The following is a 57671-nucleotide window of genomic DNA, read 5'->3' on the forward strand; positions in this document are numbered from 1 at the left end:
CAATCCCGAGAATACCCTACTTTTTTGTCGCCTGTGAAGGCTCCAAATCTTGGTACACAGAATACTTTACGCCATCGGAAGAGGCGGCGAGTGGCCTATTCTAGAGCAATTGTGCACGTCTTCCCTCGACAAAGCGGCGCCACGCCCCGATCTAGAGCAATTGTGCACGTCTTTTCGGAAAAGGCGCGTCTCGCCCTGATCTAGAGCAATTGTGCATGTCTTTTCCCGCAAAAGCGGCCAAGTGACTTATTCTAGAGCAATTGTGCAGGTCTTCGGAGCGATTTTGGCGAAATCGCTCCATTTTATCAAAAAGAAATGCACTTTTGATCGTCTTTCGCCCTTTTTTGGAAAAAGGGCCTGATTTTAATGTACTTTTGCTCGTCTTTGAGCTATTTCCCCTTTTTTTGACAGTAATTTTCCCGCCCAGGAGCCACTCACCCTTTTCCGCAGGAACTTTTCATCATCAGACGAACCCGTTATTCGGCAGCCAATACCTCGTATTCACTCCCGGCCTGCGTGTCGAAAGCATATAAGGCGGCTTCCGGCGAGACTGTGCTGATGATTTGCCCCGCGCTATGGACCACCAACGGTTGATCGCTGCGCAGAGTGCAGCGGCTGCCCGCATTGGAGCGGAGGATGGCTCGGGTCAAGCGGCCTGCGGCCCATTCCAGATCCACCTCGAAGCCGCCTCGCGCCCGCAAGCCGCGGATATGGCCGTCTGCCCATGCAGCCGGCAAGGCAGGCAGCAGCCGCAGCTCTCCTCCGTGCGATTGCAGGAGCATCTCGGCAACTGCGGCCGTTCCGCCGAAGTTGGCGTCGATCTGGAACGGCGGATGATTGCCGAACAGATTCGGCAGCACCGATTGGGCCAGAAGCGCATAGAGATGCTGATAAGCTTGCTCAGCATCTTCCAGCCGCGCCCAGAAGTTGACGATCCATGCCCGGCTCCACCCGGTATGCCCGCCCCCATGGGCCAGCCTTCGCTCTAACGTCCGTCTCGCCGCAACGGCCCAATCCGGCGTCTGGCGAGCGTTGATTTGTTCCCCGGGATGGAGCGCGAACAATTGTGAAATATGCCGGTGCCCGGGCTCCGGTTCGTCGTAATCGTGAAGCCACTCCATAATTTGCCCGTGCTTTCCGATTTGCGGCTGCGGGAGACGGCTTCTCGCTGCTTGAAGCTGTTGGCGGAACGACTCGTCCTCATGCAAAATTTCTGCCGCTTCTATACACGCTGTAAAGAGGGCGTACAATATTTGCGAATCCATCGACGGCCCCATGCATAGTACGCCTTGGCTGCCGCCGGCAGCCAAATATTTGTTCTCCGGCGACAGGGACGGGCCGGTCACCAGACGGCCCTGCTCATCCTCGACCAAATAATCGAGGAAAAACTCGCATGCCTCCTTAAGCGTGGGATAGGCCCGCTGCGCAAGGAAATTTTTGTCCAGCCCATAGCGGTAATGCTCCCATAGATGGAGCGACAGCCAAGCCGCGCCCATCGGCCAAATAATGGAGGAGAGAATGGCTCCGTCCATGGCCGTGTCCCCCCACAAATTGGTGTTGTGATGAGCGACGAAGCCTCTAGCCCCGTACACTCGGGATGCCGTTCGGCGCCCGCTGGCCTTCATGCGGTCGATTAAGTCAAAAAGCGGCGCGTGGCATTCCGCCAAGTTGCACACCTCGGCGGGCCAATAATTCATCTCCGTATTAATATTAATCGTATATTTCGATTCCCAGCTCGGGGTAAAATTATCGTTCCAGATGCCCTGAAGATTGGCCGGAAGCGAGCCGGGGCGGGAGCTGGCCATTAACAGATAACGGCCGAATTGAAAAAACTGCTCGATCAAGCCATGATCCGGTTCCCCGGCCTGAACCCGCTCCAATCGTTCATCCGTAGGCATGGAAGACCTCCTGCTGGCATCCTCCGGATCAGCCAGCCGCAGCTCCACTCTCCGGAATAAAGCACGGTGATCCTGCTCATGCCGGCTGCGCAGCTCTGGATAGGCCGTATTCGCGGCGGATTTCAACCTTCCGCGGCATACTTCCAGCGGCTGCTCATGGCGGTATGTCGTTGCCGCTGCGAGATAGAGCGTAATCGAGTCCGCTTCCTCAACCGCGAGGAAATCCCCGACAACCCGCACTCTTCCGCCATCGCTGACTGCTTGCAGTGCCGCACAATATTCGATCCCGTCCGGGCCGCATTGCCCCGCCATCGCGATCGAATCATCGCCAATCGAGACCGTTCCGCGGTCGAAGGGCCGCCGGCTAAGATTCGCGCTGAGCGTTAATCCTCCGGGCTTGTCACAGAGCAGCCGGATAACCATCACGTCGTCTACGGCACTGCAAAACAGCTCGCGGGTATAGTTCACCTGGCCGATCGTATATTCGACCCGGGCCACCCCCGCATCCATATCGAGCTCTCTCCGGTAATCCTCTACTTTCCCTTGCTGGCCGGAAAAATATAAATTCAAATCGCCCAGCGGCTGATAGGGACCGAAATATTTGGGTGACGAGGTTAGCGCCATTCGCGCCAGCCGTTCAGCTTCCTCGGGCCGTCCCGCGAACAACAGTCTGCGGATTTCCGCAAGATGCGCCGGTGCGTCGGGGTTGTCTCTCTCCATCGGTCCCCCGTACCAGACTGAATCCTCGTTCAGTTGGATTTTCTCCTCGGCCACTCTGCCGAATATCATCCCGCCGAGCTTGCCGTTGCCGATCGGAATCGCCTGGACCCATTGGGCGGCCGGCTGACGATACCAAAGCCTGTTCCTGTTTAACGCGGGGTCAATTATAACCTCTTGCAATCTAATCCCTCCCGGCTACAAGAGTAACTCTTTCCTATGCATTTTTGCCAAACACGACTCCACCGTCAATATATAGGGGAGAGCCCATCATAAACTTCGATTCGTCCGATGCCAGGAACAAGGCGGCCTTGGCCACATCCTCCGGCCTTCCCAGCTCGCCGCTGAGCTGGCGTGTCTTAAGCGATGCGATAGCCGCTTCCGGATCGTCATAAGACGTCCGCAAATAATTCTCGACGAACGGTGTCAGAATCGTACCGGGCAAGAGCGCGTTGACCCGAATGTTATACGGGGCATAATCGACCTGCATCGATTTCGTCAGAGCCAGAACCGCACCTTTGGTCGCTGCATAAGAAGCGCGCCGGGCCAAGCCGATTTCGGCAATACAGGAAGACATGTTAATAATCGAGCCTTCCTTGCGCTCCATCATATGCGGCAGCACATATTTAGAGGGCAGATATACTCCCTTGATATTAATGCTCATCACCTTGTCCCAATTCTCCGGCTCCACCTCATGGAGAGCGCCGACTCCGCTGATGCCGGCGTTGTTGAACAACACGTCAATCCTTCCCCATTTGGCTATCCCCTGAGCAACCATAGCCTTAACTTCCTCGGGGCTCGTCACATCCGCCTTCTGGAAGATAGCTTCCCCGCCGTCTGCTGTAATTTGCTTGACGGTCTCCCGGCCCTTCTCCTCATCCAGATCGTTAACGATTACGAGTGCGCCCTCCCTGGCGAATAACAGGGCGGTGCTTTGCCCGATTCCCGAACCGGATCCGGTAATCAGACACACTTTGTCCTTCAATCTCATCGTTATACCTCCTGACTCCGTTTATAATATGTACCGCACATGCACGGGCTCCGGCTTACTCACCGCCCTTCACCCCGATACGATCATAATATTGGCATAGGGCGTCGTATCCCCTGTACGAATGACAGCCCTGGATTCCGGACAAATCTCCTTGAATCTGACATGAGGCACAATGGTCCAGCCGACCCCGGGAACGATTTGCTGCATAGCCGCGAAGCGCTCAGGGCTGGCCGCAAGCATTTCTTCCGTGACGATGATTCGATCAATAATAAACTCCCGGTTCACGGCCTGCAGAACATCCATGACGGTGGGCAGATCATCCACCAGCGCCAGGTCCAGCCTTTCTACGGACGTAGGCACCGGGAATCCTTTATCGCTAATTGTGATCAGGTCGGTGTGGCCGGTTTCCGCCAAAATCCGGCTCAATTCCGGATGGAGAATTCCGCTTTTCTTCATTTCCGTTCATCCTCCTTGCCGCCACCGATGACCTGGTTTCGTTGCTCCAGCGTAATCTGCTCGCGTATGGATGGGGCGGGCTTCTTGAAATAGAGCTTTTCCCGCCCGTCTACCAATACCACACTGACCAGCTCCCAGCCTTGCTCGCCCCAATCCGCCAGGACATCGGTCTCCGTTGTCGTCCTGTACTGCCATCTTGCCGTCATCCTTCATCCTCCCTCTCAAAGACGCCGCCATCAACGGATCCATATCCTTCTGCCTCGCTCCATAGGCAGCGAATTCTCCCACCGCACGACTTTCTTATCTTTCCATATGATCTTCCGGCTGCGCGGCTTTGACAGTCAATCCGCCGTCCACCATCAGCAAATGGCCGTTCACCTGCATCGCTTCCTCGGACGCCAAGAAAACAACAGCGTCACCGATCTGCTTAGCCGTACCCAGTCTCTTCATCGGATTCGCTTCAATCTCCTTCTGGCGGATAGAAGGATCGGCCAAATAATCGGTACACATATCGGTATCGACCGTGCTTGGGCCTACCGCATTCACATTAATGTTATATTTGCCGAGCTCGATCGCCATTCCTTTGGTCAGCATGTGAGCGGCTGCCTTCGAGGATTGATAATGGGGAATGACCGGGCTCGTCACCATCAGACTGGCCGTCGACAGGACATTGACGATTTTCCCGTACCGTTTATTCACCATTTTCTCCGCCGCCCTCTGCGAGCAGAGGAAAATCGATTTGACATTAGTGTTATAAGTGCGGTCCCAGGTTTCTTCCTTTATCTTCAAAAAGGGCTCAAACGGAGCAATTCCGGCATTGTTTACCAAAATTTCCACCTCGCCAAGCTCCTGCTCGACCTGCTCGAACATCTCCAGAACCTGATCTTTACGGCCGACATCGGCCTGCACTACCATTGCTCTTGAGCCTAGAGCTTCCACCTTGGCCTTGATGGCTTCTGCCAGCTCGCGGGACCGGTCGGACGTATAATTGATGGCCACGTCCGCCCCTTCTTCAGCCAATCTAAGCACGATAGCCTCTCCGATACCGCGGCTGCCTCCAGTGACGAGCGCAATTCGCTTTTCCAATCTTTTCACTTTATTCTCCCCTTCCGCAGGTATAGCAATGAAAACATGAATACTGGCCCTCAATCGTCGCGGGCTTTTATCTATAATTCCGTGAATCAACTAAGCTTTTCCCGGCAGCTTTCAGCAGCCCCGGCTTCATGCTTCCGCCTTCGCCTGCCTTTTGCTTCAACACCTCATTGGGCAAAAAGCTTCTGTCCGGCTATAGGCTCGGACCGATCCGGTTAATACTGAATTCCTGGTGCCCCAGTATTTCTGCCTTCGTCAGCTTGCCCCGACTGACCTCCTGAATTTCCTCCCAGATGCGTTCCCCGGCTTCCTCCAGACTCAGCGTTCCTGTCAGCATATCGCTGACGTCAACGTCCATGTTGTCGGTCATCCGCTCATACATCTGCTTGTTACCCGTAATCTTGATCACCGGCACGACAGCGGATCCGGTTGGCGTGCCCCGCCCGGTAGTGAAGCAGACGATATGTGCTCCGCCTGCGGCCATTCCGGAGACACACTCGATATCGTTGCCGGGCGAATCCATAAAGTAAAGACCCTGGCCGGGAATCTGCTCGGCATACTCAATGACTCCCTCGATCGGCGCCGTACCGCACTTGCTGATGCAGCCAAGCGATTTCTCCTCGATCGTCGTCAGGCCGCCGGCAATATTGCCGGGGCTCGGATTTCCCCCGCGCATATCAGCTCCCATCCGCTCGACTTCCTTCTCGAACCGGTTAACGATATGATATAGCTGCTCCGATATCTCTGGAGTCCTGCACCTGCCGGCAAGCACATGCTCCGCCCCGATAATTTCCGTCGTCTCGCCGATGACAATGCTGCCTCCCTGTTGAATCAGACGGTCCGCAGCCACGCCGAGCGCCGGATTCGAGGCAAGTCCGGAGGTCGCGTCAGAGCCTCCGCATTTTACCCCTACCTTCAGCTCGCTGAGCGGAATCTCGACCTTCTCCTGGCGGTCCAGCTCCTGCCGCATCCGCTTCGCCAGCTTGGTTCCATGCTGGATAGCCTTCACCGATCCCCCGACCGATTGAATATCAAACACCTCTACAGGTTTACCGGTAACCTTAATGGCCTCCGCCAGAGCAATCGGGTCCACCACTTCGCAGCCGAGACTTACAATGATAACCCCTCCGACGTTAGGGTTACGGCCTGTGCCTGCCAAAACATTAAATGTCCGTTCCTTGTCCGCACCAATTTGACTGCATCCATGCTGATGAGGAATCGCTACCGTATCCGGAACTAGCTGAGCTATTCTGCTGCACACCTGGTTAGAACAAATTACGGTCGGAATAATCAGCAGATGGTTGCGTATCCCTGCCTCTCCGTTCGCTCTCCGGTACCCCATAAATGTACTCATACTCCCGTCCCTCCCGCAGCTTGTGCTTGATCTCCGCGTCCGCGTATCCCTTCCACATTATGGACATGAACATGACATCCCTTGGCGATGTCACCGGTCGCCCGCCCGATAACTTCTCCGTATTTGCAGACGTGCGTGCCTGCAGGGATAGGAACAATCGCCACCTTATGCCCGAACGGAATCGCTTCCATAATGGTTAACGAATGAACGTCATTAGCCGCAAGATACGTAATCCGATCCCCCGGCTTCAAATCCTTGATAGCCGTAGCCACATGATCCTTGGCATCCATGACCAGCGCTTCCGCTCCGGCCTGAATGGGTCCTGCCATAATCATCAATCCTCTCTCGATTGGAATGTTATCGATAACTCCAAAATAACAATACCACTTCGAGCTGTCAATCCTTATTTTCGGGTTAACGAAAATTCCTTGAATGGAGCCGACACTTGCAGCCGTAACCGATTCAATGGCGAGGGACGTATTGGCGACTCTTAGAAAAAAAGCCTATAATCAAAGGGGTTATTGCAGGCCATTGATTAACTTCAGTTCCCCAGTGTGATAAAATATCGTTAATCTTAAAGTAAAAGGACGAGAATGAGTGGTCACAATCTACGATATAGCCAAAAAAGCGAACGTCTCCGCCATGACGGTATCCAGAGTTATCAATAACACCGGGCGCATCAGCGAAAAAACCCGGATGAAGGTCAAACGAATCATGGAAGAGATGAATTACGTTCCTAATTCGATGGCGAGAAGCCTCGTGCTGCAGGAAACAAAAATTTTGTCCCTTCTCATTACCGATATTACGAATCCGTTCTATACAACGCTTGCCCGGGGAGCGGAGGATGCGGCCAAGCGGTGCGGGTATAAGCTGCTGTTCGGCAATAGTGATGAAAACTTGATCAAGGAGAAGGAATATGTTGACATGATGCTGACGGCCCGGGTGGACGGCGTATTGTTTGCCCCGGCGGGAGACGGCTCTCTGGAGCATCTGAACACTCTCCGCAAGCACAATATTCCGCTAGTGCTGCTCGATCGGGAGGTTCCCGGCTTCGAAACCGACATGGTGCTCGGGGACAGCAAGGATGGGGCGCGCAAGCTCGTCGAGCATCTCATCTCTCTTGGTCATAAGCGAATTGCTCTGATTAACGGAGCTCTTCAGGTCTCAACCGCACGCCATCGACTTGCCGGGTACAAAGAAGCTCTCAAGCTGAACGATCTTCCTTACGATGACCGGCTGGTGGCGGAATTCGGCTACAAGCCTTTCGCGGACGATTCGTCGCTGGATGAACTGCTTCAACTGGACGATCCTCCTACGGCGATCTTTGCGGCTAACAATTTTTTGGCGATAGGAGTTATTCGTGCTCTGCGGGCTAGAGGAATTCCGGTTCCCGAACAGATTTCCGTCGTCTGTTTCGATGATTTGGGCGAAAGCTCGGTCATTGATCCTTTTCTAACCGTGGCGGCTCAGCCGGCTTATCAATTTGGGGCGCTGGGCATTCAGCTGCTCATCGAACGGATTCAGGACAAATCCGGGGAGGATTACCGCAAAATCATTCTGCCCCCGGAGCTGATCGTCCGCTCTTCCTCCAGAGAGCGGTCATGAAGCAGCCGACACTCGCTTACAGTTCATTAAGATTACGAGCCGTCCCTTTGTTCACTGCTATTACAGCTTGGCCATTTCCTCAAGGATGACTTTTCTCCTTTTCTTAATATACTGCTTAATAAAATTCCGCTCACGGCGAAACTGCTGCGGGGAATGTTCGCGGGTCTTGTCGTTTTCCACATATTTGCTTATGCTTCCATGGAGCTGATTAATGAGAGGGGACAGCTTTCTGGTTGTAAAAGAGCTTTTAAGGATTTGACGGAGGATGGCTTTGTAGCGCTTGCGCACGGAAGGATAAGCCAGCAGCTTGTGGGTTAACGTATTTCTTCCGGTAATCGGCACCGGACGGCTGCCGAAATATTTGCCGTAGCTGTCTCTTCCCCAGGTTCCTTCATAATCCCAAGGGATGATTCGGAAGCAGCGGCGTTTTTTATGCCAATAAAGAGCGTAATTTTGATTAAACCCGTCGTAATTTCCCGTCAGTACCGCACCGGCTAACCAGCGCAAATAATTGTCAATATCCAGATTTGTAGATAAATAAGTCCATAGTTCTTTTTTGCCCAGAGAATTGAGATTGGAAATAAAAGACTTAAGCCGGTTTCGATCCTCTTCGCCGCCGATGATTAGATGGTACCCGTCAAAAAGTGACGATTTGCTGCGATTCGTCTCCGGGCTGATCAACCCGAAATTGGCGTCATCATTCGTAGCATAAAACAGGGATTGGAACGGAATCTTCCTTCTTCTGAAGAACGCCCGGTCCACCGCCTCGATTTCCAGATAGACCCCCCTGTTCTTCCGATTAATCTCCAGCAGGGAGAAGCTCGTCCTCGGGCTCGGAACCCCGATCTGTTCAAAGAAACGGAAGGACAAGGCATTGCGGATCATCGACGGATCGTCGAATTCGGCGTTCAAATGAACGGTGCGCCCTTTACTGCGGATTTCGTAAGATTTTTTGGGATAGGTCCGCGTATGACCTCCTCTTACCCGGATTTTAATCGGCACCCATTTTCCCGACTTTTTGTAAAAGGCTTCAGCAAACTGATCGCTCCATACATCCTTATGCAGCCATTTCCACGAGCTGTCACTGATCATAATTTGTCTTACCGGCATAGTCATGAGTCATTCACCCTTTTCCGGATACTCGCAGCGAATTTTACCAAGCATACGTAAAAGCTGCAGCAGCTCTCTTATGTCTTAGAGACTGTATGCAGGGAAAATTAAGTAAAGCCTATCTTGGTCAGATAGGCTTCTGCTAATCACTGTATGCATAGTCGGTATCCCGGGAAACGGCCAATGCCCAAGAACCGCCAGGTTAGCCGGCGGTTCCTCAGTCCGGATTGATCTGATCCTTGACGGGCAACAAGCTGCCGTTTACCAGTGCTTACCGTGAGTACCGTGGGTACCACGAGTTCCGTGGGTGCCGCCTTTTTTGTGTTTACTTTTGTGTTCGTCTCCTGTTTTGTGTTTGCCGTGAGTACCGCGAGTGCCGCTTGTTTTGTGTTTACTTTTGTGTTTACTTTTGTGTTTGCCGCTCGTTCCACGAGTGCCGCCGGATTTGCGTTTGCCTCCCGTTCCACGAGTGCCGCCGGATTTGCTGCTGATTTCAGCTTCCGGCTCTACCATTTCCGAGATTATTTTCTCCATACGGAATAACCTCCTTTTCTCTTAATGCTATAATCTATGAATCCGGACATAGTTTGGATTGGGGAAAATGATTAACTCTTAAAAAATAGTAGATTATCCGTCCGCGATAATAGTTTTGCTGAAAAGTCTTCGAGATTATTTCACTGCTCCTATCAGAAAATAAACAGCCGATTACAGAGACTGATTCTCCTAATCGGCTGTACGTACACATATTCATTTAACGGTCCAGCATGTTTTCCGGCAGCCCGAGCGGCAATGGGGCCGGCTGATCGCAGCGGCTTTTCATAGCATAGTGCTTGCCTTCTCTCGCCGCCTCGTGTATCCCGTGCATGGCTTCCAGTACATGGTAGGCCAGCTCGCCGCTTGCCCTATGCGCTCTTCCGCTGCGGATGGCATAAGCCATATCCAATACCCCCAACCCCCTGCTGTTGCTTGTATAGCCGTGGGTTAGCGGAACCTCGCTCCACTCCTTGGCCCCTCTCCTGCGAATCCGTACAGGACCGTCATAAGTATTCGGATTAGGTACGCTAATCGTTCCTTCACTGCCGTATATTTCAATATTCGGAAGGGCGGAGCCTCCCAAAATATCGAAGCTCGTTATCATCGTTGCTGCTGCCCCGGAAGCAAAATCAAGAATCCCCGTCACATGGGTTGGTACCTCTACCTGAATAATTTGTCCGGATTTGGGCCGGCTCGTTATTCTTCTTTCTGCGAAGGAAATTTGGGCGGAACCGGTCACCCGGCGGATCGGTCCGAGAAGGTGGATCAGAGCGGTCAAATAGTAAGGTCCCATGTCATACATGGGGCCACCGCCCTTTAAATAGTAGAATTCCGGGTCGGGATGCCAGGATTCATGTCCGCCGCTCATCATAAAGGCGGAAGCGGCCAACGGCCGGCCGATCCAGCCGTCATCGATCAGCTTGCGGGACGTCTGGATTCCTCCGCCCAGGAATGTATCGGGAGCGCAGCCTACAAGCCGATTGGTTTCCTTCGCTTTGTCCAAGATTTGCCGGGCATCCTCTACGGTTACAGCCAACGGCTTCTCCACATAGACATGTTTGCCCGCATCCAGAGCGGCCAGGCAGACACCCGCATGAGCCTGGGGGACTGTCAAATTGATGACGATCTCGATTTCCGGATCCTGGAGAAGCTGCTCCACCGTGCAGGCTACAGGGATTTGATACTCTTCAGCCTTGGCACGAGCCCTCTCCAAATCCAGGTCCGCACAGGCCTTCACCTCCAACAAATCGTAGGATTGGCAATTTTGCATATAGATTCCGCTTATTTTGCCGCAGCCGATAATTCCGACTTTGACTTTTTCCACGAACTTACCACTCTCCTATAAGGAATCTTATGTGTCTGTCCGATGGACGAGCATTCTCAGGAACTCCGTAAAGTTTGGACTTGCTATCGCTGTGGGACTTATTATTTGGTGATTCGTCGGCACTCCGAGGCAAGTTTGGACTTCCAATCGCTCCGTTGGACTCATTGTGTGGTGAGGCGCGGCACTTCGAGACAAGTTGGACTTCCAATCGCTCCGTTGGACTCATTGTGTGGTGAGGCGCGGCACTTCGAGAGAAGTTTGGACTTCCAATCGCTCTGTTGGGCTCATTATGTGGTGAGGCGCGGCACTTCGAGGCAAGTTGGACTTCCAAATCGCTGTTATCCTCAGATTTCTATGGAATTTATTATTGAAGGTTGAAATCCGAAGATAACGATGCGACCGCTGCCGCTTTTCCAGTTCCAAACTTTCTTCTCCGTGTGCTTTTCACCAAGCATAATGCTCCCAGCGCTTATTTTCCGCCACCTGATCGAAGGGGATATTAACCAGATACATCGAGCACCACCCATTGATCAGACCACTGCCCCTATAAATCTTCACTTCAACCGTTTCGCCAGACAATCTCCGGTATACCGATGAACATCAACAGCACTTTTCTTCCCAACGGGCGGGCAAAGTTTTTTATTGCTCGCTGGGCCACCAGGCGGATATCGTCGCCATGCCCCCGGTGCTGCGCATGATGCGGCAAGGGATGGTATGGGCGGCGAGATAAATAATTGCTAATCAGAGGAGTGGACCGAACTGCCATGGGGTCTGACCACGTAGCGCCACAGTGAGTGCAAGGACACGCGTAACTCTTCGTCCAGGCAACAGGCATCTCTACCTCGCCGAAACGGGTCGTGGCGAGCACCCGGATAGCCGGATCTATGTGCATATAATACTGTTCGGAGCAGACGTGAAAATCGTCTATCCCCTGCATAATCGGGTGTTCCGGCTCCGTGATGACCACGTCATAATGAACTCCGTCCCCGCCGGGATGAGCTACCCATTGACCGCCGACCATAAACTGATATTGAGTTTCATTGCGGAAGGAATCTCCCATCCCTCCATGGCAGCCGGCAATACCGGTCCCGCTCTCGACGGTTTCAAGCAGCGGAACTAGCTGTTCCTTGGAGATCTTCCCCATCGTCCAAACCGGGACAATCAAATGATAGTCGGCCAGCTTCTCCTTATCCCGAAAGCTGTCCAGCGTATCGGAGAGATGTACCTGAAATTGTTCCTCTCTCAATTCCCGCGCCAGCAATTCGGCCACCTCTGCGGGCTGATGGCCTTCCCATCCTCCGTGAACAATCAAAGCCCGTTTCATCGATCTATGCCCTCCTCCAACTCGTCTTCCGAGAGCTCCGCCATGCGGACCCAGCGCCGTTCCGCAATCGAACGCTCCACCGCTTCCAGCACCTCCTGGCAGCGGACGCCGTCCGCGAAATTCGGCTGAGGCTGGCGATCTTCACGAATCGCGTTCATTAATTCCAACACTTCGTGAATGAAAGTATGCTCATAGCCGATCGTATGGCCGGGCGGCCACCAGGCATCCATATAAGCGTGCGCGGGATCGGTTGCCAGCACCCGGCGGAAGCCTTGAGTATCTTCGTCGTCATCCGTCAAATACACCTGCAGCTCGTTCATCCGCTCGAAATCGAATTTGACGCTTCCCAGACTTCCGTTAATTTCGAAGGAGTTGGTGCAGCGGTGTCCGGGAGCCATGCGGCTGGCCTCGAAGCTTCCCAGAGCACCGTTCGCAAAGCGTGCGAGGAATAAGGTGGCGTCGTCTACATCCACCTTGCCCTTGGGCGCATCCTGGCTTCCTTTCCCGCTTAGACCCGTCATCGAATCGGGCAGCGGGCGCTCGGTGACGAAGGTTTCGCTCATGCCGATCACCTCCTGAATCTCCCCGACCAAGTAATGCGCCAGATCGATCAGATGCGCCCCCAAATCGCCGTGCGAGCCGGACCCGGCAATCTCCTTCCGCAGCCTCCAGACGAGCGGAAATTGCGGATCAATAATCCAATCCTGCAGAAACCACGCGCGGAAATGATAAATCCGCCCGAGACGTCCCTCGCTGACGAGCTTCTTCGCCAATTGGACGGCCGGAGCGTACCGGTAATTGAAGCCGATCATATGCTTCACTCCCGCCCGTTCCGCCTCCTTCAGCATCTCCCTCGCCTCCGGCAGCGTAACCGAAAGCGGCTTCTCGCAGAACAGGTGCTTGCCGGCCCTGGCCGCCGCCACCGCAATCTCCTTATGTACGTTGCTCGGCGCATTAATATCGATCAGGTCGATGTCTCCTCTGGCCACCAGAGCCCTCCAATCCGTTTCGCAGCTTTCCCAACCGAATTGCTGTGCAGCCTGCCCGACAGCGTCCCGGTCCCGGCCGCAGATCGCTTTCATGACCGGCTTAATCGCGTGCGGAAAGAACATCGGCAGATCACGATAGGCATGGCTGTGCGCCTTCCCCATAAACTTGTAGCCCACCATCCCAATACGGATAAGTTCCATATCTTTCAGCTCCCTCCAAATGATATGGCGGGGCGGACGATCCCGCTCCCTCTTCACTCCTGCAAAACAAGCGTAACGAGATTTAACGGCCCCTTCGGAACGGCAGCAGCCTGGCGTTCAATGATTTTGTAGCTCCATACACCTCTTGGTAGATATCAAATAGCCGAGCGTACTTCTCCCGCGCCTCCGGACGCGGCTCATACCTGTTCGACCGGGTTATGAACCGGGCGGCGCATTCCTCCAGCGTGGAAAACCACCCGCAGCCGTAAGCAGCCAGCATGGCCGCTCCCATAGCCGGACCCTGCTCGCTCCCGAGCTTGACGACAGCCGCATCGAAGATGTCCGCCTGCATCTGCAGCCAGACCTCGCTCTTGGCGCCGCCTCCGATGGACACGACTGTGTCGATGGTCTTGCCTCCGGCTCGCATCAGCTTCACTGACTCATGAAGGGAAAAAGTGATTCCCTCCATTACGGCCCGGACGAAATCCGCTTTCGTGTGGGCGCTGTCCATTCCGATGAAGCTTCCGCGAATGAGCGAATCCGCATGCGGGGTGCGTTCGCCGGCTACATAAGGGGTAAACAGCAGGCCGTTGGCACCGGGAGGAACCGATTCCGCCAGCTTCATTAAAGCCCCGAAGCTCTCATTAGCCGCAAAATTGTTTTTGAACCAGCTTAAACTATAACCCGCAGCAAGGGTGACTCCCATCGCATAATAAGCATCCGGCTTGGCATGATTGAAGAAATGAAGCCTTCCCTGATAATCCGCATCACGGTTCGTCTCGCAGGACAAAATAACCCCCGACGTACCAATGCTGCACAGCGTCTCCCCCGGGCTCAGAATGCCCGCCCCGACCGCTCCGCAAGCGTTATCCGCTCCCCCGGCGAATACCCGGGTATCAGTAAGCAGTCCCGTCTCTTGCGCTATCCCGGGCAGCAGATGCCCGACGCAGGCATGTGACTCGATCAGCGGAGGGCACAGGCTTGGCGGCAGACCGAGACTGTCGCAGATGGTTTCGCTCCAGCGTTTGGAACCCACATCCAGCAGAAGCGTTCCTGCCGCATCAGAGTAGTCCATATGTAGTTGACCGGTCAGCCGGTAGCGCAAATAATCTTTGGGCAGCACAAATGTAACGGCACGGCGGAAGCATTCCGGCTCCCGATCACGCACCCACAGCAGCTTGGGCAGCGTGAAGCCTTCCAAAGCAGGGTTTTTGGCAATCGCCAGCAGCCGGTCACCCAGCTTTGCCTCGATTTCCCGGCATTGGGCCGTCGTTCTTGTATCATTCCAAAGGATGGCATGACGAACCGGTCTATGCTCCTCGTCCAATAAGACAAGCCCGTGCATCTGCCCGGAAAAGCTGATCCCTTCAATAGATTCCGGCGGAACAGCCGCACGGAGCAGCAGATCCTTCAAGCATAATTTCGTTTGCCGAACCCACTCCTCGGGGTCCTGCTCGCTGTAGCCGGACTGCAGCTGAATAAGCGGATATTCCCGCGAAGCTTCATGGCAGACCTCCCCCTCCCGGCTGACCAGCACCGTCTTCACGGAGCTTGTTCCCAAATCGATGCCGATAACATATTTCATAATTATCGCTCTCCTGGCTTGAAATTCGTTTCGTCCTATTTCTCCACTATATAACTAAAGCTGTCGATTATACCGAGCAAATGACCTCGTTGATGGCCGCTTTCAGCCATTCCTGCCTCCCGGATTCGTTGCGGATCTCGCGGTTCTGCATCGCGTACTGCTCCAAGGTATGCAGCGTCGCTTTCCCGGAGACGATCTGCTCCCCGATTCCTTCCCGGAAGCTCCGGTATCTCCGTTCGATGAATGAATCCAGAATGCGCTCCTCGATCAGCCTGGCCGCCGCTTTCAGCCCTTTGGCGAAGGAGTCCATGCCGGCGATATGCGCGTAGAACAAATCCTCAGGCTCGAACGAGCCCCGTCTCACCTTCGCATCGAAATTGATTCCTCCCCGGCCCAATCCGCCATTCTTAAGCAATTCGACCATGGTCAGCGTCGTCATGTACAGATCTGTCGGAAACTCGTCCGTATCCCATCCCAACAGCAAATCCCCCTGATTGGCATCGAGCGAGCCGAGCATCCCGTACATGCGCGCCACATAAATTTCATGCTCGAAAGTATGGCCCGCCAGCGTGGCGTGGTTGGCCTCCAGATTTAGCTTGAAATGGTCAGCCAAACCGTAGCGCTGCAAAAAAGCAATCGTCGTGGCCGCATCGAAATCATACTGATGCTTCGTCGGCTCCTTGGGCTTCGGCTCAATCAGAAACTGTGCGTCAAAACCGATTTCACGGGCATAGTCAATGGCCATGCGGTACAATCGGGCCAGATTGTCGAGCTCCAGCTCCATATCGGTGTTCAGCAGCGTTTCATAACCTTCCCGGCCGCCCCAGAACACATAATTTTCGGCCCCGAGCTCCTTACCGATTTCCAGGCTTTTCTTAAGCTGGGCCCCCGCATATGCATAGACGTCCGCGTTACAGGACGTCCCTGCCCCGTGTACAAACCGGGGGTGATGGAACATATTCGCGGTATTCCACAGCAGCTTGACCCCGCTGCTCTTCATATAGCCGCGCATCATCTCCACGATGGTATCCAGATTCCGGTTCGTCTCCCGCAAGGTGTCTCCTTCGGGTGCGATATCCCGGTCATGGAAGCAGAAGTAGCGAACTCCGAGCTTGCCGATGAATTCGAACATTGCCTCCACTCTCACTTTGGCCAAGTCCATCGCCGAATAACGGTCCCAGCTCCTTATCATCGTCCCGGTGCCGAACGGATCGCTCCCATTACCCGTCAGAGTATGCCAATAGGCGACGGAGAAACGGAGATGCTCCTCCATCGTATGGCCGGCAATGACTTCGTCCGGGTTATAGTGCCTGAAAGCTAACGGGTTCCCCGTTTCCCGGCCTTCATACTTAATCCTGCCGACTTGCTTGAACCAATCCATTTTGCATTCCCTCCTTGTAAGCGATTTCCTATTCTTCAGTGGTTTTTACCAGCCGATATACCCATCCCGCATTGCAGGAAAAGCTTGAGCCTGACCGCGCCTGTTCATTCATCAAGCCGTTCATTTCTCGGCTGGTTGAAGCGTTATACACCTATATCTACAGCCATCATAGCAGGTTTTCGAAAGTTTGTATATCGATTGAACTAAGTTTTTGAAATATATATTTCTAATTGTGCTTTTCAACATCTATTGTTACATTTGTTTTAGTAGACTTGGCAAATAATTCGGGAGGCTCTATGAAACGAACAGGAGATCAATATCTGGTTAAACAAATTAATAAAAGCATTGTACTCGATACGATCCGCCGTCAGTCTCCGCTGTCCAGAGCACAGGTATCTTCATTGACGGGACTTCATAAAGGGACGGTGTCCAGTCTCGTAAATGAACTGATGGAGAATGATTTGGTTAAGGAGATCGGAACCGGGCCGTCCAGCGGCGGACGCAAGCCGGTCATGCTCTTGTTTAACAAAACAGCGGGATATGCCGTAGGTGTGGATCTGGGTGTCAATTACATACTGACCGTTCTTACGGATCTGGACGGAAATATTGTCTTGGAACGGAACGTCAAGATAAGCGACCGCTCCACAGAGAACGTGCTGACCCAGCTTAAAATATCGATCCGGGAAGTCATCGACCGCTCCCCTCCCAGCCCTTACGGAGTTATCGGGATCGGCATCGGAGTACCCGGAATGGTTGATAATAAAGGGCACGTTCGCATGACGCCCAATCTGCAATGGGATGAAATCGACCTGTCCGGCGTATTGACGAAGGAATTCGGGTGTCCGGTCAGAGTGGATAACGAAGCCAACGCAGGAGCCATGGGGGAAAAGCAGTTCGGCGCCGGCCGCAAATTTTCGGATTTGATTTATGTCAGCATTGGGATAGGAATCGGAATCGGAATTGTGATCCGTGGAGAGCTGTACAGAGGAGCCTCGGGGTTCTCCGGAGAGATGGGGCATATGACTATCGAAGCTAACGGCAAGCCGTGCAAATGCGGGAATAGAGGCTGCTGGGAGCTGTATGCTTCCGAGAATGCGCTGCTGGAATCGGCGGAGGCCCTACCGCTTCCTGCCCAGTCAGTTGACGGCGGAAATGCTCTCGATCTAGATGTGCTTCTGCGGGCAGCCCATGAGGAAATTCCCGAAGTAATTTCGATGTTCGGAACAGTGGGACAATTTATCGGCATCGGATTGTCCAATATTGTCAACACCTTCAACCCCGAGCAGATCATCATCGGTAACCGGATGACTACTGCCGAGAAATGGCTGAAGGAGCCGATGCTGGACGCGTTTCACAGCCGAACACTGCCGGTCCACCGCCACCGCACCAAAATCGAGTTTTCGAGCCTGGGCACCCATTCCGCCGTTCTTGGGGCATCCCATTTAGCTGTCTCGGATTTCTTCGACCGGATGAACGTTTATATGGATCGATAACCTGTACCCCTCTGCCATCTCCCCTTGCGTTCGTCCCAAACCCGCGTTACAGAGAGGAAAATGAGTCCGGCTTGCTTTCCTCTCTCTGCCCTCACCTCCCGCCACCGACTTTCATTCCGCACCCGCAATCGTTTAAAATAGATGGAACTATAATTTTAAGGAGGGACCATTCATGCTTTCCATCGGGCAACCCGCTCCGATTTTTATCGCTGAAAGCACACAAGGAATAATCGCGCTTAATGAATATATAGGTAAAAGGCCGATCGTCCTTATTTTCTATCCGCTGGACGAAACTCCGGGATGCACTGCTCAGCTGTGCGCTGTGCGGGATGCCAAGGAAGAATACGCCCGCTACAACGCGCTCGTCGTCGGCATCAATCCGGCTTCGGTTGCCAAACATAACAAATTTGCCGAACATCACGGATTCGATTTTCCGTTAATATATGATATGGGAAGCAAGATCAACGAAATGTATAAAGTCGGTAAAATGCTGTTCGGCCTGCTGCCGCAGAAACGGACCGTCTATGTCATCGGCCTGGATGGCAAAATCGCTTACGCTCACCGGGGCTCGCCTTCTACGGAGGAAATCCTTCAAGCCATTGCCCACCCCCCTGGCGCAGAAGCCGATGAGTGAAGTAGTGGACAAGTTCACGTGAGAAGACCTGGATGTCCCATGCCGGGCGTACACGATAAAGAGGCGCCAAAACCGGTTGGCGCCTCTTCTCAATTATTCTCTTATTGGGATAAGCGAAGAGCTAAATTGTACAGCTCCATATTGAACTCTTTCTTCGTATTGACGACCAAATCGATGTCGGTAGCCACCAATTCTCCCTTAATGACTCCACAAGCCTTGCCGGAGTCCCCGGCGAGCAGGCGGCGTACGGCGAAGTCTCCCAACTTGCTGGCAAGAATCCGGTCGTTATGGGTCGGAGTTCCTCCCCTCTGGATGTGGCCGAGCACAGTGACACGAACTTCAATGTCGTTCAGCTCGCCGATGGTCCGGGCGATATCCTCTCCCTTGCCGACACCTTCCGCCGTAAGGATAATACTATGCCGTTTCCCGTTGTGGAAGTTCTCCCGCATCCGCTCGGCCACTTCCTTCAGATCGAACGGAACCTCGGGTACGAGGATCGTCTCGGCACCGCTGGCCAGTCCTGCATACAAGGCAATATCTCCGCAGTGGCGACCCATAACTTCGACTACGGAGGATCTCTCGTGAGAGGTCATCGTATCCCGCAGCTTATTAATGGCGTCTACAACAATGCTGACCGCTGTGTCGAAGCCGATCGTAAAATCGGTGAACGCGATATCGTTATCGATCGTCCCCGGCAATCCCATTGTCCGAATCCCCAATTTGCTCAGCTTGTTCGCTCCCTGATAAGAGCCGTCCCCGCCTATGACAACGAGGCTGTCGACCCCTCTCTTGCGAAGATTCTCGGCAGCGATGCGCTGGCCTTCCTCCGTCAGAAACTCCTTGCAGCGGGCCGTCTGCAGAATCGTTCCGCCTCTTTGAATAATATCTCCTACACTGCGCAGATCCATCTGCCGGATATCATCGGTAATCAGCCCCTGGAATCCACGCTGCACCGCGTAGACGTCCAAATTATGAAAAAGAGCGCTTCTTACTACAGAGCGAACGGCAGCGTTCATTCCCTGGGAATCGCCGCCGCTCGTCAGTACAGCAATCGATTTAACAGTCATATTGTTTTCTTCCCCCTAAGTGCAAGTCCTACAACTCATTATAAAAAAAAATGCCCCCGGAATGAAATAGTTTCTGAAAAAAGATGCCTAACCGCTATTTTCCATATCACTTGGGGCCGTTTCATTAACCGTATTTTTCCCTGCAAAAGACTGCAGCCACCGGCCATCCGCGCCGACCCAATATTTAAGAACGCATACGAATCCAGACACTGTTCGCCCAGAAGAAAATGCGGGTCATCGGACTTTTTTTCATCAACCGGCGGGAAATCCGTCTGACCTCCTTCTGCTTGCTAACCTTCGGATCGGACAGATACAGGGCGATCAGCCCTTCAATAATCATTCTGTGGAAGGACGGGGCTTCGAGGACGGCTACCCGTTCGCGGGCGTTCTGTACAATTTCGGCAATTCGTTCCACCGACTGCTCCATTGTATCATAATAGCTGCAAAAGTTAAGATCCCCGCCTGCCCGATCTTCTTCCTGGTCTATCAAATAATCAAGCATAATGTGAAGACCGCATACGTATGGAAAATACGCCTCCCGGATGCCGCTTACCCGCTCCTTCGTCAGCCCCGGATCCTGGGCGGCCAGAAACAGCATGAACACCCCGAGCGTGGAGCCGGTCGCCGCGGCAAACTCGTTCCACTTGAGCTGGGAATAATTGGCCGCATGCTGATTCCACCAGCGCAGAAGCTCATCCTCCCGTAAATCATGGCGAATATGCTTGTACACCTGTAAATCACAATAAAGGGAGACTAACTCCCGTATCTCTTTCTCCACCAGTCCGTATGACGGCAGCTCACGAATATGCGACTGGCAAGTTTGTACCAGCTTCAACAAGTAACCCTCGTCTTCCTTCTCCTGCCGGAATTCGTAATAGTCGTGAGTCGGTGCTGCCGGATCGACGGCATCCAGCATCGACTGGTGAAGCCGGCGGAAATCCTGCGGGTCCAGCGAGGTGCTTCGATCACATAAATTGTCCAGATAGTCGCTTATCGTCTGGAAAGCAACGATAAGCGGAATAAGAATATGGCGGGAAGGCAGATTGGCTGCGGCATATACAGCGCCGCCCTGACAATGAAATTGCTTGCTTGTCATGCTGGCGATTGCCTGCTGTCGCAGCTCCTCGTCCGGTATTTGTTCAGCTTCTTCCCTCCAACGACTCAATTCGTTTTTTACTCCGGGGAGCACATACCGGTAAACCCGATGCATCAGATGCAGGGGATTTCTCGGGAAAAGTTTGGCAGCGTCATGATGTATACTCAAGTAGCGAACCTCCGCAGCACTGCTGATAGCTATATTCCAACAGGAGTACGATTTCGAGCCGTTGAATCGCCCGCAGCAGCCGGATGACCGGCTGATCCGCAGAGCTCTGAACGGCTTCCACCAGATCGGTGAACCGGCAAGGATCCCATTCGCCCCGCCCGCTTAAAGCCAACAACCCGGTCAGGTGTGTAGACGAGGAGAGGCTCTCCTCCCTGCCGGCAACAAGGCCCTTGACGCGATCCTGAACCTGACTGTGAATCGGATGAGTTCCCGCCCGGCGGAACCAGTATTTCGCGTTGCTGTAATCCCCTTCCATCCGGTGCATGATGCCGTGCCAGTAACTGCCCGTGGCGTTCTCGATTCGTTGGGACAGCTCATGGGAATCGTGCAAATTCTCATTCCACAGGTAAAGACCGGATTTCACGCCAAGACCAAAGGGAAGCTTCTCCGGATCACCGCCTCCCAGCAGCTCCGGATTAACACTGTTAATTCTGTGGTTCAAATCCTGCTGCCATGTGCCCTCCGGCTGCAGGGATGGCTCGTGCTTCCACAGTGCCTGAACAAGATCAGGCAGAAACCTGTCATTCATAGAGTACCTCCTATCACTCACATATGGCTCCACTGTATTTATCTGCTCTCCGCCTACCCGAAAGCCGCTGTCGCCTACATGTGGATTTTATCGGACATTTCCTGGTCGACCCGGTACCATAGGTGAAGATCGTTAATCATGCTGGCCAATTCGGCGATTTCCGAGTTGAGGCTGCAGGAAACGGCGAAATCATCTTCCCGGTTCAGCCGTTCCTGTTTTTCCATTATTCTGCTTTCCAGATGCTTGATCCGATCAGGAATGGTTCCCCTGATTTGTTCCCATTGATAGAGCATTTCCGCGCGGTCCTCCTCGGAGTAACTCTCCCACTCGCGAGGCAAATCCGGCACGTAAATCCCCAGACGGCCGTCATATACGAATTCCGGTCTCCACAAACCTTGCAGCCCCTTTTTTGGCAGTCTTCTTATTATTTTAATGTATCATTTCTGCCGCGTAACTGCCAGTCTTTGCTACATTGCAACCAGAGTGTTTCCGGGAGAGGATCCATTTTTTCTCTTTCTAGTTCATTGGGATGTGATATACTAGAATTAATTTTGACGATTTCTTGAACGTTTCGGAAGTGACTACATGCATTCCTTCAAAGGAGTTCTACCAGCATGAACCTCTCCCATGAGATGCGAACGGAAGCCCGACCACCCCGGCAGATCCGGTTTTCCAAGCTGTTCGCTTTCTTTATTCCGCTCGGGATCTCGGCCAGCCTTGTTACGATCTCTCATGTCATCATTAACAGCACATTGGCCAGAGCCGCCCAACCGGAAGCGGTGATCGCCAGTTACGCTATTGCCCTCAGTCTGCTCGGCATTACCGAGAAACCTGCAGCCTTGCTGCGTCAGACCTGCTCGGCACTGGTCCGCGACCGGGTATCATTTCGTGCCATGAGCGCCATTGCACTATATGTATTTGCTTCGATCTTTGCATTGGGGCTGATTATTTCTTATACCGATCTGGGCCGTCTGGTCTTCCGGTATTTTTTTGGCGTTCAGGAGAACGGGCTGCAGGAGACCATCGATGCCTATAGAATACTGATGTTTGTCAGTATTTTCTCGGGCATCCGCTGTCTCTACCACGGGATAATCATTTTTAATAAAAGAACGACCTGGCTAACGATTGGTATGATTATCCGGCTTGTGGGGATGTATGCCTTGGCGCAATATTACATTATGACCGGCAAGGTGAACAGCGGCTCCGTCGGAGCGGTTATTTTTTTGCTCGGTATGGTCATTGAAGCGGCCGTCAGCGTCTGGGAAGGACGCAAGCTCTTGAAGAAAGTCATTCCCGAGAAGGTGGAGGGGCACCCGATCTCAACCAAACGCCAAATTTTTCAGTTCTATCGGCCGCTGCTCTACTATTCCCTGCTGGCCGTAGTAGTCGGGCCTGCCATTAACGCCATGCTGGGCAAGTCCTCCAATATGGAGTTGGCCATCGCTTCCTATGCCATCGCCTTCAGCTTGGCGCAATTGGCGCAAAGCTTCTTTTCCTACATTCATCAAATCGTGTTGAATTTCTACCGGACAGACCGGACGCAGGTAATCCGCTTCACGCTGATGCTGTCCTTTATTCCGGCCTTGCTGGTGGGGATGCTGGCGTATACTCCTGTTGGGCCCTGGTTCATGGAGAATCAAATGGGAGTTAACGAGGAGCTTATGCAGGCCAGTCTGGAGGCGCTTCGGGTCTTCATGATCATGAACCTGATCTTTCCCTGGCTGGATTTCTTCAACGGAATCGTAATGCTGCGCGGACAGACCAAAATTATGGTCTGGTCTCAAGGCTCCAATGTGGGGGTTACCCTTATCGTGCTGCTGATCTGTATTATTGCTGCACCTGGTTGGAACGGGACGATCGGGGCTCTGGCGCAATCCCTCGGCTTCCTGATGGAGCTTGCCGTCGTCCTGCTTGTTCTCAGAAGGGTGTCCAAAGAACCGGAACGCCCGCTTGCCCGGGGTTAGCGCCATTCGGCGGTCTAATGTGCCGAGGCGCCGCCATAACGGTTTCGGACAAGAAACAACGCCGACAGCCTGCAGGCATCGGACCGGCAGCCGCAGGCCCGTGACTCCAAGATATACCAAGAATGATTAGAAAGAAGGCTTCTCATGTCTGAACCCGACATCACACCGTCCCCTGCCGCCAAGCATCGTCCAACGGGTGCTACCGCAGGCTCGGATGCTGTACTTAAGTCTTTCACATTTTTGTTCTTCATGACGATGTCCATTATCGTCTCCGTCTTTCCGATCTACTTCGATTATAAAGGTTACAGTAAACTGCAAATCGGAATGCTGTATTCTATCGGCCCGACCGTAGGCATTGCCGCCAACTTGTTCTGGGGTGTTCTAAGCGACAGACTGCAGACGATCAAGAAGGTGATGATCACTGTTCTCGCAGGACAGCTCATCGCCCTGCTGATCATGTTTCAAGTCGATACTTTCACGGTCATGTTCATAGTCATGACGGCTTACTATTTCTTCCAGACTCCCATGAACGGGTTAATTGACAGCCAGACCCTTCTGGTCGCGAGTAAGACCGGGAAGAGCTACGCCTCCTACCGCATTTGGGGATCGTTGGGCTTTTCCTTCGCTTCCTTGTTTTTTGGCATGGCTCTGAGCGGGTTAGGGATCCAATCCGTCACCTTCCTTACCCTCGGGACGGTTATCATCTCTTTTGGACTGGCCTTCCTGTTGAAAGACAGCAGAGCAGGGGCGCGCAAGGCGGATTTTAGCGGAGTGCGCAGCATTTTGTTCTCGAAGCAGCTGCTCTGGTTCTTTCTCCTTATTCTGCTTCTCGCGATCCCGGCGAAAGCGAATGACGGGTTTCTGGCTCTCTACATGATCGGACTGGGAGCCAACGAAACGATCATCGGGTATTCCTGGATGATTTCCGCTCTCAGCGAAATTCCCGTGATGTTTTTGCTCAGCAAATACGGCCATCGCTTCAAGGAGCTGCCGCTGCTCGGATTCGCCGGCTTGATCTATGGAATCCGCTTCCTCCTTATGGCCTCCGTTCAGAATCCGTATTGGATTATTGCCATCCAAGCCATGCATTGTCTGTCCTTCGGCATCTTCTTCATTACCGCCATCCGGTATATCACCCAGTTGGTGCCCGACGAGTTCCGGGCCAGCGGGCAGGCGATGTTTAATGTCGTATGGGGAGGGATGGCCGGATTGGCCGGCGGAGCTATCGGAGGGCAATTATTCGATTTATGGGGAGGTGATACGGTCTATCTGTTTGCATCCATAACGGCGTTTATTGCCAGTGCGGGATTTTTTCTGACCCACATTTCCAGAAAATTCAGCGTCTAGAGAGAATTATCCAAGGAGTGAAAGCCTTTGATACCGACACCTGTCACTTTCCATTCTCAAGCTTTGAATCGGAGACTGACCTTTTATGTATTCCTTCCGCCGGGTTACGAGCAATCGGAGAAGCGCTACCCGGTCATCTATCTGCTGCATGGCAGATTTGACAGCGAAATCTCATGGCCCTACCGGGGGAATGCGTATGCAACGGCCGAGCGGATGATGGCGTCCGGGGAATTGACCGAATCGATCATCATCATGCCCAGTGACGGAGGTTTTTCCACGGGGACGTATTATTTGGATTGGCATGACGGCAGCGGGAATTTCGAGCAATATTTCATGAACGACCTCATCCCCTTCATCGACAGCCAGTATCGGACCCTTACGTCCAGAGAGAACAGAGTGATATGCGGCTTGTCCATGGGGGGCTTCGGATCCTTGCTGCTCGCACTTCGAAATCCTGGGCAGTTCGGCGCGGCCGGCAGCCTGTCCGGCGCACTCGGCATGTTTCCTTCCTCCGACCGGCTGGATTTGGCCCCAGATTGGGAGCCGGATCAGCTCGTCCGCATAGTCGGGCCGTTGGACGAAGAGTATGCCAGACATCATAATCTCTCCTTCCTTGCCGCCAGGGCGCTTCAGCAGGGACCGTACCCCGAAATTTATTTCGACTGCGGCACGGAAGATTTCCTGTATCAAGCCAATCTGTGGCTGAAGGATGAGTTAACCCGCTTAAATTATCCTTTTACATATCAGGAATTTAGCGGCAGCCATACTTGGGAATATTGGAGCGAGCATCTGGAGGATGTGTTGAAGTTTATGAATGCTTACCTGAGCCGCAGTCGTTAAAATAACCCCGGAATTTGCGGGATGCCCCTCTACGCGAGGAGCATCCCCAAAGACATGCAATTGTACATGTCTTTGGGGACAAATCCGGTAAATCCTAACAAAGACACACGAATCTGCAGGTCTTTCCGCCGCAAACCCTCGAAAATCGGGCAAATGCCCTAATTGACATGCACTTTTGCCTGTCTTTGGAACCCCACCTGCCCATCGGCAGTTCTTATGTAAAAGGAGAATACTGCTGCGCCCCCGCCTTTGACCGGACTGGAATATTGTTCTGCCCAGCTTCGTTTTCTCCGAATCACCAACTTCAAATTTACGCGAAAAAGCAGCCCTTCTTGTTCAGAAGAGCTGCTTCATAATCGCTAGCACATTATTTATAAGTGGTATTCCCTAATCTTATAATTTAATGACGTTAGCTGCTTGAGGACCACGGTTGCCTTCCGTAATATCAAATTCAACCTCTTGGCCTTCGTCCAAAGTTTTGAAACCTTCGCCTTGGATAGCAGAGAAGTGAACGAAAACGTCGTCGCCGTTCTCTACTTGAATGAAACCATAACCTTTTTCTGCGTTAAACCATTTTACTGTACCTTTCAAGTAAACAACCTCCTAAAATGTCGCCATTTATGGCGAATGTACCTTATTATAACACTGCTAAGAATTAATTTCAAGTCATGTAACGAATTATATGCACATAATTTATCGATCTTTTTTCGTCAGGCACAGGAGATGTTTCGAGCCCGGAATAAAGGCAAGACGGGATTCCATCATCCGTACCGAAGCCCCGCTGTCCTCCAGCTCTTGAATCAGAGTGTCCAGCCCCGGGTATTCCTTAAAGGATAGATCCAGGAGCGGATATATGCGAACCTCCCCTCCCGGCCGGCAAATACGAAGCAGCTCCCGGCAGGCTTCCAGGTGAAATTGTTCGTCCAATCCCTGCCCGTATAGAAACAGAAAATGACTGCACAGAACAAGCGAGAACCGTTCCTCCGCGAACGGCAGATTCGGCAGCGATGCCTCGGTATAAACCTGGCTCCCTTCTGTCCGGTAACTCTCGATAAATTGTGAGAACGAGGCCTCCCGCAGCTTGCGGTGATGTTCAGGGCTGCCATAATAGGACCAGTCGAAGCTGTCACGCAATGCGTCTAATTTCTCCGTTGAAACCTCTATTTCTTCATAGCCGGTTTTCTCCATATCGTCAGCATCCATCGCATAAGTCGGATCCGCCGCGAAAGCGTCGACTCCTTTCCTTCTGGCCATAGCCGTGAACGATGATGCTCCTGCCGCAACATCCAATACCGGCCCCCGGTGCAGACGCTCTTCTTCCAGCGAGAACATGCGGAGGTATTCATCCATAGACCGGCAGGTGACAGCGTACCCGGTCTGTTCGTAACCTCTCGGGCTGGGTACAGGCCCTCTTCCTTCCCTACTCATCTCAGCTCATCTCTCCTCATCTCATCAAACTATTGTCTTGCTTCACCCGTTACGCTCCCTGGCTTAAGCAGGCGGTGCATAGCGGTTATACGGATTGTATCACGCGTCTTCCTTCAATGACAATCCGTTATCCAGCACCAGGGTGAAAAAAAACGTCACCCCGCCTTCCTCGTTGCGCGCCCCGAATTCGCTGCCGTGAAGCTGAAGCAGGTGCTTGACAATGGACAAGCCGATTCCTGTGCCCCCCAAATCCCGGTTTCCGGACCGGTCGGAACGGTAAAAAGCATCCCATATATGAGGCAAATCCTCTTCCGGTATGCGGCTTCCTTCGTTGCTGACTTCTACCGTCACCTTGTCTTGCTCTACCGTCTCCAGCACCTTGACCTCCACCCGGCCTTGTATCGGCGCATGGCGGACCGCATTGCTCAATAAATTGATCAGCACCTGCTCCAGCCGGGAACGATCGGATAAAACCTGCCGTTCCTCGTCGTCCGTCCCGGCAACCTTCAGTCTTATTTGCTTATCATTAAGGAGCGGCGACATTTTATGCAGGACCGAGCGAATCGTTTCGGACAGCGGTACCTTGGCGGGATTCAGCCGGAAACGGCCGCTCTCCAGCTGTGACAAATCCAGCAAGTCACTGACCAGCCCCGCCATCCGGCTGCTCTCTTCCACAATAATATCCGCATATTTGTCCCGTTTCGTTCCTTGTCTTATATTATCCTTCAATGCCTCGGCGTAGCCTTGAATGAGACTGACCGGTGTTTTCAGCTCGTGAGATACGCTGGCCACGAATCTTTTGCGCATCCTCTCGAGCTGCTTTTCCTTCTCAATATCGGCCAACAGCTTGGCGTTCGCCTCCTGCAATTCATCCATCGTTCGCTTCAGGTTGGAGGACAGATAGTTCATGGTTTCCGCCAGCTGCCCTATTTCATCTTCGCGTTTAAATTGGACGGCTGCGGTGAAGTCCAGTTTGGCAAGCCGCTTCGCCACCCGGTTCAACTGAACAAGCGGCTTGGTGACGGTGCGGGAGAACAAAATGGCAAACAGAACAATCAGCACCAGCGCAATTAAATAAAAATAGGAGTTGAAGTTTCCCATGACCTTCACCGCATCGCCAACCGGCTGCAGAGTCGCCACCGTAAACAAATATGCCTCCCCGCCTGCGGGATGAACCATGTCCGGAAGCTTGGCCGAAGCTATCAATATATTTTCCCGCTGGCCGCCGACTCCCGAGTTGTTCATTTGCCTGATCAAGATTTCTCCATCGTCGAGCTCGTCAAAAAAGTCCTCTTCCTGCAGCCAATAGCTCAAAATACTAATTAAATTGCCGTAGCTTCCACCAATAGCCGGTGTCGCCGGTTGAGACGGCTGCGCGATAGAAAATGAGGAGCTAACTGGCTCCCTCCCTCCCGGGTGATCCAACTTCGTTAAAGGGGCTTCCTGCTCATGCGAATGGGTTAAGGTTTCGGCCGAAGTATGGATACGGATATCATAAGCCGGATTCGGTTTTCTAAGAGGCAGTGCCGGGACGGACGTCATCCCGACATACATATCTACTCTATCCTCTTGCTTGAACACAGTCGTTGTCAGACCGTAAAACTGCTGTTCAAACCGGCCCACCTCCTCCGGCTTGTCAAACAGGTCATAGCGGCCATCGGCATATCCCCTATAGATTTCTGAAAATTGACTTCTCAGTTCCTTCGTTTTCTGACTGATGTAGTAAGGTTCAAACAGAAACTTCTGTAATTGAATCCATGCCAGCACGATCAGCATCAATCCGATGAAGGTCACCCAGAACACCTTGTAGGACAATCGTTTATTGCTCATGCTCCAGCCCGTACAGAAATCATTATCTCGAACCATTCAAGGCAGCGGCAAGCTGGTTCCGCGCCACAAGTCCGACCTTATAAACGAGAGCGGCTGGAAAGTCACCCGGGTGCATGTCGGGAAAACGATACCGTCCAAAAAGGACAGGTGCTTGTCACCTATGACACTTCCCAGCTGGACGAGCAGCTGTTGAATGAAGAGGCTCAGCTGCAAAAAATGAATTTGAACCGAGAAGCGCTAAAGGAACAATTTGTCGCCGCCCAGCGGGAAACCGATGAGGATTCTGTGCGAAAGGCGAAGCGCGACCTGGAAAGCCAGCAGCTGGACATCGAGATGCAGCAGCGTAAAATCGAAGGCCTGCGCAAAGAGCGGTCCGATAAAGGAACGCTGAAAGCTCCATTCGACGGCAAAGTGACGGATATCTATGTGGAGGAAGGGCTGAACGCTTCTCAAGGTCAGGCGGCCCTGTCGCTTGCAAGAATGAACGAAGGCTTCGAATTTACATTTACGACCGATGAAGACGATGCGGACGCGCTTCAGCTGGAGGAAAAAGTGTCCGTCCGCATTGCCGGAGAGAATGCAAAGTCGCTGGAAGGAACGATCATCGATATTAAAGATGCGACCACCTCCGGGGGAGGGGGCCCGCCTGATAATAGGGGTTCCTTCGGTGGAGGCATGTCTTCAGGCGGTGACAACGGCGGCGGCGGCGGACCAAATGCGCAGAAGACGATCGTCATATCCGTCATAGACGATACTTTGACGGGAGAGGAGAAAGCAAGCGTTCGAATCGATAAGCCGATGGACGGGCAAGGGCTCGTCATTCCCAAGAAGCTTGTGTATAAGGACAGCAAAGGAAATTACGTCTTTGTCATCCGGGAAAAGAAAAGTCCGGTCGGAAATACGTTCCATGCGCAAAAAGCGTATGTGAACACTGGAAGTTCCACCGACGATGAAATCATCGTCCTGTCCGGTCTCTCGCCGAAGGACGAAATCATCTCCGAGACCAGCGAGCCGCTGCAGGAAGGCAATCGGGTGCGCATCAAATAGCGGTTGATCCACCCGGAATAATTTTATAAGGAGCGATAAACATGAAAAAACATTTAGCATGGATGATGATGGCAATTTTAGTATTATTGACGGCTTGTTCCGGCAACAGTCCCTCCTCTGCAGGGGAACATTCGTCGTCGGGAGATCAGAAAACGGTCGTCATAGCCGTGACCGGCAGCAACCGGTTCCTGGAAACGGCGGCGCAAAAATTCGAAGATCTCCACCCCGATATCCATATCGAGATAAAAGAATACCTGGCCATGCCGAAAACGGACGGGGGAACGACCAGCGCGATCTCCCAAGCGGATATGGAAAAGTATGTTCAGACCGTAACGACTCAGGCGCTGTCCGGAAAAGCCTCGGATTTGATCGATATGACGAACTTGCCCCAGGATAAATTCGTCTCCAAAAACGTTCTGGTCAATTTATACGATCTGATGGCCCAAGACTCTACTTTCGATAAAAGCCGGTACTATGAAAACATTTTAAAGTCTTCGCAAAACGGGGACGGTCTGTATGCCATGCCATTCTCGTTCTCGCCGCAGTTCGTAGCCGGAAAGAAATCAGTCTTGGAAAAGGCGGGCATCTCGATAGACGATAAAACCTGGACATGGGGCCAATTCAAGAACATTGCCAAGAAGCTGCAGGATCAGGTCGGACAGGATTACGTTGCATTTGTTAATTTGCTTCCTAATCAACTGCTCGCCGATTATATTGAAAAGAACTACTCCGATCTCGTTCAGGACGGCAAAGCCAATTTCGATTCAGAGCTGTTTAGAGGAATGATGAACGAAATCAAATCGATGTACGACGAAGGGATTCTTCAAGCCGAGTTTTCTTACGACTATGATAAAGCTTTGTTTTCCATGACCAGCCTGTACAATCCCGCTATGGATTTAATCAATGTGCTGAAAGAAGACACTCAATTATTTAACAGGCCTACGTCCAACGGCCAGTCCGGCGGAGGAGAGTATTCCTCTTACTTCACTTTGGGGCTGAACAGCAAATCGCAGGTGCAGCAGGAAGCATGGGAATTTCTGAAGTTTCTGCTTTCCGACGAGATGCAGTCCTCCCCGGAATTACCGTCGGGATATCCTATTCATAAGGGCATAGTGGATAAAAAATTTCACGAAGCTAAAGAAAAACTACTTCAAGGCGGGACGCTGGAGGTTTCCGGATTTCCAGTGGAAGTCCCTGACAATCTAGATATGTCCATGGTGGATGAACGAATCGCAACCATGAAACAGCAGTTGGAGAACGCAAGTAAGAAATTAACCAGCGACATGAAGGTGTTCTCCATTGCGATGGAGGAATTTGAAGCTTTCATGAACGGCCAAAAAACAGCGGAAGAAGTAAGCAAGCTGATTCAAAACCGGGTGACGACTTATTTAAATGAGTAGGCCTATAGAACTCTTCCTTTTTCGAATATCCGGTAATTTTATTCTGACCGTTCCTGTGAGACATCCGCCGCAAAATAAGCTACAATAATAAAGAGCGAAAAAATGAATGAAGCGAGGAAATAACCTTGAAAAACAATCGTGTGAAAAAGCATATGATTTACAAAAAAGACAACTGGAACATGATGTCCGTCGAAGTCAACGGCAAACAGCTCATTGTCCGTGAAATATCGGATCAATGGGGAGAGGAAAGCCACATTTTCCTAAGCCGCCCCGCTATGATGCAATGGGTCAGCGAGCGGTTTGCGGACGATCGTTTTGACGGTTCGGAGGAAGAACGTGAAGAAATAATTAGAGCCTTCCAGGAAGTATAAAACGCAAGAAGGCTAACAAAATTTGGCTTCTTTAACGGAGGATCATCCGACAAAAATAGGCTTGACAAAAATCGCTTTTCCATGCCATACTGAAATAGAAAAATATGTATCGTCCCAAAGGGGAGTAGCTAGTAATCAATAAAGTCGTCAATTCGGGATATTTGTCCCCGGCTTTATTGGCAACATTACGTTGTTAGCAAGACCTTTGCCGATTAGGTAAGGGTCTTTTATGTTTGCTTAAGACCTTTGCCGAGCTCGGTGAAGGTCTTTTTTATATAAATTTTCCTGTGTCCTTGTCCCGTCCGGGGGCACCCTATCCATGAACGTATTGTTCCGGAGCATTGCGTTCCTTAGGATAGGAAAATTTGCTAACGGCTCTGGCTCCGGCCATCGGGTTCCCTGCCTGATCCGATGGCCGGTATGATTCCAGAAAACTGACGGATAAATAGTGATGGGCAATGATTCTTCATGAGGTTATACTATTTAAGGAGTGGTACACTTGGACATATTCTCCGTCACTTTCCTCTTGGCACTTGTCAATATTATCATAATCGACCTGGTGCTGGCCGGGGACAACGCGATCGTCATTGGATTAGCCGCTCGCAACGTTCCCAAAGAAATGCAGAAGAAAGTCATTATCATTGGTACTATTGGTGCTGTCGTCATTCGTGCCGCAGCTACTCTGGCCGTCACTTGGCTGCTGAAGTTTCCGGGACTTCTGCTGGTTGGAGGCGTTCTTCTCGTCTGGATCGCCTATAAGCTGCTGGTCGATAACAAAAGTCATGAGATGCAGGCTAAACCGAGTGTTTGGGGAGCCATCTCCACCATTTTGATTGCCGACGTCCTGATGGGGCTGGATAACGTACTAGCGATCGCAGGAGCAGCGCATGGCAATTATGTGCTCGTCATTATCGGCCTTCTCATTAGCGTCCCGATAATGATTTGGGGCAGCACACTTTTCCTGAAATGGATGAGTCGTTTTCCATGGATCATTTATATCGGCTCCGGGGTTCTAGCCTTTACGGCAGCCAAAATGATTACCGATGAGCCTTTCGTTCATAATTTGCTGTTTGTATCCCCCATTGCCAAATGGGCTTTCGTAATTGTAGTCATCGTGGCTGTCCTGCTGCTTGGTTTGCGCAAAAACCGGATGCAGAGCACACCCAGCCCCGCAGGCCAATAAGGATAGGATTCAGCAGACAAAACAGGCCGCTATTCAACGCGAATAGCGGCCAAGCTTTTTTTCGCGCAATGAACCCTATTGCTCTCCATTCTATTCCTCCGCAGCCGAAAATGTTCCTTGCCGACGAAGTGTCTTTAGTTAGCCTTGTCGGGATCCCGACCGACTTCCTTTCTCAAGCCGATGTATGCGGAACGACCGTATCTGCGGTCATCACCTCAATTAGGACAGGCTGCGGATTCTTCTGCGCTTCAGTCAATGCCTCTCTCAGTCCATTCCTGTCCTCAACTCTTCGGCCATATCCTCCCAACGCCTTGGCTACCGCAGCGAAGTCGGGATTGCGAATAACGCTTCCCAGTGTATTCATCCCCTCTGCAAGCATCCTGTTTTTTTCCATCGCATAAGCTCCGTTATTAATGATCAAAACAGTTATAGGGAGCCCCTGCTCCACAGCGGTCTGAAATTCAAGCAGCGTCTGTACGGCGCCTCCGTCCCCGGCCACAGCTACCACCTGGCGCTCCGGGCAGCACAGCTTCGCAGCGATAGCAGCGGGTACGGCGAAGCCGAGCGTCCTCCATCGTCCGGAGATCAGAATCCGCTGCTCGCGCTTGGCTTGATATATACGGTTAAACCATAGAGTATGGTCTCCCGTGTCTACCGCAATGATTGCATCGGATTCCAGCCAATCGGACAACTCCGCCATGATCGCCTGAGGCGGGGTCGGGCTTCCTTCGAGTGCCGCTTCCCCCTCGATGCGAAGCCTCCAGGCTTCTCGAAGCTTGGCCGTCCGTTCCTTCCAGGAGGTCCGATCCGGCTGTTGTCCGAGACGCTCATTTATTTTCGGAAGAGCACTCGCCAGATCGGCCACGATTCCTTGAACGAGCGGATGCCCCTTGCCCATCTGGGACGGATCGATATCGATTTGGAGCACGGACGCTTGCTTAGGCACATAATCGTCCGGCCACCAAGTGGCCCCCAGCATCAGGACCAGGTCGCATTCGGCCAGAATAAGGCTGGAGCATTCGCTGCCTGCCTGACCCAAACCTCCGGCATAGAGCGGATGATCGTTCGGGACCAACGTTCTTGCCGGAAGGGAAGTAATTATCGGGGCACCCAGCTTCTCGGCCAATCGAATCAGCTCTTGGGAAGCGCTCTCTGCGCCACGTCCCGCATAGATGACGGGGTGCATCGCCGAATCCAGACGCCGGGCCGCATCCTCCCAAAGCTGCAGCGGGGTCTCTACCGCCTGATGGAGATGTGGAAAGTAGGGGACGACTTCTCCCCTTACTTTCTTACGAAATCCATCCTTCGGGATGGACAGATGTGTTACCTCGCCATGAAGCACGGCATGGACCAGCAGCCGCTGCAGCAATTGCGGCAGTGCGTCAGGATGCGCCAGCAGCTCGCTCTGACGGGCAATGGGCTGGATCAATAGCTGTTGGTTGATTTCCTGCTTCGTTCCCGTTCCGATTTGGTCGGAGGCGACCTGACCGGTTATCGCCAGGACGCCGGCCCGGTCCGCTGCGGCATCCGCGAGACCGTTGAGCAAGTTGGCGATTCCCGGGCCGCTTGTTGCCAGACATACACCGATTCGTCCGGTTAATTTGGCTTCGGCCGAAGCCATTAGGGCGGCCGCTCCCTCGTGCCGGCAAGCGATATAGGCGATTTCGTTCTTCCGGGCCAACTCATCCAGCAAATCGAAGGTCGTATCGCCAATGACTCCGTAAATTCGGCGTACCCCCCATGCGGACAACTGCTTTACAATATATTGTGCAACCGTCATAGATATCGGTTCGGCCTCTTCCGCCAGCACAGGTTTATTCGGTTTCTCTTTCGTTAATATATTCACAGGCTGTCTTCTCCTTAGTTTGTCGTTACGGGTATAGTTTGACCTCCCTCCCTGTCTCCCATTCGGTTTCGGGGGCGAGCAGGAATTCAATATGGATTTGGAGAACATTAATAGGCATACTATTTGTTTGAGGTGAATATTATTGCTTGATTCCGGAACCGTCATCACCTTCATTATCGTATCATTCTGCCTCGCAGGGGTCCTTATTTTTAAACGGGACTCGATTCCTGATCAGATGAAGCGGCCTCTTGCCATATGTGCGCTGCTTCTCGTCTGTTTTTCGTTTTTTCTCATCGTTTATCTATTTTTTACTGCCGGGTCCAATTGGAAATAGGAACCATTAGGGAGGATATTGTTTTATAATATGAGCAGTGCCGGTTCATACTAGAGGAAAATAATAGGGGGGATGTACCATGCGGGTAATTTCTGCTGTTACCGCCTTCTGTATGATCCTTGCGGTCACTGGCCTCCCGGCGGCTTCGGCACAGGAAACATTGAATTTGTTAAGGAGGGCTAATATGAATCAAGTAGTCAAGCGTTCGGAAGTCGCACAGGAACATACCTGGAAACTGGAAGACCTGTTTCCGGATCAGAAAGCTTGGGATAAGGAATATGACGAAGTCAAGAGATTGATTAAAGAAGCCGCACAATTTCAAGGCAAGCTGCACGATCCCGCTGAAATTAAACGCTGCTTCGAGCTGGAAGATCAGATTTCCCTACATACCGAAAGACTCTATGTTTACTCTAATATGAAGCATCATGAAGATATGGCGGATCCCACCTATCAGGCGCTGTCGGAGAAAGCCAGAAAATTAAGTGTCGAAGTGAACGAAGCTCTTTCTTTTATTACCCCGGAAATATTAGCGCTGTCCGAGGAAGAAATTAACGCTCTGATCCGTCATCCGGAGCTTGGCTTTTACAAGCGGACTCTGGAAGAGATGCTTCGTCAGAAGGCCCATATCCTGTCCAAATCGGAGGAAGCCTTATTGGCTCAGGTGGGAAGCATCTCCCGCGCTTCGGAAACGATCTTCGGGATGCTGAACAATGCGGATATGAAGTTCCCGACGATTAAGAATGAAGAAGGCCAGGACGTTGAGCTGACTCACGGCCGTTACATTCAATTTCTGGAGAGTAAAGACCGCAATGTCCGCAAGAGCGCTTTTGACGCCATGTATGCCACATACCGGAAGAACAAAAATACGCTCGGCGCGACTTTAAGCTCCAACATCGGGAAAAATGTCTTCTATGCCAAAGTACGAAAATACCCTTCCGTTCTGGAAGCGGCTCTCTTCGGTGATAATATTCCGAAGGAGGTATACACCAATCTGATCGACACCGTCCATGATTCTCTGCCTCTTCTTCACCGCTATATGAAGCTGCGCAAGGAGCTGCTTCAGGTCGATGAGCTGCATATGTATGATTTGTTCGCACCGCTCGTTGAAGAATTCAAGTGGGATATTTCTTATGAGGAAGCCAAGGAAATGGTGCTCGACAGTCTCAAGCCGTTGGGAGACAATTACTTGAATATCCTTCGGCAAGGATTCGAGGATCGCTGGATTGATGTTTACGAGAATGAAGGCAAGCGAAACGGCGCCTACAGTTGGGGAGCCTACGGAACCCACCCCTACGTCCTTTTAAACCATAAGGATAACTTGAACAGCATGTTTACGCTCGCTCATGAGATGGGTCATGCCATGCATTCGTATCTGTCCGATGAAAGCCAGGAATACCGCTACGCCCAATACCCGATTTTCCTGGCCGAAGTAGCTTCTACGTTGAATGAAGCTCTGCTTATGGACTATTTATTGAAGAAAACGACCGATACGAAAGCCAAAATGTACCTGCTCACGTATTACGCCGATCAATTCCGGACGACTCTTTTCCGCCAGACCATGTTCGCCGAGTTCGAGAAAATCATCCACGAGAAGACGGAGCAGGGAGAATCTCTTACTCATCAGGACTTCAGTCAAATCTATTATGATTTAAACAAAAAGTACCATGGCGATCACATGGTAGTTGACCAGGATATAGAGATGGAGTGGGCACGAATTCCACATTTTTACAATAGCTTCTACGTCTATAAGTACTCCACCGGCTTCTCTGCGGCGACCAGCTTTGCGAAGCAGATTCTGGATCAAGGGCAGCCGGCCGTAGAACGCTACCTGGGCTTCCTTCGCAGCGGCGGCAGCGATTATCCGATCTCGATTCTGCAGCGGGCCGGGGTAGATATGTCCACCCCTGAGCCAATCGAGCAAGCTATGAGCGTCTTTCGGAATATCATCGAGCAGATGGAGGAGCTTTCCAAGTAAACATCGGGATATGCTGTCAAGCGTCCGGTCCTTATCCGGGCGCTTGTTTTCTGATGTTCTTGTTTATTATGAATCGGAGGAGAGTGTCCGAGGAACTTTTTTTATACGAATGAAACGAATGGAGGAAGATAAACGTATTATCTGCAGAGAGAAGCCTACTAATCTCATGGCATCATTATTAGACAAATACGGAGGGATAGGCACATGATTGAGTTAACGAATGTGACCAAAACTTATAACGGAACTCACAAAGCCGTTGATAATCTGACATTGACCATTCCGCAAGGTGAAATATTCGGTTTTCTTGGTCCTAACGGCGCAGGCAAAACTACGACCATCAAGATGATTACCGGGATTACCAGCCCCGATCAGGGCTCCATTCTGATCAATGGCGTAGACGCTATACACAATTCATTAGAAGCCAAGAGGCAGTTCGGTTACGTTCCGGACAGTCCGGATCTCTTCTTGCGGCTGAAAGGGCTGGAATATTTGAATTTTATGGCCGATATGTATGACGTGCCCAAAGAACTGCGCAAACAGCGGATTGATGAACTGGCCGGCCGTTTCAGTATGGAAAACGTGCTTTCCGATCCTATTCAGAGTTATTCTCACGGAATGAGACAAAAAATCGTTATAATGGGCGTATTGATCCATAACCCATCCGTATGGATTCTCGACGAGCCTCTAACCGGGTTAGATCCCAAGTCTTCCTATACTTTAAAGGAAATGATGAAGGAGCATACCAACGCCGGGAAAACCGTTTTTTTCTCTACTCACGTGTTGGAGGTAGCCGAAAAATTATGCGACCGCGTCGCTATTATCAATAAAGGCGTGATTCGCTTCTGCGGAACTTTCAAGGAAATGCAAGAGCACTTCAAATCGAATGAATCGCTGGAAAAAATCTTCCTGGAGATGACTGGACATGAATAAGACCTTATCGCTAACCAGAATTCTGCTCAAAAACGGAAGCGGAAACTGGGGAAGTAAAAACAAAAAGAGAAAGATTCCTCTCGGATTTTTGGTTCCCCTTCTTATCACGGTCGGTTTGGTCCCCGTTTTTTCCATGTTTTATTTCTTAGTCTCTGTCTTATACGAAGGGCTGGCTGCCATCCAGCAGGAAGGGCTCATTCTCGCATTGGGACTGTCCATCGTCAGCGTCGTCATTTTCTTCTTCGGAATTTTTTACGTAATCAATGTTTTTTTCTTCGCCCAGGATCTGGAGCATTTGCTCCCGCTCCCGCTTAAGCCTTCACAGATTTTGACGGCTAAATTTTCGGTAGCTCTTACGTACGAATATTTAACCGAGCTTTTTATTCTCATGCCGATCTTAGTCTCTTACGGAATCGTTAGCGGTGCAGGCATATTGTATTACGTATTTTCCGTAGTTATCTTTCTTGTACTGCCGCTTCTGCCGCTGCTTCTTGCTTCGGTCATTGCCATGCTGATCATGAGATTTACGAATGTTTCCAAGCATAAGGACCGTTATCGCATGATCGGCGGAGCCGCCGCCATCATCCTGGCGGTCAGCTTCAACTTCTTCTTTCAACGGTTTGCTAACAATAATCTGGATCCGGAACAGATGCAGAAGATCGTGACCGAAGGCAATAATTCCATTATGAATGCCATGACCATGTTCTTCCCCAATGCCAAGCTGGCAGCACTGGCCCTGATTAACGGACCGGCACTGGCCGGATTAGGGTATTTGCTTGCCTTCCTGGCCGTTTCCGCAGTAGCCTATTGGATCTTTATGCTGCTTGGCGATTGGCTCTATTTCAAAGCAGTCATGGGCATGTCTGAATCGTCGGCTCGCAGAGAGAAGGTAAGCGACGAGAAGATGGACAAGATGACACAGCAAAGCTCCGTGATCAAAGCTTATACGATGAAAGAGTTGAAGCTGCTATTTCGGACACCGGCTTATTTTACAAACTGTGTTCTCATTTCTTTTCTCTGGCCCATCCTTCTTGTTATTCCATTGGTTGCCCAATCGGGCAATCTTCAGGGGATCAAAAATTTGAGCCCGCATATGTTTAATGAAAGCACAGCAGGTATTGTTCTGGGGATTGCCTTCGCTTTCTTCTTATTTTCCGGGGGGATGAATCCGACTGCGGCCACTGCCATCTCACGGGAAGGCCAAGGGATATTCGTCAATAAATATTTGCCCGTTCCTTTTGCGAAAATGGTGATGGCCAAAGTACTGTCCGGTTTGCTGCTCGGCATGATAACGGTTGTTCTGGCCATTATAGTGGCGGTTATATTGCTGGGGCTTCCGGTCTATTATGCCATATTGCTTGTGGCCTTGGGCATTCCTGCCGTATTATTTGCGTCCTTCATCGGCATTATCATCGATATTCATTTTCCCAAATTGAATTGGGACAATGAACAAAAGGCGGTTAAGCAAAACATCAACTCTCTATTTTCCACGCTGATCTGCTTTTTGACCGCCGCGCTGGTCGTTATACCTATTCTGTTCCTGGATTTGTCTCTGCCCTTTGTTTTCTTCGGTCTGCTGATTATTTTCGGGCTGATCAATTTCCTGCTGTATCGGCTCGTTGTTGCCAAGAGTGCCGACTGGTTTAATAAAATCGAAGTGTAATTCACCTGCCTTCCCGCCCGTCTCCCTTCGGCGGGAGGGCTTTCTTTAACCCCTTACAATCCCTCTAAATATCGACCTCATAATGCCAATGAACTAAAAAGCTCCGCTTCTTTTGGCCCCGCTCTCCGGTTATTTCCTTCACCCATTATCTTTTTTCTGCCTATCAAAGAGCTCTTTTCTTTTTCACGTTTTTTTGCAACATTTTACCAGCCGGGCCCGTCTAGGAGGAAAAATAAGCAATTTTTTCTAGGAGGTCGATTCCATTGAAAAGATTACGGCGGATTCCGATTCTGCTGATGATTTTGGCGGTTTGCCTGATTTCTTCCTCATTCCAGGCATCCGTTGTCGAAAGCAGCGGATATCCTGTAGTCCTGAACGGGGAAACCGTTTATTTTGAAACCGCTCCCTTCCAAACAGGCGGAACGATGATGGTGCCGATGAGGGAATGGGCAAATAAGCTCGGGGCATCGGTCGAATGGGATGCTTCCACTCATTCGGCGACCGCTGTTCGGGAAGGAAAGGAATGGAAGGTCTCCGTTAACCAGACAACGGCATACCGTAACGGGACTTCTCATGAAATGGAACAACCGGCTGTGATTAACGGCGATCACTTGATGGTGCCCCTGCGGGCGATGAGCGAGGGACTGGGGTATATTGTGAAGTGGGACTCGGTGGGAGAACAAGTACTGGTGGATGACGAAGGTTTATTTCTTCCCAAGGTGGGGACCTATGACAACCTGAAGGCTTTGCTTGCCGCTACCGTTCAGAAGGAAGAAACCAATCTGAAGCTGCAGGGGGACTCTGCCTTAATTAAATCCCCCATGGCGATGGAATCAGCCGCTGTGGCAACGGGGGGCTCAAGTGCCGATTTTTCCGGAACCAATCTCCAGGTAGAGGGTGTCGATGAAGGAGACCTTGTCAAAACGGATGGAGAATATATTTATCAGGTCAACGAGAACCGGGTGATCATTACTTCGGCGGTACCCGCCACCGATATGAAAATTCTGTCGACCATCGACCTCAATGACGTTATCCATCCGGCTGAAATCTATGTGGATGACCGTTTTCTGGTAGTAGTTGGCTCCGCGCCTGTTGAAAATAGAGTGCTGCCGATGACCAAGGAAAAAGCGCGAACCCAGGACTTGGTAATGCCGGCCATATTCCCGAACTCAACCAAAGCGGTGGTTTACAGTCTTGAAAATAGAAGCAATCCGGCCCTCGTTCGGGAAGTGGAGCTGGAAGGCAATTACGTCGCCTCCCGTAAAATCGGCGACAGCTTATATTTTGTCACACAACAATATCTGAACGCTTATGCGATCCTAGAGAAAGGCCAAGAAACCCGGGCACCGCAGTATAAGGATTCCGCCCAATCGGAAGAGCCTATTGAAATCGGATATGACCAAATCACTTATTTCCCGGATTTCTCCGGATCGAATTACTTGCATGTCGCCGGATTCCGGTTAGACAAAGGAACTGAACCCGTTAATGTGTCAACTTATCTGGGGGCGGGCGAGCAGGTCTACGTATCGCTTAATCATCTGTACGTGACCCTGACCCAATATGACAAAGACGAGGCTGCAGCCTCCGAGAGCACGGAGCAGAGCATGAAGCTGCGGCTTCCTTCCCGCCCGCTTAAGGCTAACAGCCAAATCTTTAAATTCAGGCTGGATGAAGGAGAGACCCGTTATGTTGCCAGCGGAACCGTTCCGGGGACTCCTATCAACCAGTTTGCAATGGACGAATACGAAGGCAGGTTCCGAATTGCGACGACGACCGGAGATATGTGGCGGAACGATGAGCATACATCCAAGAACAACCTATATATTCTCGATGAAGCTATGAACGTAACGGGTAAAATAGAAGGAATAGCTCCGGGAGAACGAATTTATTCCGTTCGATTTATGGGAAATCGCGGCTATATGGTCACCTTCAAAACCGTGGATCCGTTATTCGCCTTCGATCTGTCTGATCCGGCCTCGCCTGAATTACTGGGTGCGCTTAAAATTCCCGGCTACAGCGACTATTTGCATCCGTATGACGAGAACCACCTGATCGGCTTCGGCAAGGAAGCCGTGGAAGTCGTCGAGAAGGACGCCTCAGGCCGGGCTGTAGGCCAGCCGCAGGCCTATTATCAAGGGATGAAGGTGGCCCTGTTCGATGTGAGCGACATTACCCGGCCAATCGAACTGTTTAATGAGACGATCGGCGACCGCGGCACGGAATCGGAACTGCTCCACAACCATCGGGCCCTGCTGTTCTCTAAGGAGAAAAATTTGCTGGCCTTCCCGGTAACGGTGGCCGAGGTGAGCGAGAACAAGAAGAATAGGATGGATGTAGTCTCCCATGGCGATTTTGTTTTCCAGGGGGCATATATTTATTCCCTTGACCCGGTGAACGGCTTCCAACTGCGGGGCAAAATTTCGCATCTGTCCGAGGAGGATATGGCGAAAGCGGGACAGTACTGGTATGACAGCCGCAAGAATGTGCAGCGCATTCTTTATATCGGAAATACTCTGTACACTTTATCGCCTTCCGAAATCCGGGCAAATGACCTGCAGACTCTGAAGCCGATACAGAGCATTGCCATTCCGCCGGGAAGCTGATAATACGATTGCAGGAGTAATTCCGGCAATAAACGAATTGCAGTTAAAGATGATTGTTGCACCATTACAATAAAAAGGGCCGGTTATTCGGATTCGCACGTCTTTCACCCGAACGAATCCGTTAACCGGCCTTATAATATTGCCGATGCAATAAGTAATCCCTCAACCCTGCGATTTCGATTAACGCAGCTCCAGATACGGTGAATGTCGGGCGTTCTCTATGCTGTTAATCCTGACTAACGAACCGGCTGCGCTCTCATCGAGCAGCATGAACGAAATCTCTCCTTCGGCAGCCTCAAGCCCCGACAAGCATCCGCTAATCTCCAACTCGTACCAGCCTTCGCCGTTTATCGTCACCGAACCGCAGTTAACCGCGTTACTGGCTTCAGGAGCCGTATTCCAGGTCAGGTCTCGGCCGGCCCATGACTCGCCCGAGAAGGCGTATATTGTTAGCGGCACAGAAGATTTCCCTATTTTATCGACATACCAGTGAAGCTTGGCTGTAACATAGGATCGGGCCGAATCTTCCGGCAGGATTGCTTTCATATACCCGATTCTCTCATGCTTGACGGCCGCCCCTTTTGGATGCTCGCCTACCTCAATCCATTTGTCGTTTCCGAAGGTTTTGTTCGCTTGCGGACCGCTTCTGGCATAAGTATCCTCCGTTATCGGCACGACTTCAGCTCCGGCGGACGGACGCCTTACTTCAATAATATAACGGCTGGCGGAGCCATCCTCCGCTTTAACCTGCACCGTTATAATACTTCTTCCTTCGGGCACGGCAATCGGGCCGGACGGCTGCCCGCTTTCAACAGGTTGCCCGTTGATAGTCAACTCGGACGCTTCATCCATCGCTGTTGCAGTCACTCTCAGTTCATATACGCTCTCCGAAACGGTAACGGCGTATGCCTTCGTATCCGGATGAAACACGGGGGATAGGGTTTCTTCGCCAACCTGCAGGCTGCTTAAATAAGAGTTTGTGGAATAAAGCTCCGCCGTATGCGGACGGTCGTACGCCTTGGCCCAATAATAGCCCGGAGCCATTATTCTTCTCGGCTCAAAGCCGGCCTGCTCTCCGGCATCGATTCTTTCGGATAAGGCGCTTCCCGTCCCGTCCGCTCCTGTGACGAAATCAACATATCTACCGCCGGCATAGGTGAACCGGCCGTGTGCGGAAGCGGCAATTCCCTCTCCCGTCTTATAATCGACAACCTTCAATGACACCTTAACTCCCGTACCGGAGGGCTCTACCGTCATGCCGTCAATGATCATCGGCTTCAGCTCCGTGCTTCCTGTAGTAGCCGGCACAGCATCGGAAGCCGGACCGATATTTCCCTGCAAATCGACGGCAGCCACTTTGTAATAATACGTAGTATTCGGAAGCAAGCCTTCATCCGTGAAGCGCAGTGAGCGGGACGTCCCGGCCAGGTTCCATGGCCCCGTCTCAAAGCTGCTTTCCGTACCGCGGTAAATATTGTAGCGGGCGACCTCCAAATTATCGTAAGCCATTCCGTAACGCAGATCGATTCGCTCATGATTGAAGGCGGATGCCGTCGGCGGGGCTGTCAGGGCGGAAGGGCGTTCATTATCCGCAGGAGGCTCCCAGTAGTACCTGTCCCGGCTCCAATCCGAAGGAAGCTCGCGGACCGAGTCATAGTGATGCATCGCCATTCCGCCGAATGCCGGGCTGCCGGAGTAGGCTGCGTACACTTTGGCAAGCTCATTCTCCATGTAGCTTCTTCCCTCTTCCCGGAAAGTTATGGATGATGGGTCGCCGCTGTTGGCGATATCCAGCGTCTCCACAGCAATAACGACCGAGTTCGGCTTGCCGATGGTTTCGGCATAGGCCATCTCCCCCGCCACTTGGTGGATAAGCCCGACGGAACCGTCCGCCGTATCGCGATAATTCATAATCGCAATATAGTCGCTAATGTCCTGGATATGCTCGGACAGCCATTGGGTCGAGCCATTCCAGGGAATATCTCTGGCCTGATCCGATGAGTCGTACCATCTTGGAATCGCGGGTCCGAAGGCCAGGTTGACGCCTGCCGTATCCCGGCGTTCAATCATTTTAGCCAGGACATCCAAGTATTCGATTTGCGCAGAAGGCGCGTCTGTTTTGAAACTCGGCATAATATATGGCTCAATATCGACATTGACCCCATCGAACCGTTCTTCCTTCTCCGATGCCAGTTGATAGTTCACTATTTTCTCCATTAACCGGACCGCACGATCGTGATATGGGGCCAGTGCCCCGAGATAGGGCGGCGAGGTTCCTCCTGCAATGCAGGCATGAACCTGATAGCCGTTGGCATGAGCCCAAGCAATGAACTCGCGTACCTTCCCCGGGTCATCCTCCAGGATATCCACCCCCGCATAACTGTCTACTGCAAGATACAGAGTGGTTACCGGCTGCGAACCGAAAGTTTCGGTATCTTTCGCCATCGCGTCCAGCACCTGGCGCGAGCCCGGATTCAGCAAGAGGTTGTAGGCCGCCGGCTCCCAAATCCAGATGGCTCTATCCTGATGAATAACCTTCACTTCTTCCTGGGTTCCCTTCCCGGATTTCACGTACGTTGTCATGCTTCTGCCGATGTTGCCGTTGGAATCGGCCGCTCTCGCCTCCACGCTCAATGTTCGGTCTCCCTGTCCCGAGGAATCCCAGATATAGCGATACCTGTTCTCCTTCCCTAACGATTCGGCCCGATTCCATGGTCCCCCGTTAATTCTAACCTCCACATTTTCCACCGGATTTCGTCCATACGCTTCAACTTCTATCGGAACCTTCCCATGAACATAAGCTCCATCCGAAGGACTTGCAATGGTCACGACGGGAAGGCTTGCCGGCGGGTTATCCACCTTTAGCGTCATCCATTCGGACCAGACGCCGTAACGCGTTTTTCTATCGAGGCTTTTGGCCGCAATCTGAAATTCCGCGTCCATGGTTGCCGTATCCAGAATGTAATACCAATCACCCGAATCATCCCCATCCGGATCATTCATATGAACATCCGCAACCAAACGGCCGTTAACCATTAATTGAACTTGATAAGAGTCCGTGTAGGTTCCCGATAAAGTGACCTTCCCTGCCGGTACCTCCTCGCCATCTTGATGTGAATCGATCGTTACGGCGGCTTCGGCCCGAGCTGCGGAAGGGATCAGCAGAACCGCCAAAGCGGTACCCAACAAGACAATCCATAGCATACTTATAGCCTTTTTCTCCCGATTCCCTACCCACTTCCAAGTACAAATCATTCTCATTCCCCTTTCAGTAAATTTGCCGTCAGCATGGTAAAGCGTTTTCAAAACTATGAAGCTCTCAATCCCTCCTCCGCTAACATTCTTTTTCTACGTTAAAATAAAGTCAGGCTGAGAGAAATCTTCTTTTCTTTTACTCTTATACAAATATTTGAATAGTTAATAAAATCATTACTTTCCATAGAAAAGGATAGCTCTTAAGTAAACACAGTTAAATTTTAAAAAAAGCCCCACACGGAGCCCTACAATCCCCACAAAGTGACGTATGACCTTTGAAGCGTATTCCGGGTACTTTGCGGGGAGCCCCGGAACTGAAGATGAATAACCCGGTCATTCAAATACAAAGACCGCCTCATCATAGGGTCAAGTGACCGAGGCGGTCTTGTCGGTTAATTTCATTTAACAGAAATCAATATATCCCCTGCAGGCTCATCATTCCAGTAAAGCTGAAGCCTATCTCCATCCGCGACCGCACCGACACCCTCCGGAGTTCCGGTAAAGATCAAATCACCCGGCCCTATTCCATAATGCTCCGCACAGAAATCCACGATCTCCTGCAGGTCAAAGATCATGTCCCGAGGCTGTCCGCTCTGTACCATCTGCCCGTTCTTCCGTAAGTGGAACGTGCCCTCTCCGGCTCTTGTAATGCCAGGAAAAGTCCGAAACGGTCCAATCGGCGCCGATTGAAGAAAGCCCTTGGCCGGAAGCCAAGGCTGCCCTTTCGCTTTCAGGGCCGTTTGAACATCCCGCAAGGTAAAGTCTATCCCCAGAGCCATCTTGTCCACGAGTTCGTCCACGGAAATTCCCGGTTCATAAGAGCGTCCAATATGAATAACCAGCTCCGCCTCATAATGAATCTCGCCGACGCCAGAGGGAAGTCCGATAGTTCGGCCATCCATGGGAACCAGAGCGTGGCTTGGCTTCATGAACAGCATCGGCTTATCCGGAACGGCATTGCCTAATTCTGCGGCATGCAGGCGATAATTTCTGCCAACGCAGTATACATTTCTGATCTGTTCGAACATTGCTTCGGCTCCTCCTTTCGCAAAGCGGAATAAGCGTATGATTCTAAATATAGTTCGCACGGCCTTGGTTTCTCACATCAAAATAAGTGCATATAAGATCAATTTCACCATGTTCTAGGGCCTTGAGGCGCGACTTCCTTTACTCTTACTACACCTCAACCTGTTTACTACAAAGTCAGCTATTCCTGTGCGTGAATGTATCCGTCCTTATCGACAAAAGCCTGCCTCGATATGGAGGTCAATCGCTCGTAAAGCTGCTGCCCTTCTTGCTCTTCCATGACAACAGGCTTCGCCCACTGGGTAAAAATCGGCACGGCCTTAAGATCACAGCCGTCGGTCGAGCAGGTCGCCTCCAGAATGACGGTTTCGAGCGTTTTGGCGTTGTTATTCGTTGTGAAAATAAAATTCCCAAGGCTGTACGCGATCCATTTCCCGTTATATTGCTCAAAACCTTGCAGCACATGCGGATGTCCTCCGATGATTAAATCCGCGCCGGCATCTATATATCGATGGGCCAGATCGATTTGCTCCTGGTTAGGGTGGTCCTTACGCTCCTCGCCCCAATGCGCGATGACGATGACCAGGTCCGCCTGTTCCTTTGCTTTCTCAATCTCCCGTACCGGGCGGATATGACTGTAGGTGTCTGCCAATCCGGGCGACGCAAGGCCGGCTTTCCAAGAAGCATCGGGAACGACTTTCGTAAATCCGAGGAAAGCGATTTTGAGCCCGTTCTTCTCTACAATTACCGGCTGGAACGCCTCGTCCGCATCTCTTCCGGCCCCTACCCTCAGAATCCCCTGCTCATCCAGATGGCCGAGTGTATCCAGCAGCCCTTCAACCCCATAATCCATCGTATGATTATTCGCCAGATTGACCAAATCGAACCCCGCTTCCTTAAAAGCAGGCAGAACCTCCGGGGAAGAACGGTAAATATAGGTTTTATCCTTCTCCGCTGTCCCCCGGTCCGTAATCGGAGTTTCCAGATTGGCAATCGTTAAATCCGGTTTCTGCAGAAGCTCCCGGACATCCTGATACGGATACTCGTAGCCGTGAGCCGATAATAAATTATTCACCGTGCTTCCTAACAGAACATCCCCCACGAAGGACAGGGTCACCTGCTTCTTCGGCCCGTCTCCACGGTTCGGCTCCGCGGGAGGGGCGGATTCACCGCTATCCTCCGGGGACGGGGATGGTGATGGTGAGCTCACGGGCTCTTCGGAAGGCGAAGGACTCGGCATTGTAGAAGGCTTGGGAGAAGAAGCCGGATCTATAGCTGCCGCATCAGGCCCGCCCCCGGATCCGGAGGAAGGGGCGGATGACTGCTTTTCCATCCATATGTACAGTCCAATAATCGTTACAATCATAAGAAAAAAAAGAATGACGGTCGCTCTCATCATCGATTGATACATCTTCTTGCGCTGCGACATTTTTCTTTCGGTCCGTGAAAGATTCATAATTTCCCCTCAACCCGCTTTCGTATCATCCATAATCAATATTATACCAGAAAATACTGCCACTTTCTTCGAGATCCGCCAACATCCGACATCCCCGACCAAGAAACTTGCCGACTTATCAAAAATTATGACATCCGTATAATTTTGCAAAAATAAGGGGACAATGATTGCGCTGTTTCACCAGCATGGCATTAAGTATAATGACTAGCAAGAGGGTCGGATTCGTAAGGATAGAGGGGGTGCGGCACTATTCTGGACGAGAGGAGCACTTCCATTCTTGCCTTATTGCAAGAGAGGGAAGATTATGTACCATTGCAGGATTTGATGGATGCTTTTCATATATCCAAACGGACGGTTTATTACGATATGGGTAAAATTAACGAATGGCTCCAGGCGAATCAACTGGCTCCCGTTCACTATGTCCGCGGCGCGGGCTTCGTGCTTCCGGAAGAGTCCCGCAGGCAGCTGCCGGCCATTGCGAAAACCGTTCAGCCATCTCAGTATTATCTGTCCCGTAACGAACGGAAGGCTTGGCTGGGACTTCATCTGATCCATCGGACAGAGCCCCTGTTTCTTCAGGACATGGAGCAGCTTCTGAACGTCAGCCGCGGAACCGCCCACACCGAATTAAAACGTCTTCGGGAGGAATTGGCCGGCTTCAGACTGACGGTGACGTTTGACCGCAAGCACGGTTATATCGTCGAGGGGAAGGAGAAGGATAAGAGAGCGGCACTTTCGCATATTTTATCCGAGCTGTTATCCCATATCAGCTGGAAAGATTTCGTCCTGCAAATCCAGGGCCTGATCAATGCCAATCTGTATCAGGCTCAAGCCCCTGCCTTCCAAGCCGAGCAGCTATCTTCCATCTACGATATCATCGCCTCCGGGGAACGAACGATCGGGATGGAGCTGACGGACGAAACGATTCTGCAGTTGGCCGCCCGTCTATTGCTGTTTACGAACCGGCTGATTGAAGGCAAAGCAGTCACAATGGATCAGGATGAGAGAGCCGCCCTGCGGGAAACACCGCAATTTAAAGCAGCCTTACAAATTTCCCTGGAGCTTGGAGCCTTGTTCGGAATTGAATTTCCCGAGGACGAGATCTGTTATATAACGGTTCATTTATTGGCCGCCAAGGTCAACAAGCTGGGAGAACAATCGCATAATCCCGAAACCAAGAGGCTCCGCGTGGCCACCAGACAAATGATCGAAACCTTCGAACAGCTCGGCTGCGTTTATTTCCAGCAACGCAATGCACTGGAAGACCAGTTGTTCCTTCACGTGAAATCGGCCTTCTATCGGATCAAATATGATCTGAAAATCGAGAATCCCCTGGCGGATACGATCATGCAGAAATACCGGGAAGTGTTCGAGCTGACCAAGAAATCGGTGCTTCCACTGGAGAAGCTGCTCGGAAAGCCGGTGGATGACCAGGAAATCGCTTATCTGTCCATGCACTTCGGCGGCTGGCTGCGCAGAGAGCAGGTCGAGCCGGTCCAGGGGAAAACCGCCGCAATCGTCTGCGTTAATGGCATTTCGGCCTCGCGTATGCTCAGAATCCAGCTGAAACGCTTATTCCCCGCCATTGATTTCGTTGCCGTTCTTTCGCTGCGGGAGTATGAGAAATTTACAGAATGGGTTCATTTTATTTTTTCTACCGTTCCGTTGTCCGGGAGCAACGTCCCTGTGTTTATCGTCAATCCCATCCTGAGCGATGCGGAGAAAGTCCATCTGCTTAACCAGGTACAGCCTTATCTGGATGGAGGGAGCGAAGAAGGCCCCGGCCCTTCCGCACAGGCGATTATGGAGCTGGTCAAGAAGCATTCCAACGTCCTTAATGAATCCGCTCTACAGGAGGAGATTCAGCGCTATCTGACGGCTGCCCGCAATCGGCCAATCCAGGATAACAGGCCGACACTGAAGGATTTGTTGACCCCTAACCGGATCGTTCTGTGCAAGGATGCTACGGATTGGCGCTCAGCCATAAAGATGGCCTCCCAGCCGCTCTTGAATGACGGGAGTATAGTCCGGCAATACGTTCAGGCCATGATCGATAAAGTCATAGAGCATGGTCCTTATATCGTCATCGCGCCTGGAATAGCGATTGCACATGCCAAACCGGAGGACGGTGTCGTTCGTACCTCCATGGCGCTTCTCTCTATTCGGTCAGGGGTTCCGTTCAGCAGTCTGAAGAAGCACCGCGTCCGTCTGTTATTTGTTATAGCCAGCCTGGACGGCGAATCTCATCTGAAGGCGCTGACTCAATTAACCGATATGCTCAAGGATGAACAAAATAGAATCTTATTGGGGAATACGAGTGATAAGGATGAAATAATGCGAATGCTACATCAATATTCCTTTACATCATAGGACACACTAAGGAGGATTTTACCATGCGTTTTCTGGAACCAAGCCTGATTTCATTGGATGTCGAGGCTAAGGATGCCGAAGAAGCCATTCGTGCAGCCGGCCGGCTTCTGGTGGACAGCGGAGCTGCCAAGAATAGTTATATAGAAGCAATGCTCGCTTCCTACCGGGAGAAAGGACCTTATTTCGTCCTCGCTCCACGAATCGCCCTGCCCCATGCGAAAGCGGAAGACGGGGTGAATGAAGCTTCCGTCTCCTTCGTCCGGTTGAAACAGCCGATAGAATTCGGACATGCCCATAACGATCCCGTGGAGCTCGTCTTCGCCCTTGGCTCCTCATCTAGCGAAGAGCATATAACGCTGCTGCGCAAATTGACTACCCTGCTCAATAACCCGGCTAATGTGGAAGCTATGAAACAAGCTGCGACACCCGATGAGGTAAGTGCATTGCTCGCCAAGGCAGAAGCTTAACGACCGGCTGCTTGAACGTTTAGCCGGATGATATGCAGCTTCTTTGCTCATTTAGCGAGAGTTAGGAAAATTAACCGGATTTTAAAAATACTTAGGAGGTTATCTTATGAAAATTTTATGTGTATGCGGACTTGGACAAGGAACTAGTCTGATTCTGAGAATGAACGTGGAAAATGTACTGAGGGAGATGGGCGTTCAGGCAGACGTAGAGCATACGGATGTATCCACGGCTTCCAGCATGTCGGCCGACTACATCGTGACCAGCAACGAGCTTGCCCAAAGCCTGCAAGGGCATTCGGCCAAAATTGTTATCGTTAATAACTATTTCGACTTGAATGAAATCAAGGAAAGCTTAAAGGAAGCCATGTAATTACTATAGGAGGAGTGTCCAATGGAAGTCATTTTTTGGATAGCCACTAACATCTTCGGTACCCCCGCTATTCTGCTTGGCTTTATCGTTCTGCTCGGCCTGCTGCTGCAGAAGAAAACGACCAGCCAAATCATCAGCGGGACATTCAAGGCGGTCATCGGTTTTCTTATTATCGGTGCCGGTTCCGGCGTTATCGTCAATGCCTTGAATGTATTCGAACCGATGTGGAAGGAAGTATTCGGGCTGCAAGCCGAATCTCTGGGACAATTTCTCGGCCAGGAAGGGTTCAACGCCAGATTCGGCAGCGCCGTCACTCTCGCCATGCTGGTAGGATTTCTGATTAACGTGCTGCTGGCCCGCTTTACGAAATTTAAATATATTTACTTAACCGGGCACATGATGTTCTGGACCGCATCGATCTTTGCCGGAATCGTCGTTCATACCTCGGGAGATGTAGCTCAGTGGAAGCTTGTTCTTTTCCTTGCCGTCATCTTGGGACTGTACTGGACGCTGCAGCCCGCGGTAACGCAGCCTTTTATGCGCAAAATTACCGGAAACGACAACATTGCCCTTGGACATACTTCCGCCTCCGTCGCATTGTTGGGTGCGCTGTTCGGCAAATTGTTCGGCAATAAAAACAACGACTCGGAAAAAATTAAAGTCCCTAAAGGACTGGAATTTCTCCGCGATTCGAACGTCATTACCGCGCTGAGCATGGGTGTCCTGTTCCTCGTCGGCGCTGTCGTTATTGTTACGAAGGGGACACCGGGTGCCCAGGAGTTGGTGGCTCAAGCCGGAGAACAGAATTTCATCATGTACTCTATTATCCAATCTCTGACCTTCGCCGGTGGGATTGCCATTGTTCTGATGGGTGTGCGGATGTTCATCGGGGAACTGGTCCCCGCTTTCAACGGGATCGCTACCAAGATCGTTCCCGGTGCGAAGCCGGCGCTGGATGCTCCCGTAACATTCCCCTACGCTCCCAACGCGGTTATTCTCGGATTTATCGGAGCGTTCGTCGGCGCATTGATCTGGCTCGTCGTCTTAGGCAGCACCGTTGCTTATATTTTCGTACCGACCATGATTGTTCTGTTCTTCCACGGGGCAACGGCAGGAGTGTTCGGGAATGCAACCGGCGGAGTCCGGGGAGCGTTGCTGGGCGGCTTCTTTACCGCAACCATCGTAGCTTGGGGGCAATTTATCATGGTTCGCTTCCTGATTTCGTCCACCATACCGGATACGGCGATGTGGGCGGCCGATTCCGACATGTTCGTTATCGGACCGATCATCCGTTTTCTGGCCCAGTTGTTATTCTAGGGCACTTAAAGTCCGTGAAACTTGACCATATCTATCGCTTCCTGCAATCACATTTATACAAGGATAAACGGCTACGTCCTGGACAGGGGCGTTTAACGATGAAAAATAAAAAAAGCTTCTAACGGAGCCTCTTCGAAGACGAATAACCCGGTTTTAAAGGTAGCCTTTTATGCCAATTAAAAAGTTTGTTCCATTTCAATGCTGTAATGAACTTAAACTTTCTAATGTGGTAAGAACAGGTATAAGGTAAAACTTATACTTTCTTATTTTTTTAAAAATGAGCCTTACGGTGCCTTGTAATCCCCCACAAAGTGACGCGTAACCTTCGAAGCGTATTCCTAGTACTTTGCAGGGAGCCCCGGAGTTGGAGAGGAACAACCCGGTTTTGGCGGAAGCTTTTTATAACGACAGGAAACAAGTACATCGCATTAAGGCTGTAAAGAACTTAAAGTTTCCTATGTGATAGACATTACAGGATAGGACAGGAGGAACATACAGGATGAGTTTTATACGTACGCTTGATGCAGATATTTCCAAAGAGCAATTAGGGTTCACTTATTCCCACGAGCATATCGTCTGCCGTCCGGCCCATTGGTCGGAACGCGGCGTGGATGACCTGCTGCTGGACGATCCGGAGAAGTCGAAGCTGGACGTCCTCGATTTCAAAAAGCATGGCGGCCAGGCGATCGTAGACGCCACCGCTATCGATTACGGCCGTGATGTTCCCGCCGTATACCGGATCATGCAGGAGACGGGCGTCCGGATTATCGGCACCGCCGGTTTCAACAAAAGCTTTCTATGGGATGCCAAAGTGAAAGAAGAGCTTAAGCCGCTTATAGGCGACTATGAGACTTATTACGAATGGATAGAAGCGAAGAGCATTAACGAACTGGCGGATTTCGTCATTAGGGAAGTTGAGGAAGGCCTCGAAGGAACTCCGTTCAAGGCCGGCCAGGTCAAGTTCGGCACCGGCTACAACCGGATTACGCCGCTTGAGGAGAAGACGCTTCGGGCCGTCGCCCGCGCCCATCATGAAACGAAGGCGCCGATGCACTCCCATACCGAAGTCGGCACGATGGGGCTGGAGCAGATCGAGCTGCTGCGCAGCGAGAACATCGACATTAGCTTCCTGAGCCTCGGACATATGGATCGCAATCCCGACCCGTATTATCATGAACAAATTGCGAGAACCGGAGCCTACCTCTCCTTCGACGGAATCGCCAAAATCAAATATGCGCCTGAAAGCACGCGAATTCAGCTTATTCTGGAGCTTGTCCGCAAAGGCTACGAGAACCAGATTCTGATCAGCGGCGATACGGCTCGCAAAACCTACTACAAGCATTACGATCATGGTCTCGGGCTGGAATATATTATTGCCAAGTGGGTTCCGCGATTTATCGACGAGGCGAACCGGGCCGGCTTCGACGGCCATCAATTGATTGAGAAATTTTTCGTGACGAATCCCGCAAATTGCTTCGCTTTCAAGCTGTAAGGAGACAGAATAATGAACTTTCAAGAAGAGAATGCTTTTGAGATTGCCGCTAAAATTGAACAAAGGCCGTGCGCCATCCTGCCCATCGGCGCCGTGGAGGCACATGGCCCCCACCTCCCCCTGGGTACGGACAATTTCCTGGCGGAGCGTCTGGCCCGGCGCCTGGCGGAGCGGACGGACAGCTTCGTCCTGCCCACTCTTCCTTATGGACAAGTATGGAGCCTGCAGAACTTCCCGGGCAGCATCAACGTCTCCAACGAGGCGCTGATCCAGATGCTGTATGACATCGGAGAAAGTCTTGTCCGCCAGGGCTTTCGCATCTTCGTGATGCTGAACGGGCACCTCGGCAACGCTCCCGCTCTGAAGGATGCAGCCCGTCTGCTCTACCGGGATTATCCGGAATTGAAAGTGTACTATTTCTTCTACCCCGGCTCCAAGGAAGCGATCGAGAAGGTACGGGAAACCCCGTCCTCCCATGCTTCCTATTTCCATGCTTGCGAGCTGGAAACCTCCTACATGCTATATTTGGCGGGGGAATATGTAGATATGACAAAAGCTATTAACGACATCCCGACGATCGATCTGGAGGCCGACTGTACCCCGACCCCCTGGGAGGAATTTACCTCAACCGCGGTACTGGGAGATGCCACGCTAGCCACGAAGGAGAAGGGCGAGCAAATTATCGAAACGACCCTGCGAACGATGACTATGATGATTGAGAATGCCAAAAAACGAATACTATCCGGAAAGGAGCAATGATGCCGGATGCTTCAAACTTATTTTAATCATCTTCATGAAATGCTGAACAAAATTGAGAGCCGGCAGTCCGAGACGATCTCCCAAGCCGCCCGGAAGACGGCGGAAGCCATTATGAACGGTGGAATTATCCACCTCTTCGGCTGCGGGCATTCGCATATTTTGACGGAGGAAGTTTTCTACCGGGCCGGCGGGCTTGTTCCAATCCGCCCTATTTTCATCGAGAAGCTGATGCTTCACGAAGGGGCGGTCCGTTCCTCGGAGCTGGAAAGACAGAATGGGCTGGCTGAAACCTTCATGCATGATCAGGACATTCGTCCGGGCGAGGTGATGTTCGTCCTCTCTACTTCGGGACGGAACCCGGTTCCGGTCGATGTTGCCCAAATCGCCAAGGCCAAAGGCGCCTTCACGATCGGCATAACTTCTCTGGACTATTCCGGAAGCCAGCCTTCGCGGCATTCCAGCGGCAAGCATTTGTACAACTCCGTGGATCTGGTCATTGACAATTACGCGGTCAAAGGAGACGCCGTCCTTACCCATCCGGACATACCGATTCCTTTCACTCCGACCTCCACGGTGATAGGTGCGGCCATTCTTAATGCTATTCTGGCGCAAGCCATCGCTTTCATGGCTGAACAGGGGTATGAGCCTCCCGTATTTTTAAGCGGCAACATTGATGGTGCCGATGATCATAACAACGCTCTAATCGAGCGTTACCGGGAAAGAATTTCTCTTCTTTCCTGATTCCCTACCCTTATAAAATAGAGACGGTTCACCGATAGGAGGAGATTACATGGTAGCGAGACAACTGACCATACAGAATGAACAAGGATTTCACGTGCGTCCCGCACAGCTTTTCGTAGATAAAGCGAATAAATATCAAGCGACGATCAAAATCAAGAATGCCGCCGGCGAAGAAGCCGATGCCAAGAGCATGCTGGAGCTGATGACCTTAGGTCTTGTCAAAGGGTCACAGATTACGCTCGAAGCTGAAGGTCCCGATCAGCAGGAGGCCGTTGACGGGTTGGCGGAGCTGATCGAGAGCAAGTTTGGTGAAGAATAATGGCGGAACAGTTAATCCAGGGCATCGGTGTCTCGGATGGAATACGAATCGCGAAAGCGTTCGTGCTGCGGGAACAGACGGAACCGGCGAGCATTCGCGAGGAGATTGCCGCGGAAGAGGTGGAGGCCGAGCTTGAACGGCTGAACCGGGCCAAAGAACAGAGCGAGGCCGAGCTGACGGAGCTGGCGGAGCAAGCCAAGCAGACGCTTGGCGAGCAGCAGGCCGGCATTCTCGTCGGCCAGGCGCGGATGCTGTCCGACCCGGCCTATTATCCGCAGATCGAGAAACGGGTGCGGGAGGAGCTCCTCAGCGCCGAGCAGGCCGTCAGTGCGGTGACGGAGCATTTCGCCGGGCGGTTCGAGCGAATGGACAACGAATACATGCAGGAGCGGGCCGCCGACATTCGCGATCTGGGCAAGCGGCTGCTTTCGCAGCTATTGGGAGGTAAGCGCGCCGGACTCGCCGATTTGCGTGAGGAAGTCATCGTCGTTGCCGACGATCTGGCGCCTTCCGATACGGTCCAGCTCGACAAGAGGTATGTACAAGCGCTGGTTACAAGAATGGGCGGGAAGACCTCCCATACGTCCATTCTGGCCCGTTCGCTTGGCATAGCCGCCGTTGTCGGAGCGGGAGAAGCCGTTCGCGAGATCGCCGACGGGGAGCTGCTGATCGTCGACGGCAGCCGGGGGCTCTGCATCCGGCATGCGGAGCCGGAGACGATCGAAGAGTACCGCCGGCGCCAAAGCAGCGAACAGAGCGAGCTGAGCGCGCTGGAACGGTTCCGTTCCCTGCCGGCCGAGACGAAGGACGGAGTCCGTGTCGAGGTGGCCGCGAATATCGGAACCGTTCAGGAAGCGGCTATCGCCGCGGAGCAGAACGCGGAAGGCATCGGCTTGTACCGGACCGAGTTCCTGTACATGAATTCGAACCGGCTGCCGGACGAGGATGCGCAATTCGCGGCTTACCGGGAAGTGGCGGAACGGATGAACGGCCGTCCGGTCGTCATCCGCACGATGGATATCGGCGGAGATAAGGAGCTTCCTTATCTGAATTTGCCGAAGGAAGCGAATCCCTTCCTCGGTTATCGCGCCATCCGCATCGGTCTTGATCGGAAGGAGCTGCTGCATACCCAGCTGCGGGCTCTGCTCAGGGCCAGCCAATACGGAAACATTAAGATCATGTTTCCCATGATATCCAGCCTGGAGGAATGGCGGCAAGCCAAGGCGCTCTACGAACAGGCGCGCCGGGAATTGGTACAGGAAGGAGTCTCCGTTTCCGATTCGGTCGAGGTCGGAATAATGGTCGAAATCCCTTCCGCCGCCCTCCTCGCCGGCTCGTTCGCGAAAGAGGTCGACTTCTTCAGCATCGGGACGAACGATCTCGTTCAGTATACGCTGGCTGTAGACCGGATGAACGAGAAGGTTTCCTATCTGTACGACTTCTTCCATCCTGCCGTTCTGCTGCTGATCCGGCAGGTCATCGAAGCCGCCCATCGCGAGGGCAAATGGGCGGGCATGTGCGGCGGGATGGCCGGGGATCCCCTGGCCGCTCCGCTGCTCATCGGGCTCGGTCTCGACGAATGGAGCATGGATGCAGGCTCGATCGTCAAGGTTAAACAGGCTATCTCCAGGCTGGACAGCCGGGATTGCCGTACCTTGACCGACCGCCTGCTGCAACTGGCTACGACCGAGGAGGTTCGGCAGGAGCTGCTCCGATACACGGAGAGCCAG

General features: G+C 52.0%; 48 protein-coding genes (1 of these 48 running past the window's edge). 23 read left to right on the forward strand and 25 right to left on the reverse strand.

Annotated elements, in window-relative coordinates:
* Positions 1-476: 476 nt before the first annotated feature.
* The 7 genes from ACTHRH_RS22610 to ACTHRH_RS22640 form a co-directional block, all read right to left on the reverse strand.
* A complete protein-coding gene (locus ACTHRH_RS22610; RefSeq protein WP_440417737.1) occupies positions 477-2798 on the reverse strand; it encodes a glycoside hydrolase family 95 protein in 2322 nt (773 codons plus the stop codon).
* Between the two features lie 34 nt (positions 2799-2832).
* Positions 2833-3606 (reverse strand): SDR family NAD(P)-dependent oxidoreductase, encoded by a 774-nt coding sequence (locus tag ACTHRH_RS22615; protein ID WP_150959600.1) that lies wholly within the window; start codon positions 3604-3606, stop codon positions 2833-2835.
* Positions 3607-3675: 69 nt separating this feature from the next.
* A complete protein-coding gene (rbsD, locus tag ACTHRH_RS22620; RefSeq protein WP_144931897.1) occupies positions 3676-4062 on the reverse strand; it encodes a D-ribose pyranase in 387 nt (128 codons plus the stop codon).
* Entirely contained in the window at positions 4059-4268 is a 210-nt protein-coding gene (locus ACTHRH_RS22625) for a hypothetical protein (protein WP_144931900.1), read from the reverse strand. The genes rbsD and ACTHRH_RS22625 overlap by 4 nt, the downstream gene beginning before the upstream one ends.
* 94 nt (positions 4269-4362) lie before the next feature.
* The gene (locus tag ACTHRH_RS22630; RefSeq protein WP_150959599.1) at positions 4363-5157 is read right to left on the reverse strand and encodes an SDR family NAD(P)-dependent oxidoreductase; all 795 of its coding nucleotides are present in this window, start codon (positions 5155-5157) and stop codon (positions 4363-4365) included.
* 190 nt (positions 5158-5347) lie between these two features.
* A complete protein-coding gene (locus ACTHRH_RS22635) occupies positions 5348-6508 on the reverse strand; it encodes a UxaA family hydrolase (protein WP_379288506.1) in 1161 nt (386 codons plus the stop codon).
* On the reverse strand, positions 6505-6837 hold the full coding sequence (locus ACTHRH_RS22640; protein ID WP_440417740.1) for a UxaA family hydrolase: 333 nt from the start codon (positions 6835-6837) through the stop codon (positions 6505-6507). The genes ACTHRH_RS22635 and ACTHRH_RS22640 overlap by 4 nt, the downstream gene beginning before the upstream one ends.
* Positions 6838-7105: 268 nt before the next feature.
* Between ACTHRH_RS22640 and ACTHRH_RS22645 the strand changes: the two genes are divergently transcribed.
* Positions 7106-8113: a substrate-binding domain-containing protein gene (locus ACTHRH_RS22645; protein WP_144931908.1), complete on the forward strand. Its 1008-nt coding sequence runs from the start codon at positions 7106-7108 to the stop codon at positions 8111-8113.
* A gap of 60 nt (positions 8114-8173) precedes the next feature.
* Here ACTHRH_RS22645 and ACTHRH_RS22650 read toward each other — a convergent pair whose 3' ends face one another.
* From ACTHRH_RS22650 to xylA, 7 genes are all read right to left on the reverse strand, one after another.
* Entirely contained in the window at positions 8174-9229 is a 1056-nt protein-coding gene (locus ACTHRH_RS22650; protein WP_440417742.1) for a CotH kinase family protein, read from the reverse strand.
* Between the two features lie 255 nt (positions 9230-9484).
* Positions 9485-9757, reverse strand: a complete 273-nt coding sequence (locus ACTHRH_RS22655) for a hypothetical protein (RefSeq protein WP_440417744.1) — start codon at positions 9755-9757, stop codon at positions 9485-9487.
* Between the two features lie 217 nt (positions 9758-9974).
* Positions 9975-11081 carry a Gfo/Idh/MocA family protein gene (locus ACTHRH_RS22660; protein WP_440417746.1) on the reverse strand — a complete coding sequence of 369 codons (1107 nt, stop codon included), beginning with the start codon at positions 11079-11081 and terminating at the stop codon, positions 9975-9977.
* Between the two features lie 559 nt (positions 11082-11640).
* Positions 11641-12405, reverse strand: a complete 765-nt coding sequence (locus tag ACTHRH_RS22665) for a ThuA domain-containing protein (protein WP_440417748.1) — start codon at positions 12403-12405, stop codon at positions 11641-11643.
* Complete coding sequence (locus ACTHRH_RS22670; RefSeq protein ID WP_440417750.1) at positions 12402-13595, reverse strand: Gfo/Idh/MocA family protein; 1194 nt, start codon at positions 13593-13595, stop codon at positions 12402-12404. Before ACTHRH_RS22670 ends, ACTHRH_RS22665 begins: the two co-directional genes overlap by 4 nt.
* Positions 13596-13677: 82 nt before the next feature.
* Positions 13678-15180 carry a xylulokinase gene (gene xylB, locus ACTHRH_RS22675; RefSeq protein ID WP_440417752.1) on the reverse strand — a complete coding sequence of 501 codons (1503 nt, stop codon included), beginning with the start codon at positions 15178-15180 and terminating at the stop codon, positions 13678-13680.
* Between the two features lie 67 nt (positions 15181-15247).
* Entirely contained in the window at positions 15248-16561 is a 1314-nt protein-coding gene (xylA, locus tag ACTHRH_RS22680; RefSeq protein WP_440417754.1) for a xylose isomerase, read from the reverse strand.
* Positions 16562-16857: 296 nt separating this feature from the next.
* Here xylA and ACTHRH_RS22685 point away from each other — a divergent pair, with 296 nt between their 5' ends.
* On the forward strand, positions 16858-18054 hold the full coding sequence (locus ACTHRH_RS22685) for an ROK family protein (RefSeq protein ID WP_379288523.1): 1197 nt from the start codon (positions 16858-16860) through the stop codon (positions 18052-18054).
* Positions 18055-18226: 172 nt separating this feature from the next.
* Positions 18227-18688, forward strand: coding sequence for a peroxiredoxin (locus tag ACTHRH_RS22690; protein WP_150959592.1), 462 nt, complete (start codon positions 18227-18229; stop codon positions 18686-18688).
* A gap of 101 nt (positions 18689-18789) precedes the next feature.
* Here ACTHRH_RS22690 and pfkA read toward each other — a convergent pair whose 3' ends face one another.
* The 4 genes from pfkA to ACTHRH_RS22710 form a co-directional block, all read right to left on the reverse strand.
* Positions 18790-19755 carry a 6-phosphofructokinase gene (gene pfkA, locus ACTHRH_RS22695; RefSeq protein ID WP_144931925.1) on the reverse strand — a complete coding sequence of 322 codons (966 nt, stop codon included), beginning with the start codon at positions 19753-19755 and terminating at the stop codon, positions 18790-18792.
* A 184-nt stretch (positions 19756-19939) separates the two neighbouring features.
* Complete coding sequence (locus ACTHRH_RS22700) at positions 19940-20965, reverse strand: tetraprenyl-beta-curcumene synthase family protein (protein WP_144932236.1); 1026 nt, start codon at positions 20963-20965, stop codon at positions 19940-19942.
* 37 nt (positions 20966-21002) lie between these two features.
* A complete protein-coding gene (locus tag ACTHRH_RS22705) occupies positions 21003-21608 on the reverse strand; it encodes a hypothetical protein (RefSeq protein WP_379288526.1) in 606 nt (201 codons plus the stop codon).
* A 74-nt stretch (positions 21609-21682) separates the two neighbouring features.
* A complete protein-coding gene (locus tag ACTHRH_RS22710; protein ID WP_144931929.1) occupies positions 21683-22000 on the reverse strand; it encodes a hypothetical protein in 318 nt (105 codons plus the stop codon).
* A gap of 222 nt (positions 22001-22222) precedes the next feature.
* Here ACTHRH_RS22710 and ACTHRH_RS22715 point away from each other — a divergent pair, with 222 nt between their 5' ends.
* The 3 genes from ACTHRH_RS22715 to ACTHRH_RS22725 all read left to right on the forward strand — a co-directional run bounded on the left by ACTHRH_RS22715 (position 22223) and on the right by ACTHRH_RS22725 (position 25759).
* A complete protein-coding gene (locus ACTHRH_RS22715) occupies positions 22223-23572 on the forward strand; it encodes a multi antimicrobial extrusion protein MatE (protein ID WP_379288528.1) in 1350 nt (449 codons plus the stop codon).
* Between the two features lie 144 nt (positions 23573-23716).
* The gene (locus ACTHRH_RS22720; RefSeq protein WP_144931933.1) at positions 23717-24919 is read left to right on the forward strand and encodes an MFS transporter; all 1203 of its coding nucleotides are present in this window, start codon (positions 23717-23719) and stop codon (positions 24917-24919) included.
* A 27-nt stretch (positions 24920-24946) separates the two neighbouring features.
* A complete protein-coding gene (locus ACTHRH_RS22725) occupies positions 24947-25759 on the forward strand; it encodes an alpha/beta hydrolase (protein WP_144931935.1) in 813 nt (270 codons plus the stop codon).
* Between the two features lie 393 nt (positions 25760-26152).
* Here ACTHRH_RS22725 and ACTHRH_RS22730 read toward each other — a convergent pair whose 3' ends face one another.
* From ACTHRH_RS22730 to ACTHRH_RS22740, 3 genes are all read right to left on the reverse strand, one after another.
* The gene (locus ACTHRH_RS22730; RefSeq protein ID WP_144931937.1) at positions 26153-26350 is read right to left on the reverse strand and encodes a cold shock domain-containing protein; all 198 of its coding nucleotides are present in this window, start codon (positions 26348-26350) and stop codon (positions 26153-26155) included.
* Between the two features lie 102 nt (positions 26351-26452).
* On the reverse strand, positions 26453-27187 hold the full coding sequence (locus ACTHRH_RS22735; RefSeq protein WP_144931939.1) for a class I SAM-dependent methyltransferase: 735 nt from the start codon (positions 27185-27187) through the stop codon (positions 26453-26455).
* A 99-nt stretch (positions 27188-27286) separates the two neighbouring features.
* Complete coding sequence (locus tag ACTHRH_RS22740; RefSeq protein ID WP_440417759.1) at positions 27287-29017, reverse strand: sensor histidine kinase; 1731 nt, start codon at positions 29015-29017, stop codon at positions 27287-27289.
* Positions 29018-29164: 147 nt separating this feature from the next.
* Between ACTHRH_RS22740 and ACTHRH_RS22745 the strand changes: the two genes are divergently transcribed.
* The 4 genes from ACTHRH_RS22745 (at position 29165) to ACTHRH_RS22760 (ending at position 33018) form a co-directional block, all read left to right on the forward strand.
* Complete coding sequence (locus ACTHRH_RS22745) at positions 29165-30064, forward strand: efflux RND transporter periplasmic adaptor subunit (RefSeq protein WP_440417761.1); 900 nt, start codon at positions 29165-29167, stop codon at positions 30062-30064.
* Positions 30065-30105: 41 nt separating this feature from the next.
* Positions 30106-31464 (forward strand): ABC transporter substrate-binding protein, encoded by a 1359-nt coding sequence (locus ACTHRH_RS22750; RefSeq protein WP_440417763.1) that lies wholly within the window; start codon positions 30106-30108, stop codon positions 31462-31464.
* 152 nt (positions 31465-31616) lie between these two features.
* On the forward strand, positions 31617-31835 hold the full coding sequence (locus ACTHRH_RS22755) for a hypothetical protein (RefSeq protein WP_144932238.1): 219 nt from the start codon (positions 31617-31619) through the stop codon (positions 31833-31835).
* Between the two features lie 499 nt (positions 31836-32334).
* Complete coding sequence (locus tag ACTHRH_RS22760) at positions 32335-33018, forward strand: TerC family protein (protein WP_379288539.1); 684 nt, start codon at positions 32335-32337, stop codon at positions 33016-33018.
* 172 nt (positions 33019-33190) lie between these two features.
* Here the strand turns inward: ACTHRH_RS22760 and ACTHRH_RS22765 are convergent, their stop codons facing one another.
* Positions 33191-34864: a thiamine pyrophosphate-binding protein gene (locus tag ACTHRH_RS22765; RefSeq protein ID WP_440417765.1), complete on the reverse strand. Its 1674-nt coding sequence runs from the start codon at positions 34862-34864 to the stop codon at positions 33191-33193.
* Positions 34865-35382: 518 nt separating this feature from the next.
* Here ACTHRH_RS22765 and pepF point away from each other — a divergent pair.
* The 4 genes from pepF to ACTHRH_RS22785 all read left to right on the forward strand — a co-directional run bounded on the left by pepF (position 35383) and on the right by ACTHRH_RS22785 (position 42369).
* Positions 35383-37173 (forward strand): oligoendopeptidase F, encoded by a 1791-nt coding sequence (gene pepF / locus ACTHRH_RS22770; protein ID WP_186328130.1) that lies wholly within the window; start codon positions 35383-35385, stop codon positions 37171-37173.
* Positions 37174-37377: 204 nt separating this feature from the next.
* Complete coding sequence (locus ACTHRH_RS22775; protein ID WP_144931954.1) at positions 37378-38103, forward strand: ABC transporter ATP-binding protein; 726 nt, start codon at positions 37378-37380, stop codon at positions 38101-38103.
* Positions 38096-39766: a putative ABC transporter permease subunit gene (locus tag ACTHRH_RS22780; protein ID WP_440417767.1), complete on the forward strand. Its 1671-nt coding sequence runs from the start codon at positions 38096-38098 to the stop codon at positions 39764-39766. Before ACTHRH_RS22775 ends, ACTHRH_RS22780 begins: the two co-directional genes overlap by 8 nt.
* A 263-nt stretch (positions 39767-40029) precedes the next feature.
* A complete protein-coding gene (locus ACTHRH_RS22785) occupies positions 40030-42369 on the forward strand; it encodes a beta-propeller domain-containing protein (protein WP_440417769.1) in 2340 nt (779 codons plus the stop codon).
* A 180-nt stretch (positions 42370-42549) separates the two neighbouring features.
* On the opposite strand, the gene ACTHRH_RS22790 is transcribed toward ACTHRH_RS22785, so the two are convergent.
* From ACTHRH_RS22790 to ACTHRH_RS22800, 3 genes are all read right to left on the reverse strand, one after another.
* Positions 42550-45624: a CBM96 family carbohydrate-binding protein gene (locus ACTHRH_RS22790; RefSeq protein WP_440417771.1), complete on the reverse strand. Its 3075-nt coding sequence runs from the start codon at positions 45622-45624 to the stop codon at positions 42550-42552.
* Between the two features lie 398 nt (positions 45625-46022).
* Complete coding sequence (locus ACTHRH_RS22795) at positions 46023-46652, reverse strand: fumarylacetoacetate hydrolase family protein (protein ID WP_440417773.1); 630 nt, start codon at positions 46650-46652, stop codon at positions 46023-46025.
* A gap of 179 nt (positions 46653-46831) precedes the next feature.
* Positions 46832-48106, reverse strand: coding sequence for a CapA family protein (locus ACTHRH_RS22800; protein WP_440417775.1), 1275 nt, complete (start codon positions 48104-48106; stop codon positions 46832-46834).
* Between the two features lie 273 nt (positions 48107-48379).
* On the opposite strand from ACTHRH_RS22800, the gene ACTHRH_RS22805 reads away from it, so the two are divergent.
* The 9 genes from ACTHRH_RS22805 to ptsP form a co-directional block, all read left to right on the forward strand.
* Positions 48380-50476: a BglG family transcription antiterminator gene (locus ACTHRH_RS22805; RefSeq protein WP_440417789.1), complete on the forward strand. Its 2097-nt coding sequence runs from the start codon at positions 48380-48382 to the stop codon at positions 50474-50476.
* Positions 50477-50499: 23 nt separating this feature from the next.
* Complete coding sequence (locus ACTHRH_RS22810) at positions 50500-50943, forward strand: PTS sugar transporter subunit IIA (RefSeq protein ID WP_440417777.1); 444 nt, start codon at positions 50500-50502, stop codon at positions 50941-50943.
* Between the two features lie 106 nt (positions 50944-51049).
* Entirely contained in the window at positions 51050-51313 is a 264-nt protein-coding gene (locus ACTHRH_RS22815; RefSeq protein ID WP_144931970.1) for a PTS sugar transporter subunit IIB, read from the forward strand.
* Between the two features lie 21 nt (positions 51314-51334).
* Positions 51335-52630 carry a PTS ascorbate transporter subunit IIC gene (locus tag ACTHRH_RS22820; protein WP_440417779.1) on the forward strand — a complete coding sequence of 432 codons (1296 nt, stop codon included), beginning with the start codon at positions 51335-51337 and terminating at the stop codon, positions 52628-52630.
* A 499-nt stretch (positions 52631-53129) separates the two neighbouring features.
* Entirely contained in the window at positions 53130-54122 is a 993-nt protein-coding gene (locus tag ACTHRH_RS22825; protein ID WP_440417781.1) for a phosphotriesterase family protein, read from the forward strand.
* A 12-nt stretch (positions 54123-54134) separates the two neighbouring features.
* Positions 54135-54881 carry a creatininase family protein gene (locus ACTHRH_RS22830; protein ID WP_150959581.1) on the forward strand — a complete coding sequence of 249 codons (747 nt, stop codon included), beginning with the start codon at positions 54135-54137 and terminating at the stop codon, positions 54879-54881.
* Positions 54882-54887: 6 nt separating this feature from the next.
* Positions 54888-55622: an SIS domain-containing protein gene (locus tag ACTHRH_RS22835; protein ID WP_440417783.1), complete on the forward strand. Its 735-nt coding sequence runs from the start codon at positions 54888-54890 to the stop codon at positions 55620-55622.
* A 49-nt stretch (positions 55623-55671) separates the two neighbouring features.
* Positions 55672-55941, forward strand: coding sequence for an HPr family phosphocarrier protein (locus ACTHRH_RS22840; RefSeq protein WP_440417785.1), 270 nt, complete (start codon positions 55672-55674; stop codon positions 55939-55941).
* Positions 55941-57671 carry the 5' portion of a phosphoenolpyruvate--protein phosphotransferase gene (ptsP, locus tag ACTHRH_RS22845; protein WP_440417787.1) on the forward strand. 12 nt of this gene lie beyond the right edge of the window, so the window shows 1731 of its 1743 coding nt (coding positions 1-1731); its start codon is at positions 55941-55943; its stop codon lies beyond the right edge, outside the window. Before ACTHRH_RS22840 ends, ptsP begins: the two co-directional genes overlap by 1 nt.

This window comes from Paenibacillus sp. SAFN-117, assembly GCF_051966115.1.
Classification (GTDB): Bacteria; Bacillota; Bacilli; order Paenibacillales; family NBRC-103111; genus Paenibacillus_L; species Paenibacillus_L residui.

What these genes read in the sequence shown, in the direction of transcription:
- ACTHRH_RS22715 (WP_379288528.1), top strand. Translation starts at nt 22,223, where the DNA reads ATGAACCTCTCCCATGAGATGCGAACGGAAGCCCGACCACCCCGGCAG.
- ACTHRH_RS22775 (WP_144931954.1), top strand. Translation starts at nt 37,378, where the DNA reads ATGATTGAGTTAACGAATGTGACCAAAACTTATAACGGAACTCACAAA.
- ACTHRH_RS22795 (WP_440417773.1), bottom strand. Translation starts at nt 46,652, where the DNA reads ATGTTCGAACAGATCAGAAATGTATACTGCGTTGGCAGAAATTATCGC.
- ACTHRH_RS22625 (WP_144931900.1), bottom strand. Translation starts at nt 4,268, where the DNA reads ATGACGGCAAGATGGCAGTACAGGACGACAACGGAGACCGATGTCCTG.
- ACTHRH_RS22750 (WP_440417763.1), top strand. Translation starts at nt 30,106, where the DNA reads ATGAAAAAACATTTAGCATGGATGATGATGGCAATTTTAGTATTATTG.
- ACTHRH_RS22665 (WP_440417748.1), bottom strand. Translation starts at nt 12,405, where the DNA reads ATGAAACGGGCTTTGATTGTTCACGGAGGATGGGAAGGCCATCAGCCC.
- ACTHRH_RS22700 (WP_144932236.1), bottom strand. Translation starts at nt 20,965, where the DNA reads ATGCATCGGGTTTACCGGTATGTGCTCCCCGGAGTAAAAAACGAATTG.
- ACTHRH_RS22790 (WP_440417771.1), bottom strand. Translation starts at nt 45,624, where the DNA reads ATGATTTGTACTTGGAAGTGGGTAGGGAATCGGGAGAAAAAGGCTATA.
- ACTHRH_RS22825 (WP_440417781.1), top strand. Translation starts at nt 53,130, where the DNA reads ATGAGTTTTATACGTACGCTTGATGCAGATATTTCCAAAGAGCAATTA.
- ACTHRH_RS22740 (WP_440417759.1), bottom strand. Translation starts at nt 29,017, where the DNA reads ATGAGCAATAAACGATTGTCCTACAAGGTGTTCTGGGTGACCTTCATC.
- ACTHRH_RS22685 (WP_379288523.1), top strand. Translation starts at nt 16,858, where the DNA reads ATGAAACGAACAGGAGATCAATATCTGGTTAAACAAATTAATAAAAGC.
- ACTHRH_RS22815 (WP_144931970.1), top strand. Translation starts at nt 51,050, where the DNA reads ATGAAAATTTTATGTGTATGCGGACTTGGACAAGGAACTAGTCTGATT.
- ACTHRH_RS22800 (WP_440417775.1), bottom strand. Translation starts at nt 48,106, where the DNA reads ATGAATCTTTCACGGACCGAAAGAAAAATGTCGCAGCGCAAGAAGATG.
- ACTHRH_RS22735 (WP_144931939.1), bottom strand. Translation starts at nt 27,187, where the DNA reads ATGAGTAGGGAAGGAAGAGGGCCTGTACCCAGCCCGAGAGGTTACGAA.
- ACTHRH_RS22810 (WP_440417777.1), top strand. Translation starts at nt 50,500, where the DNA reads ATGCGTTTTCTGGAACCAAGCCTGATTTCATTGGATGTCGAGGCTAAG.
- pfkA (WP_144931925.1), bottom strand. Translation starts at nt 19,755, where the DNA reads ATGACTGTTAAATCGATTGCTGTACTGACGAGCGGCGGCGATTCCCAG.
- ACTHRH_RS22670 (WP_440417750.1), bottom strand. Translation starts at nt 13,595, where the DNA reads ATGGAACTTATCCGTATTGGGATGGTGGGCTACAAGTTTATGGGGAAG.
- ACTHRH_RS22780 (WP_440417767.1), top strand. Translation starts at nt 38,096, where the DNA reads ATGAATAAGACCTTATCGCTAACCAGAATTCTGCTCAAAAACGGAAGC.
- ACTHRH_RS22830 (WP_150959581.1), top strand. Translation starts at nt 54,135, where the DNA reads ATGAACTTTCAAGAAGAGAATGCTTTTGAGATTGCCGCTAAAATTGAA.
- ACTHRH_RS22840 (WP_440417785.1), top strand. Translation starts at nt 55,672, where the DNA reads ATGGTAGCGAGACAACTGACCATACAGAATGAACAAGGATTTCACGTG.
- rbsD (WP_144931897.1), bottom strand. Translation starts at nt 4,062, where the DNA reads ATGAAGAAAAGCGGAATTCTCCATCCGGAATTGAGCCGGATTTTGGCG.
- ACTHRH_RS22835 (WP_440417783.1), top strand. Translation starts at nt 54,888, where the DNA reads ATGCTTCAAACTTATTTTAATCATCTTCATGAAATGCTGAACAAAATT.
- ACTHRH_RS22640 (WP_440417740.1), bottom strand. Translation starts at nt 6,837, where the DNA reads ATGGCAGGACCCATTCAGGCCGGAGCGGAAGCGCTGGTCATGGATGCC.
- ACTHRH_RS22820 (WP_440417779.1), top strand. Translation starts at nt 51,335, where the DNA reads ATGGAAGTCATTTTTTGGATAGCCACTAACATCTTCGGTACCCCCGCT.
- ACTHRH_RS22650 (WP_440417742.1), bottom strand. Translation starts at nt 9,229, where the DNA reads ATGACTATGCCGGTAAGACAAATTATGATCAGTGACAGCTCGTGGAAA.
- ACTHRH_RS22755 (WP_144932238.1), top strand. Translation starts at nt 31,617, where the DNA reads ATGATTTACAAAAAAGACAACTGGAACATGATGTCCGTCGAAGTCAAC.
- ACTHRH_RS22720 (WP_144931933.1), top strand. Translation starts at nt 23,717, where the DNA reads ATGTCTGAACCCGACATCACACCGTCCCCTGCCGCCAAGCATCGTCCA.
- pepF (WP_186328130.1), top strand. Translation starts at nt 35,383, where the DNA reads ATGAATCAAGTAGTCAAGCGTTCGGAAGTCGCACAGGAACATACCTGG.
- ACTHRH_RS22635 (WP_379288506.1), bottom strand. Translation starts at nt 6,508, where the DNA reads ATGAGTACATTTATGGGGTACCGGAGAGCGAACGGAGAGGCAGGGATA.
- ACTHRH_RS22690 (WP_150959592.1), top strand. Translation starts at nt 18,227, where the DNA reads ATGCTTTCCATCGGGCAACCCGCTCCGATTTTTATCGCTGAAAGCACA.
- ACTHRH_RS22655 (WP_440417744.1), bottom strand. Translation starts at nt 9,757, where the DNA reads ATGGAGAAAATAATCTCGGAAATGGTAGAGCCGGAAGCTGAAATCAGC.
- ACTHRH_RS22705 (WP_379288526.1), bottom strand. Translation starts at nt 21,608, where the DNA reads ATGAATGACAGGTTTCTGCCTGATCTTGTTCAGGCACTGTGGAAGCAC.
- xylA (WP_440417754.1), bottom strand. Translation starts at nt 16,561, where the DNA reads ATGGATTGGTTCAAGCAAGTCGGCAGGATTAAGTATGAAGGCCGGGAA.
- xylB (WP_440417752.1), bottom strand. Translation starts at nt 15,180, where the DNA reads ATGAAATATGTTATCGGCATCGATTTGGGAACAAGCTCCGTGAAGACG.
- ACTHRH_RS22615 (WP_150959600.1), bottom strand. Translation starts at nt 3,606, where the DNA reads ATGAGATTGAAGGACAAAGTGTGTCTGATTACCGGATCCGGTTCGGGA.